Source organism: Pseudomonas sp. KBN12P06040 (assembly GCF_037574965.1).
Classification (GTDB): Bacteria; Pseudomonadota; Gammaproteobacteria; order Pseudomonadales; family Pseudomonadaceae; genus Pseudomonas; species Pseudomonas aeruginosa.
The window spans coordinates 1-55749 of the sequence record NZ_JBBELS010000002.1; the positions used below are offsets into that span (position 1 = coordinate 1).

At 56.6% G+C, this 55749-nt stretch carries 58 protein-coding genes and 2 pseudogenes (1 of these 60 only partly in view); 18 read left to right on the forward strand and 42 right to left on the reverse strand.

Translation table 11 applies throughout. From position 1 onward, the window contains the following. Positions 1-50 precede the first annotated feature (50 nt). Positions 51-695 carry a hypothetical protein gene (locus VQ067_RS30415; protein ID WP_034019957.1) on the forward strand — a complete coding sequence of 215 codons (645 nt, stop codon included), beginning with the start codon at positions 51-53 and terminating at the stop codon, positions 693-695. 17 nt (positions 696-712) lie between these two features. Here VQ067_RS30415 and VQ067_RS30420 read toward each other — a convergent pair. From VQ067_RS30420 to VQ067_RS30460, 9 genes and pseudogenes are all read right to left on the reverse strand, one after another. Further along, positions 713-1142 (reverse strand): annotated as a pseudogene (locus tag VQ067_RS30420) (tyrosine-type recombinase/integrase); the annotation flags it as partial. Further along, positions 1090-1374, reverse strand: coding sequence for a hypothetical protein (locus VQ067_RS30425; RefSeq protein WP_042853231.1), 285 nt, complete (start codon positions 1372-1374; stop codon positions 1090-1092). The gene VQ067_RS30425 and the pseudogene VQ067_RS30420, both read right to left, overlap by 53 nt. 123 nt (positions 1375-1497) lie before the next feature. Further along, positions 1498-1653, reverse strand: coding sequence for a hypothetical protein (locus VQ067_RS30430; protein ID WP_162836287.1), 156 nt, complete (start codon positions 1651-1653; stop codon positions 1498-1500). 84 nt (positions 1654-1737) lie between these two features. Then, positions 1738-2400, reverse strand: coding sequence for a hypothetical protein (locus VQ067_RS30435; RefSeq protein ID WP_003109828.1), 663 nt, complete (start codon positions 2398-2400; stop codon positions 1738-1740). After that, positions 2388-3347, reverse strand: a complete 960-nt coding sequence (locus VQ067_RS30440) for a hypothetical protein (RefSeq protein ID WP_003109827.1) — start codon at positions 3345-3347, stop codon at positions 2388-2390. Before VQ067_RS30440 ends, VQ067_RS30435 begins: the two co-directional genes overlap by 13 nt. A 28-nt stretch (positions 3348-3375) precedes the next feature. Beyond that, positions 3376-3585, reverse strand: coding sequence for a hypothetical protein (locus tag VQ067_RS30445; RefSeq protein WP_079759005.1), 210 nt, complete (start codon positions 3583-3585; stop codon positions 3376-3378). A 64-nt stretch (positions 3586-3649) separates the two neighbouring features. After that, positions 3650-4812 (reverse strand): IS3-like element IS222 family transposase gene (locus tag VQ067_RS30450; protein ID WP_086937300.1). Its coding sequence is split into 2 segments (ribosomal slippage): positions 3650-4557 and positions 4557-4812, totalling 1164 coding nucleotides; the frame shifts between segments, so codons are not numbered across the junction. Between the two features lie 60 nt (positions 4813-4872). Next, positions 4873-5082 (reverse strand): hypothetical protein, encoded by a 210-nt coding sequence (locus VQ067_RS30455; protein WP_079383353.1) that lies wholly within the window; start codon positions 5080-5082, stop codon positions 4873-4875. 285 nt (positions 5083-5367) lie between these two features. After that, positions 5368-5840, reverse strand: a pseudogene (locus VQ067_RS30460) (transposase); the annotation flags it as partial. 311 nt (positions 5841-6151) lie between these two features. Here VQ067_RS30460 and VQ067_RS30465 point away from each other — a divergent pair. The 8 genes from VQ067_RS30465 to VQ067_RS30500 all read left to right on the forward strand — a co-directional run bounded on the left by VQ067_RS30465 (position 6152) and on the right by VQ067_RS30500 (position 10684). Continuing rightward, positions 6152-7201 (forward strand): adenosine deaminase family protein, encoded by a 1050-nt coding sequence (locus tag VQ067_RS30465; RefSeq protein WP_034019956.1) that lies wholly within the window; start codon positions 6152-6154, stop codon positions 7199-7201. After that, positions 7198-7758 carry a non-canonical purine NTP pyrophosphatase gene (locus VQ067_RS30470; protein WP_042852419.1) on the forward strand — a complete coding sequence of 187 codons (561 nt, stop codon included), beginning with the start codon at positions 7198-7200 and terminating at the stop codon, positions 7756-7758. The genes VQ067_RS30465 and VQ067_RS30470 overlap by 4 nt, the downstream gene beginning before the upstream one ends. Beyond that, positions 7755-8549: an SIR2 family protein gene (locus VQ067_RS30475; protein ID WP_003118060.1), complete on the forward strand. Its 795-nt coding sequence runs from the start codon at positions 7755-7757 to the stop codon at positions 8547-8549. Before VQ067_RS30470 ends, VQ067_RS30475 begins: the two co-directional genes overlap by 4 nt. Before the next feature lie 185 nt (positions 8550-8734). Beyond that, positions 8735-9136 carry a hypothetical protein gene (locus VQ067_RS30480; RefSeq protein ID WP_003109821.1) on the forward strand — a complete coding sequence of 134 codons (402 nt, stop codon included), beginning with the start codon at positions 8735-8737 and terminating at the stop codon, positions 9134-9136. Further along, entirely contained in the window at positions 9133-9417 is a 285-nt protein-coding gene (locus tag VQ067_RS30485; protein WP_003109820.1) for a hypothetical protein, read from the forward strand. The genes VQ067_RS30480 and VQ067_RS30485 overlap by 4 nt, the downstream gene beginning before the upstream one ends. 111 nt (positions 9418-9528) lie before the next feature. Continuing rightward, the gene (locus tag VQ067_RS30490) at positions 9529-9720 is read left to right on the forward strand and encodes an AbrB/MazE/SpoVT family DNA-binding domain-containing protein (RefSeq protein ID WP_010794463.1); all 192 of its coding nucleotides are present in this window, start codon (positions 9529-9531) and stop codon (positions 9718-9720) included. A gap of 413 nt (positions 9721-10133) precedes the next feature. Further along, positions 10134-10364 carry a hypothetical protein gene (locus VQ067_RS30495; RefSeq protein WP_153274562.1) on the forward strand — a complete coding sequence of 77 codons (231 nt, stop codon included), beginning with the start codon at positions 10134-10136 and terminating at the stop codon, positions 10362-10364. 62 nt (positions 10365-10426) lie between these two features. Continuing rightward, positions 10427-10684, forward strand: a complete 258-nt coding sequence (locus tag VQ067_RS30500; protein ID WP_003109818.1) for a hypothetical protein — start codon at positions 10427-10429, stop codon at positions 10682-10684. A 263-nt stretch (positions 10685-10947) separates the two neighbouring features. On the opposite strand, the gene VQ067_RS30505 is transcribed toward VQ067_RS30500, so the two are convergent. The 3 genes from VQ067_RS30505 to VQ067_RS30520 form a co-directional block, all read right to left on the reverse strand. Beyond that, positions 10948-11169, reverse strand: a complete 222-nt coding sequence (locus VQ067_RS30505; RefSeq protein ID WP_003109817.1) for a hypothetical protein — start codon at positions 11167-11169, stop codon at positions 10948-10950. A 592-nt stretch (positions 11170-11761) separates the two neighbouring features. Then, positions 11762-12253 (reverse strand): winged helix-turn-helix domain-containing protein, encoded by a 492-nt coding sequence (locus tag VQ067_RS30515; protein WP_172765423.1) that lies wholly within the window; start codon positions 12251-12253, stop codon positions 11762-11764. A gap of 125 nt (positions 12254-12378) precedes the next feature. Next, on the reverse strand, positions 12379-12735 hold the full coding sequence (locus VQ067_RS30520; RefSeq protein WP_010794461.1) for a hypothetical protein: 357 nt from the start codon (positions 12733-12735) through the stop codon (positions 12379-12381). A 93-nt stretch (positions 12736-12828) separates the two neighbouring features. Here VQ067_RS30520 and VQ067_RS30525 point away from each other — a divergent pair, with 93 nt between their 5' ends. Further along, positions 12829-13245 carry a helix-turn-helix domain-containing protein gene (locus VQ067_RS30525; protein WP_079993529.1) on the forward strand — a complete coding sequence of 139 codons (417 nt, stop codon included), beginning with the start codon at positions 12829-12831 and terminating at the stop codon, positions 13243-13245. Between the two features lie 49 nt (positions 13246-13294). Here the strand turns inward: VQ067_RS30525 and VQ067_RS30530 are convergent, their stop codons facing one another. The 4 genes from VQ067_RS30530 to VQ067_RS30545 all read right to left on the reverse strand — a co-directional run bounded on the left by VQ067_RS30530 (position 13295) and on the right by VQ067_RS30545 (position 17146). Then, positions 13295-13729: a hypothetical protein gene (locus VQ067_RS30530; RefSeq protein WP_021263721.1), complete on the reverse strand. Its 435-nt coding sequence runs from the start codon at positions 13727-13729 to the stop codon at positions 13295-13297. A 372-nt stretch (positions 13730-14101) separates the two neighbouring features. After that, entirely contained in the window at positions 14102-14740 is a 639-nt protein-coding gene (locus tag VQ067_RS30535; protein WP_010794458.1) for an SOS response-associated peptidase, read from the reverse strand. 330 nt (positions 14741-15070) lie between these two features. Further along, entirely contained in the window at positions 15071-16309 is a 1239-nt protein-coding gene (locus tag VQ067_RS30540; protein ID WP_181377601.1) for a hypothetical protein, read from the reverse strand. Positions 16310-16774: 465 nt separating this feature from the next. Next, complete coding sequence (locus VQ067_RS30545; protein ID WP_170831722.1) at positions 16775-17146, reverse strand: hypothetical protein; 372 nt, start codon at positions 17144-17146, stop codon at positions 16775-16777. 413 nt (positions 17147-17559) lie between these two features. Between VQ067_RS30545 and VQ067_RS30550 the strand changes: the two genes are divergently transcribed. Together VQ067_RS30550 and VQ067_RS30555 are read left to right on the forward strand one after the other, a co-directional pair. Further along, on the forward strand, positions 17560-18594 hold the full coding sequence (locus tag VQ067_RS30550; protein WP_010794453.1) for a DNA-binding protein: 1035 nt from the start codon (positions 17560-17562) through the stop codon (positions 18592-18594). Between the two features lie 133 nt (positions 18595-18727). Beyond that, entirely contained in the window at positions 18728-19933 is a 1206-nt protein-coding gene (locus tag VQ067_RS30555) for a hypothetical protein (protein ID WP_010794452.1), read from the forward strand. A gap of 31 nt (positions 19934-19964) precedes the next feature. Here the strand turns inward: VQ067_RS30555 and VQ067_RS30560 are convergent, their stop codons facing one another. The 5 genes from VQ067_RS30560 to VQ067_RS30580 all read right to left on the reverse strand — a co-directional run bounded on the left by VQ067_RS30560 (position 19965) and on the right by VQ067_RS30580 (position 27051). After that, on the reverse strand, positions 19965-21056 hold the full coding sequence (locus tag VQ067_RS30560; RefSeq protein WP_010794451.1) for a hypothetical protein: 1092 nt from the start codon (positions 21054-21056) through the stop codon (positions 19965-19967). 2119 nt (positions 21057-23175) lie between these two features. Next, on the reverse strand, positions 23176-24471 hold the full coding sequence (locus tag VQ067_RS30565) for a tyrosine-type recombinase/integrase (protein WP_010794450.1): 1296 nt from the start codon (positions 24469-24471) through the stop codon (positions 23176-23178). A 130-nt stretch (positions 24472-24601) separates the two neighbouring features. Beyond that, on the reverse strand, positions 24602-25447 hold the full coding sequence (locus VQ067_RS30570) for a prepilin peptidase (RefSeq protein ID WP_010794449.1): 846 nt from the start codon (positions 25445-25447) through the stop codon (positions 24602-24604). Next, on the reverse strand, positions 25444-25848 hold the full coding sequence (locus VQ067_RS30575) for a response regulator (RefSeq protein WP_010794448.1): 405 nt from the start codon (positions 25846-25848) through the stop codon (positions 25444-25446). Before VQ067_RS30575 ends, VQ067_RS30570 begins: the two co-directional genes overlap by 4 nt. Before the next feature lie 678 nt (positions 25849-26526). After that, positions 26527-27051, reverse strand: coding sequence for a hypothetical protein (locus VQ067_RS30580; RefSeq protein WP_010794447.1), 525 nt, complete (start codon positions 27049-27051; stop codon positions 26527-26529). A gap of 1296 nt (positions 27052-28347) precedes the next feature. On the opposite strand from VQ067_RS30580, the gene VQ067_RS30585 reads away from it, so the two are divergent. From VQ067_RS30585 to VQ067_RS30595, 3 genes are all read left to right on the forward strand, one after another. Beyond that, entirely contained in the window at positions 28348-30282 is a 1935-nt protein-coding gene (locus VQ067_RS30585; RefSeq protein ID WP_340080962.1) for a helicase, read from the forward strand. A 209-nt stretch (positions 30283-30491) separates the two neighbouring features. Further along, positions 30492-30887 carry a hypothetical protein gene (locus VQ067_RS30590; protein ID WP_010792483.1) on the forward strand — a complete coding sequence of 132 codons (396 nt, stop codon included), beginning with the start codon at positions 30492-30494 and terminating at the stop codon, positions 30885-30887. After that, complete coding sequence (locus VQ067_RS30595; protein ID WP_021018402.1) at positions 30884-31408, forward strand: RES family NAD+ phosphorylase; 525 nt, start codon at positions 30884-30886, stop codon at positions 31406-31408. Before VQ067_RS30590 ends, VQ067_RS30595 begins: the two co-directional genes overlap by 4 nt. Before the next feature lie 45 nt (positions 31409-31453). Here the strand turns inward: VQ067_RS30595 and VQ067_RS30600 are convergent, their stop codons facing one another. Continuing rightward, a complete protein-coding gene (locus VQ067_RS30600; protein ID WP_010792484.1) occupies positions 31454-32704 on the reverse strand; it encodes a TerD family protein in 1251 nt (416 codons plus the stop codon). Positions 32705-32900: 196 nt separating this feature from the next. Further along, on the reverse strand, positions 32901-33956 hold the full coding sequence (locus tag VQ067_RS30605) for a prepilin-type N-terminal cleavage/methylation domain-containing protein (protein WP_282414915.1): 1056 nt from the start codon (positions 33954-33956) through the stop codon (positions 32901-32903). A 376-nt stretch (positions 33957-34332) separates the two neighbouring features. On the opposite strand from VQ067_RS30605, the gene VQ067_RS30610 reads away from it, so the two are divergent. After that, entirely contained in the window at positions 34333-34524 is a 192-nt protein-coding gene (locus VQ067_RS30610) for a hypothetical protein (protein ID WP_010792486.1), read from the forward strand. 421 nt (positions 34525-34945) lie between these two features. On the opposite strand, the gene VQ067_RS30615 is transcribed toward VQ067_RS30610, so the two are convergent. From VQ067_RS30615 to VQ067_RS30650, 8 genes are all read right to left on the reverse strand, one after another. Then, a complete protein-coding gene (locus VQ067_RS30615) occupies positions 34946-36091 on the reverse strand; it encodes a glycerate kinase (protein WP_021018404.1) in 1146 nt (381 codons plus the stop codon). 124 nt (positions 36092-36215) lie between these two features. Then, on the reverse strand, positions 36216-37301 hold the full coding sequence (locus tag VQ067_RS30620; protein ID WP_010792489.1) for a sugar diacid recognition domain-containing protein: 1086 nt from the start codon (positions 37299-37301) through the stop codon (positions 36216-36218). Positions 37302-37509: 208 nt separating this feature from the next. Next, entirely contained in the window at positions 37510-37707 is a 198-nt protein-coding gene (locus VQ067_RS30625) for a hypothetical protein (RefSeq protein ID WP_010792490.1), read from the reverse strand. A gap of 63 nt (positions 37708-37770) precedes the next feature. Continuing rightward, entirely contained in the window at positions 37771-38748 is a 978-nt protein-coding gene (locus VQ067_RS30630; RefSeq protein ID WP_172405643.1) for a hypothetical protein, read from the reverse strand. Positions 38749-39072: 324 nt separating this feature from the next. Beyond that, the gene (locus VQ067_RS30635) at positions 39073-40284 is read right to left on the reverse strand and encodes a hypothetical protein (RefSeq protein WP_010792492.1); all 1212 of its coding nucleotides are present in this window, start codon (positions 40282-40284) and stop codon (positions 39073-39075) included. Between the two features lie 9 nt (positions 40285-40293). After that, positions 40294-42168 (reverse strand): hypothetical protein, encoded by a 1875-nt coding sequence (locus VQ067_RS30640; protein WP_340080963.1) that lies wholly within the window; start codon positions 42166-42168, stop codon positions 40294-40296. An 8-nt stretch (positions 42169-42176) separates the two neighbouring features. Next, entirely contained in the window at positions 42177-43028 is an 852-nt protein-coding gene (locus tag VQ067_RS30645; protein ID WP_019437793.1) for an SH3 domain-containing protein, read from the reverse strand. Between the two features lie 26 nt (positions 43029-43054). Further along, complete coding sequence (locus VQ067_RS30650; protein ID WP_042852679.1) at positions 43055-44323, reverse strand: hypothetical protein; 1269 nt, start codon at positions 44321-44323, stop codon at positions 43055-43057. A 241-nt stretch (positions 44324-44564) separates the two neighbouring features. On the opposite strand from VQ067_RS30650, the gene VQ067_RS30655 reads away from it, so the two are divergent. Beyond that, on the forward strand, positions 44565-45050 hold the full coding sequence (locus tag VQ067_RS30655; RefSeq protein WP_019437795.1) for a hypothetical protein: 486 nt from the start codon (positions 44565-44567) through the stop codon (positions 45048-45050). Between the two features lie 149 nt (positions 45051-45199). Beyond that, entirely contained in the window at positions 45200-46459 is a 1260-nt protein-coding gene (locus VQ067_RS30660; RefSeq protein ID WP_020191936.1) for a VWA domain-containing protein, read from the forward strand. Positions 46460-46568: 109 nt separating this feature from the next. Here the strand turns inward: VQ067_RS30660 and VQ067_RS30665 are convergent, their stop codons facing one another. The 11 genes from VQ067_RS30665 to VQ067_RS30715 form a co-directional block, all read right to left on the reverse strand. Beyond that, positions 46569-47762 (reverse strand): DUF4236 domain-containing protein, encoded by a 1194-nt coding sequence (locus tag VQ067_RS30665; protein WP_071540756.1) that lies wholly within the window; start codon positions 47760-47762, stop codon positions 46569-46571. A gap of 206 nt (positions 47763-47968) precedes the next feature. Next, a complete protein-coding gene (locus tag VQ067_RS30670) occupies positions 47969-48529 on the reverse strand; it encodes a DUF551 domain-containing protein (protein WP_019486691.1) in 561 nt (186 codons plus the stop codon). A gap of 104 nt (positions 48530-48633) precedes the next feature. Further along, positions 48634-49659 (reverse strand): hypothetical protein, encoded by a 1026-nt coding sequence (locus tag VQ067_RS30675; protein ID WP_019486690.1) that lies wholly within the window; start codon positions 49657-49659, stop codon positions 48634-48636. Positions 49660-49793: 134 nt separating this feature from the next. After that, positions 49794-50372, reverse strand: coding sequence for a TerD family protein (locus tag VQ067_RS30680; protein WP_010792501.1), 579 nt, complete (start codon positions 50370-50372; stop codon positions 49794-49796). A gap of 33 nt (positions 50373-50405) precedes the next feature. Next, positions 50406-50984: a TerD family protein gene (locus tag VQ067_RS30685; protein WP_010792502.1), complete on the reverse strand. Its 579-nt coding sequence runs from the start codon at positions 50982-50984 to the stop codon at positions 50406-50408. Between the two features lie 28 nt (positions 50985-51012). Beyond that, entirely contained in the window at positions 51013-52047 is a 1035-nt protein-coding gene (locus VQ067_RS30690; protein WP_010792503.1) for a TerC/Alx family metal homeostasis membrane protein, read from the reverse strand. An 11-nt stretch (positions 52048-52058) separates the two neighbouring features. Beyond that, positions 52059-52508 carry a tellurite resistance TerB family protein gene (locus VQ067_RS30695; protein ID WP_010792504.1) on the reverse strand — a complete coding sequence of 150 codons (450 nt, stop codon included), beginning with the start codon at positions 52506-52508 and terminating at the stop codon, positions 52059-52061. A 47-nt stretch (positions 52509-52555) separates the two neighbouring features. After that, the gene (locus VQ067_RS30700; protein WP_019486688.1) at positions 52556-53746 is read right to left on the reverse strand and encodes a TerD family protein; all 1191 of its coding nucleotides are present in this window, start codon (positions 53744-53746) and stop codon (positions 52556-52558) included. After that, positions 53743-54336 carry a TerD family protein gene (locus VQ067_RS30705; protein WP_019437802.1) on the reverse strand — a complete coding sequence of 198 codons (594 nt, stop codon included), beginning with the start codon at positions 54334-54336 and terminating at the stop codon, positions 53743-53745. The genes VQ067_RS30700 and VQ067_RS30705 overlap by 4 nt, the downstream gene beginning before the upstream one ends. Before the next feature lie 2 nt (positions 54337-54338). Then, positions 54339-55067, reverse strand: coding sequence for an HAD family hydrolase (locus VQ067_RS30710; protein ID WP_121784523.1), 729 nt, complete (start codon positions 55065-55067; stop codon positions 54339-54341). Continuing rightward, positions 55067-55749, reverse strand: the 3' portion of a protein-coding gene (locus tag VQ067_RS30715) for an HpcH/HpaI aldolase/citrate lyase family protein (protein WP_019437804.1). Its footprint extends 265 nt past the window's final position; 683 of the gene's 948 nt are visible here — the last part of the coding sequence; the start codon falls outside the window, past its right edge; it ends in the stop codon at positions 55067-55069. The genes VQ067_RS30710 and VQ067_RS30715 overlap by 1 nt, the downstream gene beginning before the upstream one ends.

Genomic DNA, 55749 nt, shown 5'->3' on the forward strand with positions numbered 1-55749 from the left:
GGTGATCTACCAGGTTGTACGTCATCTCACCGGCTCGAAGAAGGACTGATATGGCCTACCGATTCAGCAAGCTCCCAACCGGATGGACGCGGACCACTGGTTGCGATCTGGGGGCATTCAAGGCCGGCGGACAAGCGGGAACAAGCATTGCTGCGCTGAAGTGCTTACTCGCGGTTTCGCTGCAGGCCGATTTCCACACCCGCACGGCTGCTGTGTCCTATAACGATTTTGAGCTGCTCACCGGCCTTTCGCGGCCCATGATCTCGAAGGGACTTCGAATGCTTGCGGACATGCAGATCCTTACGATCGCTGGCGATCACGCGCACCGCTATACGGTGAATGAGGTGGGCGACAATTACTGGGCGAAGCTTCCCTTCGACCTCCTCCGTCTTCGCCTTAAAGAGTTGGGGAATCGTGGTGCAATACGCTTGGCCGCTTTGAAGATCTATGTGATTTTGATTGCGCGCCGGAGCAACAAATTTGACTGGACTGCTCTGACCTACGAGCAAATCGTGGAGCACACGGGAGTTCGACGGGCGGACGTTCGAGCCGGCTTGTCGGAACTCTATTCGCTCGGGCTGCTGCACGCCGATATGGTCCATCCCGAGGACGGAAAGCCTGCGTTCAGGGCCTACTTCATCCGAGGCCTGACGGTCGCCGATCCTCGTCTAGGCAAAGTTCCTGATGCGGTATAGCGGCTATGAGCACAGCCTCAATACTTCACTTTGTAGGTAGGCGAATCCTTGGCCGCAGCCCCTGCGATCGTATAGGCGGGTCGTGCTGATGTTGGCATGACCCAGTCAGGCCTGAACTTTGGCGATATCTGCATCGTGTTTCAGGGCGTTGATTGCCGCCGTGGTGCGCAGTCCGTGCACCCCCAAGCCCTCGTCTGGATCCCCGCGACGTTGGCCCAGTGGGCCACCAGCAGGTAGATCCCGTTCGCACTGATCCCGGTACCGGACAGGTCACGGCCGCGTAGCGAGCGAAATAATGGACCCGGCCCAGGCCCCCGCTCGGCGTCGGATTCGAGATAAGCGTAACCCGTGTACCGGGTTGCCGCCGGCTCCCGCGTTAGATTCCAGCAGGTGATCAAACAGGCTGGCCAGCGCCGCCAGTTTGCGGCGGATGGTGGCCCCGGCTATCCGGCCCGGGGAACACAAAGTTGCCACGCACGGATTCGCTGCGCAGGGTCACCAGTTGCACGCCGATCGCCTGCGCATCGAGGTAGGCCATCTGACGGCACTGGAAGACGTCGCGAAGGGGGGGCGAACAAGTCCAGGTGCGCAGGTCGCGGTCGGTGATGTGATCAGGATCATCATGACCCGTGGAGCAGGTATGGGTCTGATCGAAGAGGGTTTCGACGCGAAATGTCATGGGGCTCTCCAGGGCGAATAGATTGATATGGCCGAGCTCAAGGCCAACACGATTATCGAGCAAGCCGGTTGAGGCTTCTGATCGCTCACGGCCTGCAGGTCAGGGGGAGGCTTGGCCAAAGAGTCAATCATCGTGATCCTCGACGGCGCATTGGCACACCTCATCGTCTACGAAGGTTACCCAGTTGGAGCAGTCATCACCGATGCCGGAGAGGTCCGCGCTCCATTCCACTGGTCCAAAAGGCAGACCGCAGTCCAGGCAAATCGTGAGGTCGTTCATACAAAGAGCTCCGTGTAAGTGGAGCTCTAGATAATGCTGTCACGACGTGAGCAAGGTGAGCCAAGCGTTCTAGGGGCGCGGGGCCTAAGGGAAACAGCTCATTAGCGGGGTGATGATCTCGTTATGAATCCGACCAATCGCCCAAGCTGCCGCAGGCCAAACTGCCTGAATGGCCAGAAAGGCCACGAAGCAAAAGAAGGCTCGCAGCAAAAACTCGTGCGTCATCTTTATGCAGCTGATTTTCTGGTTCGTACCAGTGAAGTTGTAAATCACGGCACTCAGCAGCTGCTTCACAAGCTTCTCTTCAGGCTTATCGGAGCTGAAGCTTTCAGCGATATCGCCTGCACCTAACTGTGCCGCAGGCGTGGTCTTGATGGTCTGCAAGGCCCACAACCCGGCACGCATCAGATAGAGCAGTGCGCAGATGAAGATCCCAAGCAGGGTGCCTCTCAGGGTTCTGCTGATCTGATCATTCCAGAGTCCAGGAAGGATTGTGGCTAGGATAGGGATCAGCGCGGTAATTGCTGCGAGATAAAGGCCGGCTTTGGAGTCTGCCCCTCGGCGGCGCTCATGCTCAGCGTCAAAGAGCCTACGTGCCTCCTCCAGCGCAACATCACTTTTATCTGCCCAAGATCCTTGATCGACCTTTTCTTGCTCACTTCGAAGCCACTTCTGCTGTCGGGATTCATCCTCTGGTGATGAAGGCGTCAAGCGGGGCCACAGCCATGCTGGGATTAGCTTTGGCATCGGGCGATGTCCTCAAGCTCATCAACGATCGCGGCGGCAATTGGGTACCCGGTGAGGTTCTCGATCCAGGCCCATTGTCCATTCGGGTTGATCTCCAAGAACCACAGTTTGCCCTGTTGGTCGCACACTAGGTCGATCGCCCCATAACGTAGGTTCAGGTGCTTCATGAGCACAGTGCATTGCTCCTCAACTTCGCTAGGAAGCTCAATGCGCTCATGCTTAAGATCTGACCGGCTACCCTGGCGCCAATCCACCGTGGTTTCTTCGTACTCCTGCGACCTGATCGCGGTTGCGAAAAGTTGGCTTCCTACGACTGTCACTCGGACGTCGTACTGCTTTTTGATCTCGGTCTGGGCAATGAAGGGGGCCAGCGAAATGGCGTCTTCGTCGCTGTCGCGAAGATCCTCCAGTCGAGTGGTAAAAATCACCCGCTCCTGCTCGCCGTTGATCAGCGCTTGCCTAAGTGGCTTTCCGATAGCAGGCCCTGCCTGGACTACCTCACGTACCGAGGCGATATCGTTCGTGATCACTGCTTGCGGTACGTTGAAGCCAATCTCGCTCGCGAGCATCAACTGCCTTGGCTTGTCTTCAGCCGCGAAAATATCCATCGGCGCGTTGAGCCAAAGACCTTCCAGGCGTGCATACAAGCTCTTCAGGAAGGCGCCCCATTCTGCTTCCGCGTACTCCCGTTCGCCGTTATCGGTGATGCTGACGTTGCCAGTAGGGGGGGCTGGACGTCGGAAATATGCCGCTTTGACATCGGATCCCTGAAGCACTGGCCCCTCGAAGGACAGTGACCAGGCGTTTCTGGGAAATGCAGTCATTGTGCAGCGGGCCGTCGATAGCTCTTCGGTGTTCAGACGGAAGAAGGAAGTCTGCCGGCGCTTCAGCTCGGCCACGACGTAATCGACCGTGATGTCGCGGCGATTTGTGACTAATAACAGCATTCGTTTTCCCTAACTTGATCCGTCCTGGTCAGCAATGAAACCCAAAGGACTGGAAGCCGTCATCGTCTGCTTCCTGTTGAACCTTGGTCTTGGTGACCAGCTCCAGCAGTTGGCTTGCTGAGTAATTGTCATCAACCTCTTGAACCGATTCAGTTTTGGTCACTAGCTGTAAGAGGTTGCTGTACCCCGTGGGCCGGGTGTCATCGTCACTCTCGATTTGCTGATGGGTCTTGGTCATCAGTTCAAGCGCAAGGTAGGAATCGTCATCTTCCTCTTCGTGCGCTCGCGTCTTGGTGTAGTGGTCAACCCATCCCGGACAGTGGGTTGAGTTTTTCTTCGGCCACCGCTGGTGGTAACCCGTCGTTGAATTGATGCGGCCTGATCCAGTTGTAGCGGTGCATCAAGTAATGACTGATGTCCCGTTGGGCCTCCTGCGCCGTCAGGTAACCCGTTGACGGGACCCACTCCGACTTCAGACTGCGGAACAGGCGCTCCATCGGCGAGTTATCCCAGCAATTCCCTCGGCGACTCATGCTCTGCTGCATCCGATAGCGCCAGAGCCGTTGCCGAAACAGGCGGCTGGCGTACTGGCTGCCCTGGTCTGAATGGAACAGCACCTGCTGTGGCTTGCCGCGCTGTTCGTAGGCCATGTCCAGGGCCTTGATCACCAGTTCGGCATCCGGCTTGGCCGAGAACGCCCAGCCGATCACCCGCCGGGTATGCAGATCCAGCACCGCGGCCAGGTAGTGCCAACGGCCTTGCGCCCAGACGTAGGTGATGTCGCCACACCACACCTGATTTGGATGCTCGGTCGCGAATTCGCGGTTCAGCCGATTCGGGATATCCGGCCGCTCAACCGTGGCCTGTTTGTAGGCGTGCGAGCCCGGTTGCTTGCTAACCAGGCCTAGCTCACGCATCAACCGACGCACTCGGAAACGGCCGATGGTCACGCCCTCTTCGCGCAGCATGCCCAGAATGCTGCGGCTGCCGGCCGAGCCCCGACTCTGGCTGAACAACTGGTTGACTTGGCTGCGTAGCGCCACGCGGCGAGCATCGACACGCCGCCGTCGAAGACGGTGGACGTAGTAGCAAGACCGCGCCACATCGAAAGCTGAACAGACCACTTCCACCGACTCCTGCTCACTCAACTGGTCTATCAGCGCGTACGATCGAGTTCGTCCGACATCAAGAGAGCGGTAGCCTTTTTTAATATCGCTTTCTCCCGCTCCAACCGGTTGATCCGGGCTTCCAGCTCCTGGATCTTTTGCTGCTCAGGCGTCAACGCCTTGCTCTTCGGGGTCACACCCTGGCGCTCCGCCTCGAGCTGCTTCACCCAACGGCGCAAGGCCGAATCCACCACCCCCAGCGAACGGCAGGCGTCGATATGGCTGTAGCCTTGGTCCAACACCAGGGCCGCGGCCTCTCGTTTGAACTCGGCGGAAAACGTACGTCGTTGCTTGCTCATCAGACACCTCTCTCACGGCGAGGATTTTCGCCTAAATCGGTGTCCGGGATCAGTAGGCCACTACATGGTCAGCAACTGCGAGAGCGCCTGCTCATTGATAATGGGCTGTGTGCCTTGCTCTGTGTCGACCACCCACATTTTCTGTTGCTCGCAGTAATATCCCGGAAGCCGATCTTCACCTGTGCGAGGTATCCCAGCCTTGGCTAAGAAAGGCGATATGTTTCTCTCGCTGCGGGAGGGGCGAGTGTCCGTATTGATCGTATCGTGCATGCACCATATCCATTGAGATCGGTTTCTGTAGGCTGGCCTGATGCTACTTTGATGTTAATTACCGGACAATGCCCACAAGGAATGCGTTTGGATTACAAGTCGTTCATTAGGAGCAGGGTGGAGCCCGGGGGACTGGGCACAATGCACTGCCGGCAGTGGGTTTCGCTACTCTTGACGTCCGCTTTTGGCTGATTCTGTTGAAAAAGTAGGGTCAGCGGCAGCCAGACGGTTGGGTGTGCCTGTAGTTGAAGTGGCTGCAAGCTACTTCAAGTTGCCTTTCGGCGTTTGCCGGCTGGCATCAGCCTTGATGATGCTGGCGTCGACGGCGAAACCTTCCCCCTTTACCAGGCCGGCCGCCATGCAGCGCCGCAGCACCTCATTGAACAACCAGCGGAACAGATCGCTGTCACGGAAACGGCCGTGGCGATTCTTCGAAAAGGTCGAGTGATTGGGTACTTCGTCTTCCAGACCCAGCCGGCAGAACCAGCGATAGGCCAGGTTTAGATGTACCTCTTCGCACAATCTCCGCTCGGAACGGATGCCATAGCAGTAGCCGACGACCAGCATGCGCACCATCAATTCCGGATCAATCGAGGGGCGCCCGATGGGGCTATAGAAATCCGCCAGGTAGAGGCGCGCAGATCACTGAGATCCAGACACTGGTCGATGCTGCGCAGGAGGTGTTGGGTTGGGACGTGATCTTCCAGATTGAACGAGTAGAACAGGCGCTGCTGCCCTCTCGGTAACTGTCCCATCATGCTGTTCGCCCCCACACTCGCTGACAGAGCAATTCTGCCGACGGCATGGGGAAGCAGCTACTTTTTCAACAGAATCGGCTAGAAGCAGCCTGTCACGAACAGCAGCTTATGCTACCGAGTCCGGCAGCCACCGATCCCTGTACGGGCCAACCGTCACCCCTCGAGCCATAGCAATGAGGAAGTACTAAGTCAGAAATGTGGACGAACTACCTGACCAGCAGGTACATAGGGTGGTTTTCGGATTGTCGTAAAAATGCAGACGGTCAAGGGGTGTGAAAACTTGGCTCGTGGCTAGCGACTAAGGATAGCGATTGAATCAGTGGCAGGTTGACCTATCAAAAACGCAGAGCGAAGAGATAGAGCACGAGGTGGTGCGCCAGAGCTTTACTGCAGAATTTAGTAAGCTGTATCGCGGAGAGCTTCATGTGCACATGAACGGAGCGATCCCGGTATCGACCATTCAAGACATTCTTGCGGACGAATTAACAGAGCTGCCGTCTGGCTTTCTAATTGAGCGGGATCTGTTGCGGTACACGCCGTGTCAGTCACTGGCGTCATACCTGACCCCTTGGCAAGTGTTGCGGCTCTTTCCTAAAAAACGCGAAAACCTGGATCGTCTTTCCCTTGCAGTCGTCACGAGTCTCGCGGAGAACAATGTGCGCTTTGTGGAGCTCCGAAGCAGCGTTTTGTACCTTGCTACTCTGCAAAATTGCTCACCCACACAAGCCCTGGAACGCCTCATAGAATCGTCCAGAGCCGCGTCGGACCTCTTCGGCATGCGTCTCGGCTTGATCCTCACGGTGACGCGCGGCGATTACAGCTCGGTTGGTTTGTCTGCACTTCTGCAAGCGTATCAAAACCTCGGTGAACCGGATGAAGTGGTGGGGCTTGATCTGGCAGGTGACGAGGAAATTGCGCATCCAGCTGAATTACCGTCACTGTTTCGGAAGGCGAAAGATCGGTTCGGACTCGGGATCACCATACATGCAGGCGAAACCGGTCGCGTGGACAACGTTCGAGCAGCCGTGGAATTGTTTGGCGCAGATCGTATTGGCCATGGAACAGCAGCCAGCAAGGATCCTCATTTGCTAGACCTCTTGGCAAAGCAGGATATCTGCGTCGAAGTATGCCCAATTAGCAACCGGCTCACCGGAGCTGTTCCTGTCGACGAGGCCCATCCTCTGCTGGAGTTTCGGCGTCACCAAGTCCCCTTTGTAATTTGCTCGGACAACCCGGCGATTCATCAGCGAGGCCTAGCGGATGATCATACGACGGCGATGATTGAGGGACTCTCCGCTAGTGATATTTACGAGCAGTTCGACGTCGCCAAACGGTATTCATTCATAGAGGGTCTAGATTGAAAATTCGATTCATGTCCGGAAATCAGCACAAGGTCACTGAGGTGCAGCGAATTCTTGCCCCTGTTGGGGTAGAAGTCGTATCGGTGTCGCGCAAAATTGAAGAGCTGCAGACCGAGGATGTTGACCGCTTGGTGCGGGACAAGTTGACCAAGGCATTCGAGGCTATAGGTCGTCCTCTTTTCGTCGAGCACACAGGACTCTACTTGAGCGGTCTCAATGGGCTTCCAGCAGGTTTAACCCAGATTTTCTGGGATAAGCTGGAGGAAGATCGATTCGTTAAGCTTGTAGCTGGTCTCAAAGATGCCGCAGTAATCGCAAAGACGGTGCTCGGGTATTGTGATGGGCGCGAGATTCGTCTTTTCGAAGGCTCCATCGAAGGAACTGTGCCACTCGTACCGGCCGGTCCAACGGACTTTCAATGGGACTGTGTTTTCGTCCCGAACGGGCACACCCAAACTTTCGCTGAGATGGGATCGGCTAAGGACGCTATCTCAATGCGCCGCAAAGCACTCGACCAGTTCGCCGAATATCTCAAAACTTGTGGGGGCATAAGATGAACGCTGAGTTACTACGTGCATATCAAACCGGCAAGTTGATGCTTTTTGTAGGTGCTGGGGTGTCTGCCAATCTTAGCCTGCCTACTTGGGGTGAACTAATCGCGCGCATTGCTCAGGACTTGGGCTATGACCCAAAGATCTTCTCCACTTATGGAACGCCGCTAGCGCTTGCGGAGTACTACAAGAGGAAAAAAGGTAGTTTGGGGCCGCTTCGGAGTTGGATGGACCGCGAATGGCACAAGTCCAGTACAGATATCGCTGCATCCGAGATTCATCGTTTGATTGCTCTTGGACGATTCTCGCGGATCTACACTACCAACTACGATCGATGGCTGGAAATGGCCCACGACAAGTACGAGGTGCCATACGACAAGATTGCAAGCGTTGCCGACCTCGTATCTGCTACTGAGGGTCGGCGTCAGATTGTGAAATTTCATGGAGATTTCGATGACGAGGCATCAATCGTACTTGATGAAACCAGTTACTTTCAGCGATTGAATTATGACTCTCCGCTGGACATCAAGCTCAGCAACGACGTCTTGGGAAATTCCGTTCTCTTCATCGGATACAGCATTTCGGATATCAACATTCGACTCCTGTTTTATCGCTTGACTGAAATGTGGGGGCGCTCGGTTCTGCCATCTGCCAGACCGAAGTCCTACGTCTTCATGAATCGACCAAACCCTGTGGCACGGGAAGTATTGGGTCAATGGGGAATTGAGATGATCGTCTCGGAGGAGGATGACCCCAAGAAGGCGCTCACGGACTTTCTTCAGGAATTGGTGAGCTAGGAAATTTGGTCGCGACCTGAGGGGTTAATATTTATCCCTCATGGCGAGAGTGGGCATACGAGCGGCAGCTTTTGGCCGACTCCGTGGAAAAGGAGACCGTAATGGCCCGGGCTAGCGAATGGGAGCTTTGCCCCTTGCAGGTTTGCGGGCATGCTGTGAGCGAGACGTGGCAGGAGGAATGAGCCATGAACCAGGGAGCACTCCGGCCAGAGGTGCTGTCGGCCGCCGAGCTTATCGACTGTCTGTGTCCCGCGAACGGGGCGCCCTATTCGGTTGAGCACTATGCCGAGATCTTTGGCCTCAGCCCTGCCGTGTTTGCCGGTCAGGTCGCGGCCTATCGTCGCAGCCAACCAAATGCGGCCAGCGCATCCGATGCCGAAGCGACACAACGTTTTATCGCGGATGTCCTGCGGGTGATCTTGGCCGTAGCCGAGAGCGGAGTCGCCGTCGAGCGGGCGATCACTTGGTTTCGCCTCGAGCCTTTACCGACCTTCGAACAGCAGACCGCGGAGCAACTGGTCAGTCAGGGCCAGGTTGAACGAGTGCTGCAGTTTCTGGCCTCCTGGCAGGCGGGAAGTCAGGGATGAGTCGTGATGGCCAACGGCAGGTCGATCATCAATCGGCCTACCACTCCTGCTATCGCACGGTCCTAGACACCGTGGATGCGCGTTACGACGTTCGCGGTTCTGTGCTGGCAGAAATGGTGAAGGCCTGTCTGGCGCACCGCGCCATACTGCCCGCAGCGCAACGGGCGTATTTCACGCAGCACGCACCAGAGGAAGCGGTGGCCTATTTGGAAAAGTTCACTGCCACGCTGTTGTTTGGTCCCCAGGGACGCTTTTCGCCGCAAGAGTACCGCTACTCATGAGCGGCCGATTCCGTAAGTCATAGAGCAGGCCGGCTCAGCTTGGACTCACGCGGCTTGGCCGGGACCACTGCTCGATTGCCTGCGATGTAATCACGTGACGAGGACATGACCATGGGTGACCTCAACAGCTGGCGAGTGGTCTGCCAAGACCCCGGAGACGGTAGTGGTGACGCCATCATCGAGCTGCCTTCCGAGTTGCTGGATAGGCTGGGATGGATCGTGGGGGATGAGTTGATCCTTGAGCGTGTCGAGGGTGTGCTGTCCTTGAAACTTAAGCACCCGCCTGGTGAGCCAGCCGAGTAGACCTGCCCATCGTAATTTTTTTGATGTATCTGGTTGTATGAGCTGTGGGGCCTGTTGATCGGAAACCGTCCCACCCGCGGACACCTCACGTCGATGCCGTGACATGGTTTGCCTGCACACATCAGGTCTGGAGGGCAAGGTCGCTATTACGGCGCGCTCATGAAATTCCGGTCGACCTCATCCTCCCTTTCAGTGCCGCTCCAGATCCGACTCAGCCGATAACAGTACTTGGATCACGAGCAGGTCATACAGGCCGCGTGCCGGATGTAGCAAATAGTGGACATCGTTCTCTACCTTAAACAAGGTTACGCTCGCATGGGGAGTCAATGCCCCGTGCGCAGCAGATCCATGGCTGGATCTGCAACCGGTGGGCACAGAGTTGACGAGCTGGCGAATCAGCCTGCTAGACAACCATGAACATTCGCCTCGATCTTGGCTGTGGGTCGATGAACATGCGCTCAAAGGTGGCTCCCTTCGATGCCCTGAAGTTCATGAGTTCCAGCGAGAACACCTTGGCCAATGTCGCCGAATATCTCAAACACTATACCTTGTGGCGTTGCTGTTCTCGGACCCAGTCGATTCTCGACCGTTCGAGCTGTTGGTGGAATGAAGATGTGATGGTCGGTTCTACCGGAATCTGGTGAGCGGCGGGTAGCATTGCCCTAGAGCGGCACCGATACGCCCAGCTTCCTCTCGGGAGAAACGTATGCCAAGAAAAAAGCGCCTTACCGAACGCGAGATTCGGAATCTTGAAGACGAGATTCCAGCAGTCGCCGCAGATGCGACTCGCGCGGCCTATCTGCGAGCGCTCGCAGCCGGGCATACCGTCATGAAGGTGCAGGGCAGCTACCTCGTTGAAACCAAAGCCGACGGATCCGCGATTGTCGTGGGCAACGCCAAGCCCCGCCGCAAGGTGAGCGTTGGCCATGCTATCCAGGTTCGGCGGGTAAGTGCCAGCGCCTAGCCTCCGCGTCTTAAGGTATCTCGGTGGCAGTGCTTGGTGTTATCCAAAAGCAAGCGAGGGGCCCCGCAGAATAGTGCTGTCGGCGCCCCATGTTTTCCCCTTTCAGCACATGCTCAACTGTCCTGTCATCCATCGAACCGGGCTGGTCTTGTGTTTGCTGGAGAGCGATGTACTGCTCTTCAGGGCTTCAAGCTGCCCATCGATGATGTGCGCTATCACAGGTAGCGCGGCGAGTGTCTGGAGATTCGATTGGCGTGAATTGGTCATTGTTGCCCCGGCGTTATCGGCGGCGACCACTCTACGCCCTCTTCGAGGATCGGATGGCTTTCGCTCACGACGATTAACGGCTTGTTCCGATTCTCCAGCGCGAACATGGCGATGGAGCCGTCGGCATCCGCCGCCGGCACTACCCCGTGCGGGGCAAGCTTGCCTACCCAGACGTATTGCCGCGTCTCCAAACATGCAAGGTAGTACGAAATACCCATGCTTCCTCCGAATTAGAATTAAGTCTTTTGCTGCGCTAAAACCTTGCCCAATGCCATGGTGAAGTCGTTCTTGAACACTCGACGACTGTTCATAGCATCGACTAAGAACCCCGGCGACCCACCTTCCAACCGTTCTCCGCCAAGCATCCCTCAGGTACAGCGTGGGCCAGCGCATCGCGCTCCAAGTCTAAGAGATCGACAGCAGTACCTCCGTGTCCGGCCTTGACGACGCGGTGTGTCGTTGGTCAATGACGATGTGATGTTGGACTGGTCATTTTGTCGCTATGCCAAGTATCGCTTATCGACTTGCTCGCGTAGCGGCAGGTGATGGTGAGGTTTACTGTTCCTGGTATCGGCTCATGATGTGGTTGTGGGGCATGTGCTGTTGACCGGGGCTGGTAGGGTCTGCTTGATCCAGATGGTGTGACCATCTCCTACTCCACGTAGAGGAGCATGAGGATTGTTTCGCAACACTACTTCGCAGCCAGAATACGATCCTGCGAAGCACTGATCCGACGTGACTGGGCCAAAGTACTTCGATAACAGCGCGACTGACCTGTCTTTTCTCAGGCGCGAGTATGCGAGCGGGAAGCTAGCATTGGCTTCTAAATCCCTGATCAGCAGTTTCGCTTACAAAATGGAGCGCAAGCACGACCGGTACAGTGAGCCTTTTGAAGATATCCGCGCTTGGCCCCCAGATCGCCAGGCCCAGGTCAGTACGAAAGCCGAGCACCTTCACGCCAGACTTCGCTGGATTGAGGTCACGTTTGGCATCTTCGGTCAAGCGCCACACGCCGCGCTCTCCGTTGACGCGCTCGATAATACCCATCTGTTTCAGAGATTGCTGAGTCCACCGGATAGCGCGGCGAACCAGGCTGTGTTTCTGCCCACTCTCCCCAACAGGCGCAAGCTCGTTCAAGGCTTCCGTAGAAACGCCAAGGTGGTTGGTGACGATCTCGTAGAGCGCGGTGTTCGTCAAGGGCTTGTCGGGGTTGGCCTTGTAGATGCCCGCAATCTGGTCGACGGCGAACAGTTCGCCCTGGCCCGGGGCGCTGACTTTGTGTTTGAGTCGGGTGGTGCGCATCGTTTCATTCTCACTCGCGGCCGCAGATTTCTCGCGGCGGTTCGATGGAGCTGGCCAACTGGCCAATTGATCACCCGGAGATGATCAGGGCGCTCCGGCTGTGCCAGAACCCGTGCGAATGTGATTCAGGTTCGATGATGTCCTTGAATGGCCTTCATTCGTTCGTAGGTGCGCAGGGCACTGTTCCCCTTACTCCAGTCGATCCCCACCTCATCGTCCATCAGCTGATGGAGTTCCTCCCAGTGCGAAACGAGAGCAGCCCATTCGCGTCCGTGGATGGCCATCTCCGAGATTCGCGCCTTCCACTCGGGTACCAGTTCCAGCAGGCGCAGGCATCGACCCAGGTCAGAAGGATCGGACGGTGTGCAGAAGCCATCCTCGGGCTGGACTCCCATCATGCTCGACCAAATCGCAATCGCTGAAAGCCCCGTATCTTCTCCTACGATCCACTGAGAAACGCGCTTGAGATAGTCGTTGTTCATTGCAGCTCCAAGACAAAAAGAACAGAGCTGCAGATTACTTGGTGGGGAGGTCTGTCTCTGCTGAAAGGGGGGTGATGAAATTCAAGTCGGGGGATGCAAAGCCGATCTTGTGAAGACATCCATACGAGAAGCGGTCAGGGCAAAATAGGGGCGAATTCCGTTTATAAGCGGAAGACGACTATAGTCGGAATCCCGAAAAATCCAGCTTTTCGAGTGTCGAGCTGGGACAGCCTTATCCATTTTCGTAATCACAACGTGGCTTTTGGCCGCGCACTTAGAAACCTGCGAAAAACTGCCAAACTCACTCAAGAGCACCTTGGGTTCGAAGCTGGTCTAGATCGCACCTACATTTCGGTCCTCGAGCGCGGGGAGCGCTCGCCCACGCTCGACACTATGGTTTCCCTTAGCGAAGTGTTCGGCTTGAGCATTTCAGAGCTTGCCAGTCACATCCAGAGCCAGTTGGACGAAATGCGTGACAATCAAGATTCTTCTGGAGCCCTCGATCAGTAAGGTTTTGTTGCGAGGAGATGCCCCCACAGAAAAAGCCACTGCCTTGCGACTACTGACCTGCTTCGAAGTTCTGTAAGCGCCTCCAGGCCTGATGATATTTCGACACACGACGCAGATCCGGCTCCCCGAGGCTAGCCAGCCTCAGCACGTTTAGATTGTCTTCGATATCAGCCAGCTTGATCTTACGCGCCAGCGGGTGCGGGCAGATTCGCTCGATGAATACCTCGTAGCTCTCCCCACGGCGCCGGCTCAGGAGGACCACGGCCTCGACTACATTCTCCGGGAAGCCTTCGTTGAGTAGATCCTCCGCGGTGGTGTCACTGTCTTCAATCACATCGTGGAGAAGTGAAACCGCTTGCTCGAACGGGTCAGTGAATCTGGCCATCAAACGCAGTGGGTGCAATATATAAGGCATGCCAGCTTTATCGACCTTGCCCATATATGCGCTCAGCGCACGCTGGAGCGCCATCTCAATCAAAACCATCTTAGTCCTCTCCCTTCCTACCTAGGGCAAGCCTGAGGGCTAGGCCGCCCGCCAGACGTCTGTAGATGATGATTCTACTGGCTGACATCAACTTCATTCATGCTCGCCAGGGCCCGCTGGATCACGGAATGCTTGAGGAGCAAAGTCAACGCGGAGGTGTTCTGCAGGGCTGCGGACATACCCATGAAACTGTCAGCTAACATCTTTCATTCCTAAGGTCTCTCGTCTGGTGGCCATCATTCACGCGGTCAACCTGTGCCACTAGGGAGATTCACTTAGTCAGGAGCTTCTTATTGAGCGCATCGCGTGTGTAGGCAAAGGCACCATTTAGGGTTTGAAAGCATCCAGCGGAGCGGTTCCGACTGAGAATGCTCATGCCCTAGCTTCGGCTTGGAGTCGGTCAGCAGGGTACTGCCGCATGAAATCCATACTTCGCTCCGCCGGCGCGCGCAGCCAATCCTGGATCAGCCCGTTTGGCAGGATGACGACCATGCGTTTTTCTGAACCTGGCTTATGAAAATTTTGCATTAGTGCGTGGTCGTCCGCATTGACCGTCAGCATCGTGTAGGAGTGCAGCTCGCCATCAGGCGTCTTCCACCGTTCCCATAACCCGGCGATCGACATGATTCCGCCATCCGTTCTACTGATGCGTGTAGGGACCGATTTCCCTGTTCGCCAATCAGGTTCATAAATCGCCGCGGCCGGGATGATGCAATGCTTCGCCTCTCGCCAAGCAATTCGATAGGTAGGCTTGGTCGCCACAGTCTCGGTGCGAGCGTTGTAGGTGTTACGCCCTAACGATCGTGCTTTGGCCCAAAAAGGTAAGAGTCCAAATTGGCCGACTACCGCCTCCAATTCAGGCACTTCCTCTTCAGCAGATTCATCGTTACGCAGGCGAATAAATGGGCCTTCGTAGCAGGGCCAGAGATCGATCTTGAATTGCCCCTCTGGGGCCACACCATAACCAGCGATCAACCGCTCAGTTTCCGGCGCCTCATAGTGACTGCACATGCTTGAGTTCCTTCGGGTCGGACTGAAAGCATAGCTTTTGACCCGCCGGAATAGGCACCTATTCGAAAACTGTAAAGGGTAAAGGCTCAGTCAAGAGATCGAGCAAACCCTTCAGATTGGAGATTGTTTATGTACGAAGACCACCAACTCATATGCCGAAAATGTAGCGAACCTTTCACCATCCGTGAATTCTGTCCCAATGCGCTGGGTGACCTGGACCGCTGGCCGCTTGAATGTCCGCACTGCGGGGAAACCACCGTGGAGAAATCGGCCGGCTACCTCGAGGTGATCCAAGACCAATAAGCGAAAGGCGGGCCTCATGCCCGCCTACTACTCACGCTCAGTCTCTAGATTGGACGACGGAGCCTCAAAGGAATCCTGCAGGAGGCGCCGGTATGCAGCAGGAAAGTTGTTAGAAAATTCGGCAAGTGCTGCCAGGCAGTAGTAGGCCTCGTCATACTCGCCCCTGGCCATTTGCTCACGGGTTGCTTCGACCTCTACCCACTCGGAACCATCCAAGCATCGCACATCGAGGAAGCCATCTGGGAACTCGCTGTGTTTCACGGAAGCCATGAAGTGAAGCAGGACCGTATCACCACAGGTAGCGCATGAACTGGAAACGCAGTTCATGCCCTCAATGGTGCTGTTGGGCGTCTCTCGGTACCCACACCAGTAGGAGTTATCATTCTGAACCCTGATGTAGGGCATGACCATCGCCGCAGGCAACTCTCCAGCAACCGGAATCCGGTGAGCGTTCCACCAGTCGGAAAGCAACTGTAGAGCAGGGTGCGATTCCAATTGCCCAAGGCAATCCTCGGAACTCCCAGGTGTCGCGGAAGGTACCTCGGGGCGCTTGTATGGGACCTTTGCTGCCAGAGAGATCGCATCCAGAAACACCCTTGCTGGCATCTCCAGAGCACCATTTGCTTTGTGCTCATCATTCAGCAACGAGAAGTCCGTCAGTTGAACCACTTCATGAAGCTGCTGTTTCTGGTAAAGGTGAATGCTGGTTGCCTGTTCGTAGGGGATTGGGGGAATCCGCATCTCCTCCCGAAAAGTCACGCCGAGCATGCCATCACGTAAGTTGCCGACATTCAGAGTCGGTCTTCCTTTTCTGTGCTGCTCCAGCACCTGGGAGGACTTCAAAAATGCCGTGGCATAGCGGTACATGTTCGGGATCGAGGCACGGCCATTTGGCCAGTTGGACACCGCCATGGTGTACGTCCGAAATGGGCCTTGCTCCAGCTCCAGTTGGATGAAATGGCGAACCACCCAATCACTTCCGTCACTGAGCAGTGACAAGAAGGTCCAGCGGAACTCGACTTCGAAGCGCTCAGGGAGATTGGCCGCCGGTACGCACCAACCATTGCGATTACGCACCGAGCCACCGACCAAATAGGAGGAATTGGGGTACGGCTGCCGGATCACCACGCCTTCGGCCGGGAGCAAACCGTCGACGTCGGAGATGACTTCCAATACCACTTGGTCCCGAGACATAGCCTCAGATGAGGAGTCATCCAAAAGCAGCCTTGGAAGTAGATGGAGCAGCTTTTGGTCGCTATCGGTCATACCGATCTCCGCACCATCAGCACTCAGTTGAACCGTTGATCCATCAGGACGAGTAGCGTGGACAATTTCCATTGAGGCCTCCCAGGTGATTCGTAGCCTGGGAGGATATCTACCAGTAAGGTGTGTTTCGAATGAAGAGGATGGTCTGCCTCCCATCACAGCTTTAGGTCAGTGGGCAGATCGAGCTACCTGAGTAGTCTCCTCGACCGATAAAGCATCGCCTGTTTTAGGATCGACCCGAAATGTCGAGCAGAGCAGCAACCGCTGACTTTCAATAGACTCAGGGGAGGTGTCGCCGAGATCCTCCGCGACGCAGTATGCTTCGGCAAAGTAGGGCTCACCGTTACCACGCTTCCAGGCCACATCCAGACGGCGTAAGGTCCCGCACATGGGCGTAGCTTGGCGTTCTCGTCTAATCGTCAAAGTAGGTTCCTCAAAAGCGAAGGGGTCATTGTGATTCGACTCTCACTCTAACCCAACACTCCTTTCAGGAAGCTTGAAACCTGGGTTGTGGATGTACCGGATTTCTGCGAGCGGGAAATCCTTGCAGGCCCACTCAAATAGAGCGATCACCCACCCTAATCTGACATAGGGCGATCGATCTTCAGCGCTTTGCTCAGAGGCAAGTTGCAGGCCGCCCTGGCTCCGCAGTCGTTTCAACAGATTTTCCAGGGGGACCACGGCGTGCTTACCAAGCTCCGGCGCCCCATCTCCTCCAACAAGGAGCAAAAAACAGTTCTCATCAACGGCAGCTTGGAGGAGCCCCTTCGACACCCCGTGACTGAAAACACATCGGCCCTTTTCCCAGAGTTCGACTGTCGCGACCGGTCCTTTCATTCCGTTTCCTGTGAGTTCAGTTAGAGCAAGGACGACAGAATACACTCGCGCCAGGTTCACCACCTCACCAAGGACTGAGAGTCCTCCTCTGCATTCCCCCTCCTTGTGCCGCACTCTCAGTAACAGCCAGCACGAACTACCGCCAGAACAGCCCCGCATCGAAATCCACCCGTACGCGCAAAGTACGACCTTCACCCCACATCAAACCGTCAGAAATCACGTACGGCAACGTTTTAGCTTCATAGCCAAGGATTACAGTTTTTATCTGATGTCATTTTTAAACAATTTCTCCCGCGCCTGACCTATACTATTACCGTAATTACTTGTTACGTAATGCGGGTAACAAAAGTTCGCCGGTAAAATGGCGCCAGATCATAGTTTTCGGGTACTGTCAATAGATACGGAGGGCAGCCATGAGCCGCGTTGGGATCACGAAAGAGGAGGTTCGCCAGGCGATTGCGCAACTCCGGAACCAGGGTTCCCCGGTTACAGTGCGTTCCATACAGGCCATCACAGGCGGCTCCTACTCGACGGTGCAGAAGTTCTGGAAGGATCTCCGCGACGAGGAAATCGAGATGCTGGGCGATGGCGGACGTATCCAGACCGAGCTGCAGGCCCTGGTACTCGCGCTTCACGACAAGATGAAAGAGAACTCCGAGCGGATCGTTCGTGAGGGCGAGCAGCGCTGCGAGGCGCAAATCAAGGAAATGGAGGAGGTCCTTGATGGCGAGCGAGTGGTGCACCAAGCCACCGTCGATCAGCTTGCGAAGACTGAGGGCACCCTTGCCGATCGCGAACGGCTGCTGGGCGAACTGACTGAGCGCTTGAACTCGGCCAACATTGAGTTGGGCCGCATGGCCCAGGAGCTGGCTGACACGCAACGTAACCTGGAGGTGGAGAAGCGCTCGACCAGCAAGCTAACCCACGACCTACAAGCAGAGCGGGATGCTCATGAGCACTATCTCGCAGCCCTGAACGAGCAACGCCGGCAGGAGCAGGCGACTTTCGATAACGCGCTGACCGCTCTGCGCGAGGACAACCGCACCCTCTCGGCGGACAACATACAACTGAGAGGGGAAATCCTGAGCCTGAATAAGCAACTGTCTGGCATGACCTCCCAGTTGACCGACCTGCAAGCGCAGAACAGGAAGTTGACGCTTGAGGCTGACAGCGCGAAGGACAAGCTGCAGGTCACAGAGCAGTCACTCATGAACTTGAGAATCGAACTCGCCACAGTAAAAACTCAGCATTCGGAGGCCGAAAGGCAGCTTGAAAGCGCCATCAAGGAGAGACGAGAGACCGAGGAGAGACTGGTGGAAGCAAAAGCCTCTGCTCGAACTCAGAACAGCGAGGTGAGACGCCTTTCCGCCCAGCTGGAGGGCATGAAGACAGAGCTTTCCTCCCGCGCCAAATCCGCGGAAGAACGTGGTGCGGAAGGAAACACCTGAGGACCTGGCAGATAGCCATCAGTAGGACTGACTGGCATCATTCGGCTTGGGCGTTATGGTCAACGGGGGCTCATAAACCGCCGTGGGCCGCCGATAACGCAGACAGGCGATCAACAAGTAAAGGATGATCTTGATGCAACTTCGTGCAGCAGCCTCCGGTCTGCTTCTGGCCCTCCTGGCCGGCCAAACTTTGGCAGCAAGCTTTGACTGCTCCAAGGCCAGCAGCTTCCCCGAAAAAGAAATCTGCCGTGATGGCTACCTGTCCGGGTTGGACGACTGGTTAGCCAAATCCTATAAGACCGCCCTGGAGGTAAATCCTGCCCAGTATGAGGCGGTCCGTCAGTCGCAGCGTGAATGGCTCGATACAAGGGATGCATGTACTGACCAAAAGTGCCTCGACAAAACCATCGGCGCCCGCATCCAGGCGCTTGATCAATATGTGACGGCAGAGAGGGGTAAATCGGCATCGGCTTTGGCTCAGGCCCAGCTCATCAAGCACCAGGAAGAGGAGGCCATCAGGCAGCGGCAAACTGAGGAGCGCCTGGCGATTGAAGAAGCAGCTCGACAGACGCAGATCGAGAATCAGCGCCAGCAGGCGATCATCGAACTCCAGCAGCGCGCTCAGGCCGCCCAAGCGATCGAATCTCAACGGGTTATCGAGCACCAGCAGGCACTAGCCCAAATCCCGCAGTACCAACCACCCCAACAGGTTGCGCAAGCTTCGAGTGCACCCTCGTTCTCGCCGTCATACCGCGCGCCGGAGAAATCTCTTTGGCAGCAGTTCAAATCCAGCCCGGCCTGGAAGTACATGCTGCTGGCGGGTGCACTTCTGACAGCTTGGGCGATGTGGAGGCACCATCAGGGGCAAGCAACCATCTACAACGACTACACGGATGCCGCAATTACGAACCTCTTGCCGGCAGCAGGCGTGGTACTGGCCTTCTTGATGAACTGGCTCGAGCTCCCCCGGCAACTCGCAATGGTCGCAGGCCTAACGGGTTTCATGCTTGCATTGATGTTCGCGGTGTATGCGTCAGTGCGAACCAATCAGGGGTGGCTGAGCATCAGCCTGTCACTCATCGCCAAAATGACTCTGGTGTCAGTGTTCTATGCGGTGCTCGGCGCACTGGTGGCATCACTATTCGTAAGCACCAAGTACAAAGGGGAGTCCCAGGCGAGAGCGAATGCAAGGAATCGGAGGGAGAAGAAAGAAACGATGGCCATGATCGCCGCGCTCACTACTGCCTACACCTTCCTTTCGGCTTGGCTGTGCCGGCGGCAAGAGTTCATCCCAGTTTCTGAATGCCTAGCTTTTGACTCGACCGCAAGCGTTGCTTAAGTCATCCCCCATGAGGCGCGGTCACCGCGCCTCATGCTGATTCGGCCTCGGCGGCATCAATGTCTTCCGCATCCTCTAAGTCATCCCCTACAGCCGTAAGGATTTCCAGCTCAGAACGGATGCGCACCTTAGCTCCGATCTTCAGCCCTCGGACTATTTCGTCCCCGTCATCGTTCCTGGAGATGTCCCAACCAGGTTCAATCCAGGCCTTCGACTGCCAGTCTTCGAATCGCTTTTTGAGATCCGACTTCACCCGCCGCTTGACCTTCTGATACTCGGATTTTGAACCACTGAACTCGTGGTACTTCTCAAGCCCGATAGGCCATACGCCATCCCTATGGGATGCGATGAAGGGCAAAAGCTTGGTCCCAAATCGATCCAATTGATCCATGATCTCAAAGGGCACCAGGGTGGTATTCACACCATCGAAGAAAATTGCAGCGATCGGGTCAAGATTAAGCAGAAGTCGCCCTGTCTTGTGGTTCTTTGCCTGGTTGGTCAAGAACCGCATGCTGATATCGACCACCGTATCATCTGACTCAATTGCCGCCGCGATCTCCTTGATCTGGTCGCCGTACCGATTCTTGATGTACTCGAGAAAGAAGTCCCTATCAGGCAGCCCGAGCGGCGGCCGCGTGAGCAGGTTGTAGAGCCTCTTCAGAGCAGGCTTGCTTGATATCCGCAGTTCGCCGCCGGCGAGGTCATCAAGAATCCTTCGGGCCTTTTTGAAGTTCGCACCGGAGTCGTCGAGCTTGAGCCAACGACAGACATCAGCCTGTTTGACTTTGACGGACTGGGTCAGTGACCTGCCGCGGGCCAGCACCATGATTCGGGCAAGGACGAGTTCGTGATCTGTAGACAGCGCCGGACCGCGGTACCAGATTGAGCCCGATCCCAAGGAGAAGATCTCTGTCCATTCCTGGAAGAAGAGGCCTTTGGGAATCTTGCCCGCTGAGAAGAGGGCTGAACGGACGATGGGGTTGCTTTGCTCAAAGAAACGCTCATTCGTGAAAGGGAGAACGCCCTGACCTGATTCCAGATCGAACTTTGTTTGCAGCTTGAATCGCCTGTCATCTACAGCTACCTGCCGTACTTCTTCAGGTGTCAGCTTCAACTCGGTCATGGCCTATCTCTCTTACTTTTCGCGTTTCGTCCGTCTCGACAAACCTGATGCAAAGGATATATTCCCTCATCTTGATTTTTTAGTCCAAATCAAGACCGTTTTCGCATAAGCCGTTCTGAGATCCGCTTTGGCGGTTCGGATCGCCGGAATCCTGTGAGCGCTCAGAGCATTCCGGCTCGAAGAAGATCAACCCACCTGTGCGGCATCTCTCATACCGTACACAGAATTCCGGTCGCTAAAACCGAGCATGGCTTTGCTGTATCCCATGAAAAACAGGGCGCTCACAAGAATCCGGTTACCGTGGCAATAGGTTCGGAGCTTGAGCGCTCACCAGATTCCGGCCTGGAGAATGAGCGCTCTTTGACGCACCGCTCAGGAAATTCCGGTTCATTCTGCGGAGTGCCAACCACCGACCATGCCTCCAGGGCAGGAAATTCGGGCCGCTCACCAAATTCCGGCCGGAATATCGGACCTGGTCTTCCACTGAAAGCCCTGCCCCGTAAATCCGCGGAACGCGCTGACGTGGTCTTCCTCGGCTGGATCGATGCCCCACGAGGAGAAGACCAGGCGGGCAGTCCGTACACAGAATTCCGGTCACCCTCTGCCTCTCTAGCCGGCGCGCTGCCGGGCGCTCACCAGAATCCGGTGTTGAACGGTGTAGCGTCCAGCGGGACGCTGCGCTCATGAAATCCCGGTGTTCAGACCTCTAACTCTCAATCGCACTCCAGCTCTTGCCCCTATGCTTTACACAGTTGCAAAGCCCCGGGGGAGTAGGTGTACACCGGATTCCGGTTCACCCTCGAGCAGTCATTGAGCCTTGCGCTCACGATATTCCGGCCTATCCACCGCGAAGTTTGGCATGCGCTGGGAACCGCTCACGAGAATCCGGTCTTGCCGAAGGGTAACCACCGTCAAGCCAGTTGCCGCTCAAAGGAATCCGGTACCAGAAAAGCAAGCCCTGGAGACACACGTCATCTCAAGGCCGCCCCTCTGCGCGTTTCCCTGCTCACGGAATTCCGGCAAATCCAGCATACGGGCCTGGTCGTGATCGTAATCGCTTCTTCCTGGTCACCGAAGGCCATGATGGGGCTGGGCTATTGCGCCAGCCGCGCGCCCCATGACTCTGGCGTCGACGCTGGAGAATGTGGCATCAAGTAGCAGTTGCGGCGAAGGGATGTGGGCAAGGCCCATCCGCTGTTGCTAGCCCCCGTACCACTCAAGACGCTGCCAAGCTTGGCCGGCTCGAGCAGCCCCGAGACCGATCCAATCTTGTGCGAGTGCCTAGTTGTGACCGCTCACCAAAATCCGGTCGATCTGCGCATCGCCAAGTCCGACTGGCAGAGCCTGCGTCTGACTTGGCGTACACGAAATTCCGGTTGGTCTCGATGAGCATTTTGCCGCAGGCCGGCTAGATTCCCGGGCGCACGCAAGATTCCGGTCCCCGTTCCACCATCATTGCCTCCCTTGGCGCTCAGGAGATTCCGGTTCGAGGTGCCAAGAGCCGCGGGTAGGGGTGCTTGAGGGAAGCGCTCAGAGAAATCCGGTCTCGCATTAGCCGCATTCCAGACCTGAACGCTCTCCCGCTCAACAAATTCCGGTTCAGAAGGGGCTTTACCCGTACGCTCACAGCATTCCGGTCGTTAGCCAGGCGGGACTCAAGCTGTCAGCAAAAGGTAACCGTATGCAGTTGTAAGCCACTGTATTTAAAGCCGATTTACTGATGCTCCGGTAAAGTAAAGCTGTTCAATGCACAGGTTGCACACAGCTTAAGCACAGGTTATCCAGTAATTTGAAGCTAGTTATCAACAGGAGACCGGATTCCGGTGTACACCACCGGAATCCCCTGAGCGCGACCGGAATCTTGCGTGCATCAACCGGAGTCCTCTGAGCGCTGACCGGAGCCTCGTGTACGGCTACCGGATCAGGCTGTACGGGTCCCGGAATCCGGTGTACAGCGTCAAAGCAGCCTACGGTAGACAGGGCTTGGGGTGCAGCCATCTGTCCACACCCTATAACCCCAATCGGTAACCCCAAGAAAGATAACCCTGTTCTCTAACCCGGAAGGTAAGCCGATCGCAGGCTAATCCCTGTTGTTGCTTGCGCTAACCCGCCCGCTGGATCAGCGCTTGACCGTCAGGCCTTCAACTTCAGCCGCACGCTGATCGTCCAGCGAGTTGTAGTAGATGTCCTGAGTCGTGCTCATCGACTTGTGCCGGAGATCGGCCTGAAGGTTTTTTGCATCACGATGAGGAGCATCAAAGGTCGCCCCTGTGTGACGAAGCCAATGCAGGGTGGCAACCCGTAGGTCGTCAACTTCACAATCCGATCGTCCCTCCTCATGCATTCGCTTCAGAGCCCGATCAAAGACCTCCTGGACAATGTTCCGCACCTGGCGATCACTCAATCCTGGGGCACCATTCAACTTTGTGAGGAGAGGGGCCTGCTCTCCCTTCAGTGGCAGGGGCGTGAGATTACGGCTCTGACGGTACCGCTTCAGGTACTTGAGGTAGTCAGGCTTCACTGCAATACGCGCTTCTACGTTCCCTTTACCAACCACCTCGTACCACCAAGTTTCATCCTCCTTGACGAACGAACCCATCGTTGGAGTCCAGAGCTGATTACCTACCAGGTCCGAGACTCGTAGGTACATAGAGAACAGAGAAGAGACAATGAACAACGTGCGCTCATGAGATTCCGGTGCTTCGTTAGCCATGAGCTCCGCGGTCTCGATCACGAAGTCCCACTGCAGCTGGGTAAGGGATTTCCCGCCACTTCGTTTGGCTGTGGTCCTAATCCAACGACTTTTGCCCTTGATCGCCTTGAAGGGGTTTCCTTGAGCCAGGTCCTCCTGGGTCAAAAATTCGAAGAACGAACTACAGATGGAAAAGACCTGCCGGATACTGCCCTGAGCCATTTTGTAACCAGACACCCCCAACTCCTCGCCGGCTTCCTTGGCTCTCTTTCGATCGCTTTTCGAAATTTTGATGCCGAAGGGGCGCCAGCCAGGGTTCGGTTCGTAGACGCCTCCCCTTGGAAGGAACCTCTGGCGCACAGCATCTCCAATCCAGCTCGCAGGCGGAGCCACGTTGAAATCCATGAATCTCTCAGCGTCAGACCGGCGCAAGTCCAGAATCGATTTCCCTGCGATGATCCAGGACCACAACAGGATGCGCTCTACCTGCGTGCGATAGGCCTTAAACGTGGTTGCTTGGCCGCTATAGGACTTCAAAAACGCCCGAGCATGGGCGAGGTCGTTTGCTGCCGGAATATGGGGAGCGAAAACCTTTAGGAACTCCTCAATCGCCGGCCGCTCTGCAACGTACTCAGCAGCCGACGACGAGAGAAAGGTTTCGTAGGTATCAAACAGTGGGGAAGGGCGGACGCCTCTGTTCGGTGTTTTTGCTGGAGCTGGCAAGCGGACCTCGGAGCAATAGAAAACGAATACCCCAAGGTTAACCGCGTTGCCTCGTAGCACAAGCCAAGATTACCCTTGAAGCGCCCAGCTCATGCGGCGCTCAGGAAATTCCGGTCCCGGTTTTCAGCGTTTACCGGTACAGAAGCCAGTGATTGATTTCACTGCCGAAGACCAGGGAGATCACCCCACCCACGATCAGACCAGGGCCAAACGGCAGATAGCGGTCCTTTCGGACGAGTCTGATCGCCATACCGACAGCAGCAGTGGTCAAGCTGGCGATCAGCAAAGTCGCGGGCAGCACTTGCCATCCTCCCCAGGCACCAAATAGTGCAAACAGCTTGTAATCACCCTGGCCCAGGCCCTCGACACCGCGGACGATGTAGAAGAGCTTTCCTATCGTCCAGAATGTCATATATCCCACCACCGCCCCTGCAACCGCGTCGTGCAGGGACGCGAGGACTCCGAAATAGTTGGCGGCAAGACCGATCCAAAGGGCGGGAAGTGTAATCGCGTCAGGGAGCAGCATGACCTTCAGGTCGATCAGGCAAAGGGCTATGAGCATCCACAGCAGCACTATTGCGGCACAAGCAGCAGGAGTTACACCGTAGTGCCAGGCCAGCGACGCGGAGAGGAGGGCGGTCGCCAACTCAACGGCAGGATAAGTGATGCTGATCTTGGTGCCACAGCCCGAGCATTTGCCGCGTAACGCGATGTAGCTCACCACTGGGAGGTTTTCCCAGGGGCGGATCTTGTGCCCGCAATTGGGACAAGCAGAGGAGGGCGACGATAGGGTGAGCCGGTCAACTGGTTCGCTTGAAGGCAGGCCGAGGCATTCCTGAGCCTCAACTGTCCAGGCGCGTTCCAGCATGATCGGCAGCCGGTAGGCCACGACATTGAGGAAACTCCCAACCATGAGGCTCACAAGCGCCACGATGCCAATGAAGAGTGCTTGGTCTGCTTGGAGTATTTCGATCACGCTATGACAGACTCCCAGCCCTTGGGGATGAAACCAGGGACGTAGCGGCGGAGGGACTCCCTCATGTTGTCGAGAGTTGCCGGCTTGACGATGTAGCCGGCCGCACCAGCTTCGACTGCCAGACGCTTGTCTTCCTCAGCGGCCTTGCTCGAGAGAACGATGATCGGCGTGATGCTGAGTTCGCCATGGCCCGAGCGGAGTTCACGAATATGGGAAAGGCCGTTGTGCCATTCGCCCAGGTACAAATCCATGAAAATGACGTCGGGATTGAACGACGGCACCACCTGCAGGAGCTCCTGCAAGGTACCCACCACTTTGACTTCATCGAACAGCTGATCGGCGCATTTCCGGGATACGTAGGCGTCGGTTCGAGAGTCGTCGACAATCAGGGCCTTGGACATAGTGATCTTCCGTTTGTTGTGAATGCTGGAAACCCATATCGAGCACGATCCAGCGTGGCAAGCTCAGCCTATCGACGTCCATGGCCAGGTCAAACCAAAACAGGGGGCCGGATTGCGGTGGCCAGGGTAGGGAGCGATGAGCACCTGCAGTCAAGCCAGGATGACGCTTTCCAGATGCTGGCGGGTTAGCTGCAAGCAACAGCGGGGTGCGATGCTCGGTTTAAGTAGTGGGGTTAAAATGAATGGGGTTAATTAACGTGGGATTACCAACTGGGGTTATAGGGTGTGGATAGATGGCTACAACAAGCAGCGGGCTTGTGTTTACAGTGCCTCTTGACGCGCACAGCTTTCCGGTGTTTGTACACATTATTCCGGTTACCGCTCATGAATTACCGGTAACCGTACATGCCAATCCGGCCAACGCACATATAACTCCGGTAGGCGCTCAATAAATTCCGGTCCCGCACATCGAATTCCGGTAGCCTGTTGATAACAAGGCTATTTCTGTTTGCAACCTGTATATAAGCTGTTCGTAACTCCGCATTTCCGCTTAACTTATAAAGCGGAAATACGAACGGAATAGTCCTTCGCCAATATATAAGGGTAGGGTAAAGACCGATCTTTCCCTGTGTCTTGCTGTATTTACGTCAAACCCAGAATTGGCGTTGTTTGTACGATTTATGGATCTTGTAATTGTCTGGCGATGAATGCCCGTTGTCTCGGATCGAAGACATGTATTAACACCTTTTCCTGGAAACCATTGCCATTACTGATGTACACCGGCTGCCGGAATACCACCAACGGCCTATTTGGCGAGCCAGCAACAAAGCGCTGAGCCTTTCCAAAGAGCATTTTGGGACGCTGCTGCGCTTGGCCTGGCGAGAAAGAGTTCGTGGGTGATCCTTTGAAACGCCGGCCATTCCCTACGATATCTTTCTTCACATGCTTTCCGCGGAAGGCCTTTTTGCCGTGAACGATGAAGGGCACGGCCTCGTTAGCGTAGTTGTGCACCCTGATCTGGCGTTTGCCGGCATGGTTGTGAAGTTTATTGGCTCGCTTCTGTACATGCGAGTGGCCGCCGCGATTGAAGTCCCGCGCCAATAGTTGTCCATCGGTGACCTGGGTGTTGGGAAACGGCTGGGAGGCGCACAGAGGACTGATGATGCAACTGGTCAGTAAGGGAATCAGTGTGAGCGAACGCATGGTGGGACCTCCGTTGAGATTCCCCGGAATGCCCCCAAATGAAGTATAGTTCAGCCTGGTGTTAGGCCCATTCTGAGTCTTCGCACTCATGCATGAGTGAAGATGCAGATTTCACAATTTTGATGCTTAAAAGTTGTAAAAACAGGCATGCCTAGCATTTCCGATTATAACAATAATCGGAAATGCTAGGCATGTCTTTGCGCTCTGCTCCAGCAAATTGGGCGGACACGCACTGTCTCTTGGGGAAACTCCATTTATTTGAGCGGCGTTCCGCCACCCCCTAAATGTAGCCCTGCTTCTTAGCACCGTAAGACCGATGTCTTCTAAGCGTTCGGCCTGAGTATCACTTAGCACCGCACAAGTCGACAGAGTTCCGCGAGAGCGAGTTGTTTTGTGTAGCCGGCGCCTACCAGGCTGTGTGGTACATTGCCGCGCGGTCGGTGGTGCGCGTTCTCCTGGTGTACGTACCAAAGTTGGCCGGACCACCACCAGCACAGGCTGGGTTCAGCACAGGTATTAACATCTTCAACACAGTCCATCTTATTTCCTCACCTTTGCGAGGCATAGGCTCTTAGTGTCCTTATCTCTGATGCTGTAGCAGGACGAAGCATTACCTCTAACCTCGGCCAAACATAACTTCTCAGTTTCTTTGTTCTTGATGCTGTAACACTTCGAAGTGTTACCACTGGTTACCGCCAGGCAATAGCTTTCCGAGTCTTTATCCTTGATTCGGTAGCAATCGTTTGATCCCGCTAAAACCAATCCAGGGCTCATGCACATCAATAAAGCCAGAAGCTTCATACTGCTTGTTCTCTTGTGAGCGGATGGAAAATCATACACCTATCACCCTTGAATTTACTGGCCTGCTAGTTTCGAGTGTTGTTCGCTGACGCTCTTGGCTTGCTGGAAAGCTCTCGCTCCATAACCACCAAAGCACACTCCTTAACGCCTTGCGGGCAGTTGAGGGATATGACCTCCACCGCCTTCAGGCTCCATCCATCACCGGAGTGTTTGGTCAAGGTGGCTGCAAGGTCGTGGAACCGCTCTGAGAAGACCTGGTATTCCAACCCACCATTGCCTTGAGCCCCGCCAACCAGCAACGGGACGATAGCGCTGGCCTGCACCAGTATTCGAATGCCTGCCTTCATCCTGAATCACCTCTAAGACAATGCAATTGGGGAGCCCACTATTGGCTAGTTTTCGGGGATGGAGTCGTTACACTCTTCTCAAAATCTAGTTCAAGTACGTCCCGGGTGATCTACGCGCTGGGTGCTGTGTGCTTAAGGTGCCCAAGGTATGCCACGAACACGTTTGTTCCTCCCTCTCTCCCGTCCTCAGGCAAATGCTTTGGAAGATCGCGACTGCGCCCCCGTAGTGCTGCTTTCGCAGTGGTCTATTCCGTCCTTGGCGGCAGTGATCGCGATCCAGTCACTACCGACGCTGGCTCAGACAATAGATCCCAGTGCTCGACTGGAGCGCGCATTAGCGGGCCTTATTGATGCCGGCTTTGACCTGGAATCCGCTGGCCAGGGAGCTTCTTTCTCCTCGCTGGTGATCAGCCGCTTCAACCCTCAGTTGTTCAGCGCCGGGCTAAATCAGCTGCGGCCACTGTCAATCCGTCTTCTCGAACCCGAAGATCTGGATGCAGAGGATTACCTCACTGAAGACCGAAAATGGGACTTCGAATTCACCCCACGCCATGCAGAGGCCTTGAACCCATTTACCGAGGGTTTTGTTGACGCAGCTGGAAACTCCTTCAACCTCGCCCCCCAACAGGCCCGGGCATTCCGTGTCTTTAAGTCAGAACTGGATGAGGACTTTCACCTCCAGGCTCTCGCCGGAACGGGAAAGACGTTCATGATCGAACGTCTCATCGACTGCCTCACCTCTTACCGCCCTCTCGTCCTGGCCATGACCAAGGTGCAACTTGATGCCCTGCAGCAGAGGATCGGTACAGGGCGGGTAACGGGTATGACTTTTTCGGAGCTTGCAGTCCGCTCGCTTCAACTGGATGTCGGGCGGCATGGTTCCAGATCTTTCCGCTTATCGATGAGACGAGCGCGTGTAGAGATGAGCCAGATTGCCAACCACCTAGAATTCAAGCCCGTTGGTAACCTCACTCCCAGTCAAGTCGCCTCAGTGGCCAACAGGACTGTCTTCCGGTACTGCACAAGCCGTGACGCCGAGATTGGAGTTCATCATCTTCCATCATTGGGCGGGTCGTACTCGGTGCCCCAGAAAGAGCTTCTGGTCCAATGCGCAAATCGACTCTGGCAAGAGACCATTTTCCCGTCGTCTTCATCACTGGAGCTACCTGTCCGTGGCTACCACCGGATCAAAGAGGTTTCGCTCAGCAGTACAGCGGCCGTCGAGCCAGGCTTCACTCACGTGATCGTCGATGAGGCCCATGACCTCCCTGCCCCAATGGCTCAATTCCTGGATCGGTGCTCTATCCCGGTGATCACCTTGGGGGATTCCTGCCAGCGCCTGGACGGGGCCGCTGTGGAGCGTGCGCCACACGTTCGCCGGCGTGAAATATTCCACTCTCTCCGTTCTGGCCGAGAGATGGAAGCTGCGGTGAACACCCTGATCGAGCAGAACCCTGTGGTCGACGTGCACCCGCTCGAGGGGAACCGCGATCAGGACACAAGGGGCGTGTTCTATAGCCGTCCCTTCATTCCCGAGCAACCCACTACTATCTTGGTGTGGTCTGAATGGGGAATGTTTGAGTGGTTCCAGCGCTTGGCCAACGCGAAGGCACAGTTCAGCCTTCTGCCAGGGTGCGAGGGAGGTTTTAGGTGGTTTGTCCTCGACTGCATAGGGCTCTACCGCGAAGGAATCAGACCGACACACGGCGCCCTGTTCAAGTACACCTCCTGGGACGCGCTGCGAAGGGATGTCTCGAAGCGGGAGAGCGCCTTTGATCGTATCGACCGGATGCTTGAAAAGGGATATTCCACAATGGACTTCGAGCGCAGCCTCATGAAGTTGGAACAGTCTGGCAAGACGCCATACAAACTGGGAACGGTCGTTGCGGCCAAGAACTCGGAGGTCAATTCTGTGATGCTGACCCCTGAGCTACTGGATAGCACCGGTTCCGATCGTCTGGATGCTGCCCGGGCTTTTGCTGCGGTCTACACAGGAGGTACCCGCGCCCGCCATCAGCTTTTTGTACCTGGGCATTTACAGGAATGGGCTTCCGATACTGCGGCCAGGGCGAAGTGCACCTAGCCCAGGAGATGGCATCCCCTCCTCCGCTTGCTGGCGGCCTGTCCGCGGGCATAGCCGGCGGCAGCGAGTACCGCTTGTGGTTAGTTTGCTCAACCGGGGGAAGGCTTGGATCTTGGGGGCGTCGAGCCTTAATCGCCGCGGCAGCTTGAAAGATGCGCATATTGTGCGAGAATTGTGCATAGTAAGTGCATTCTTAAAGGAGGCCCCCTATGGCCAGCAAAGCCGTATTAGAGCTTCGCCCCACCAACTTCGCGGGCTTGATGGACGCTCTCAAAGAGGTGAACCGTGTGATGTTCTCTCCTGAGCGCTTCCTCAAGGTTTTTTCGATGGACCAGCAGACCTTGGCGCTCCGGGCCCATGTCCATCGCAACACCGTGCGCAACGCGCCTGAATCGGAAAAGGTCCAAGCCTACATTCGTGATTCAGTGAAGGTTCTGCGTGCAGTGACCGACATGGGCACGGACGTGACGAATGCCATCTTCTGGTTTAAGAACGAGCCTCTTTCCACGTTCAACTACAAGACCGCGGAGGAAGTGGTCAGCGAAGGAAAAACCGAGCAGCTGATCGCTTTCCTTCAATCCTGGGAAGCTGGTGCGCAAGGATGAAAATCATCGGAGTGCAGGACCTCCCCTGCTACCGAATGCACACTCCCAAGTGGTCCGTTGCGCCTACATCTGGAGCTGGAGCTGCAACCCAGGGTGGCCGGGTTAACCGAAAGGGGCTAGAGGCTCTATACCTCTCGCTTGAGTCGGCAACGGCCATTGCTGAGTTTCAGCAAGGAAGCGCATTCCTTCCACCAGGTCTGCTGGTCAGCTATTCCCTCAGTCTGGACCGAGTGATCGACTTCACCGGCGGCTATGACGATACCTGGGCCCCGATCTGGCAAGACTTTTTCTGCGACTGGAGAAAGATTCGCTTCAACGACGGCGTTGAACCGCCGAGCTGGATTGTCGGGGATCTGGCTATCGAGGCTGACTGTGCTGGGATTCTGTTCGAGTCCGTTGCGAACCCTGGAGGTCGGAACCTGGTGCTTTTCACCGATCAGTTGCCGGTGCATGGGAATATTGTGGTAAACGATCCTCGCGGGGATCTCCCTACCGACCAGTCATCTTGGACGCGCCCGTAGTGCAAGCCCGGTGCCAGGCTCACGCCTGGCTACCGGGGTAGCTCCTTACACGTACTGTTTGCTTCCTTTCCGCTCGAGCGGACGCCCTTTGAACACGTGCGGGCCGTCCATCGTCAGTTCGACCTTGTCTCCCTTGCGGATCAGCCAGGGCGTGGCTTCAGAACCGGTTTTGGAGGTCACTCCGCTGGGGCTTATCCGAATTTCATCGCCGTCGATTTCGATCGTCCCCAGGACGTAGGTGTAAATCAGACTGCTGAAGAACCCGCTTTTAAATTCGAAGGCACACTCTACTACCTGGTCCCCATACTCCATCCGCATTCTCGGCTTGAGGGAGGCAACCGACACGGCGCCATTGTCGACCGCGGAATAGACACTGCAGACCAGCGCAACTTTGCCACCCATGCGATGGGAGATGGCCGGGTTGATCTCGACGGTTTCGATCCCAGGAGCGGAGGCGCTGGCACTCACCACGTCACCGGTATGGAACACAAAGGGATCAGCATCGAAGGAGCCTCGCTTGTCAGGCGCCTGGATTATGGACATTCGACCGTCTGGGCGAAGGATGCCGATGCGAAGGTCTAGGTCGTCATTGTCCCGACCGTCGCCGTTGTCCACCCAGGTGGCGCTGACCTTGATCGCCTTCGGCGCGGCCGCACCTTTCTCCAGTGAGACTTTGTGTGAGGTTCCTGGCTTGTCCAAGGTGACAACTGACTTGGTGATGTTCACCGGCTTTGCAGGGGGCGCGGCCGGGGTTGGAGCAGCTGCCGGCGCTTCGTCGACCTCTACACCGTACATGCCACAGAGCCCGGCCAAGCCAGAGGCGAAACCCTGCCAGACTGATCGCGCCTTTGCCTGGCCATTTCGAATGTAGAGTTCGAGCACGATGATCCCCGTCTCCCGGTCGAAGGCCCCGGGGGCAAGATCCAGTACCTGTTCGCCGGCGATGACTCGAGCAGTGAGGTTGGGCACTTCGGCGAAGCCTCCACCGCTGCCGTCCTGGGTCAAGGTGATGGCGATCTTCGAAATTGTGGGTGGAAGACGGCTCAAGTCAAAGCTGATGCTGTGGCTGACCGTTCCGGCCTGGTTGATGGGAGGAGAGAAAGCGGCTGCGCCGGAGGCATGCTCTGGTGCATTGAAGAAGACCATTCCGCTGTCATCGATCACTTTGCCTGTGTCAGTGACGAGGAAGGCCGTCAGGTTCACGTCGAGATTTGCGCCGGCGGAATGCGCTACCAGGACCTGGCCTTTGGGCTGGTTGATCGTTGTGTTCTCGCCGGGTTTCAGGGATTGACTCAATTTGCGTCGCCTATTCCTTGGTTGATGTGCAGGCGATCTCGCCTGGATTGCATTACTTGAGATCAGCACTCACCCGCTCAGGGCCAAATCTCATTGGTGAAGTGTAACGGGCCCAGCCAAAGGTAGGAGTCCATAAGCCACTGACTGCCGTAGCGATTTGGCTTCCTTCGTGTGCGTCGGTACACATCGATACACCTCAGTACACCTCGCAACAGTACACATCGTGGTCAGAGTATCCGCTGCCGTAGCCGTTATAGTTCATGCCTGTGGCTACCATGTTTGCAGGACAAATCTTTGTCGCAAACGGTGCACCAGTGATCCATCGGCAGTTCCTCATGCCATTGATGCCGCCAGGCTTTGTCCAGCGGTAATTGTCACAAGAAAGAGTGGCACCAGTCGAATTCCGCGCCTGCTGGCCGAGGATTCCACACGCGGTATTTTTGCCAACGATGTTGGCGATGACCGCCCCCTGTTTCAGCACCACATTCCCATCGAATTGCGAGGCCCCACCAAACCAGGTTTCACCATACACAGCGGCGGTGCCGTAGGTTACCTGGCTACCGATAGTCGCTGTTCCGTTGATAGTTGCATAGTTGGTTACAGCGGAGTTTGAATTGACCTGCCCTGAAATCGAAGCAGATTGGGCAGTTAAAGTATTCGTGCTCACATTCCCACTGATTGATGCCGATACCGCCGAGATATTATTAACCTCGCTTATATTATTTCCGCCAAGCAAGAGATTAGTCTGCATCCTATTCAGGTCAGCATTAGCTGTTACAATCCGCGATAGTTTGGAATCAAGTGCTGGCTCTGAGCCCGGCACTCCAATTGTGGTTCTTATTCGGTTCGCAGCTGTGTCTACGATGCTTGTCCCGGGGAGCATGTTAGAAAGCACACCGTCCCAGTCTTGGGCAACCTCCTGGTCAACGCTAAATGTAAAAGCGGTGCATGAGGTGGACACCGCCTTATTGAATTTGTTGACCGAAAGGTTACCCGGAATGAGAGGGGGAACGTTGTCTTGTAGTGCTTGGATAGCCTGCAAACACGTAGCGCCACCAGGCCAGGAGCCGTTTCGCGCTCGATATGTTCTGGCCGCATCGATCACAGTCTGAGTTTCAGAGGCTGCGAGTTTTACTCTATTGTCGTTTATCTCCTCCAAGTATCTTGGAACAGACATAACAGCCAACATAGACATTATTGCAATTACAACCGAGAGTTCAAGCAATGTGAATCCAGCTTCACGGGTACGCATCGAGGAATATCCCAAAACGTGTTTTTGATTTCGGTGGGCTAAGGCCGTGCAGAGCGCGCTAGCTCATATTCAGTTTCCGAAATTCGATGTAGGGATACACGCCAAATGATGGCTCTGAAATTCCATTAAAACTAACACGATACGTGATTTATAATTCAACGCAGACTGCGGAACAGCTAGCATTTATCCTAACGCTCAGCTTTTCCTGTGATCACAGTTTGATTACATTGCAATAAAATCAAGCCATGTTGGCTTGGTATCGAGCATTGAAAAAGAAGCTCTGGGGGGGTATGACCAATTCAGCCCATCCGAGGCTTCTGGCACAGTCCAACGGTTGTTACGGTGGATGCTCAAATCCTGAAGGAGGATCAGCCTGATGTCTGTCGCACTTTCTATTCCAACCCCCCGTAAGCAGCGAATCATCGAGATAGCCTCGGAGATCGTGGATACGAAGGTTGAGCGCGGAGAACTCGACCCCAATGATGAGGGTGCAATGGACGCCGCATGCAGGGAGGCCGTCCTAGATGCAAAGACGCTCTACGATGCTGCCGTTGAATACGTCAGCTGAGGCCTCCTCGGAGACAGAGCATGTCGTTCGAGCAGCCCCTTCGCCTGTCTATAAAGGAGACCTCTTTCCCATGAGAGAACCAATCATTACCCCTGAAGACAACGCCCAATACAGGCTGCTCATGGCCGACTGTGTTCAGCTGATGCGTACGTCCAGAGGCGAGCCGGTGCCCACGTGCCACTTCACGGCGATGGAGTTCCATGAGTGCGACTCTGACCCCAGCGGCCGCACTGATGGGTATCAGTGTCGGCATTGCGGCCACACTGAGTCGAGCGCCGAAGCCTGGGCGAAAGTCGAGGCGCGCAACCAAGGGCAGACTGCCTAGGGGCCAGGCCCTATTTAGGCCTTGCCCCTCCGTCCCGCTACCATCCCACTTCGCGGTTTCCACACCAGAATTGGGTCCTGGGGCTGAGGGGTTCCCTCAGGCCCCCCCTACTCTGGCTACCTTCCACAGTTGCACCACGTCCGCAGCTCTATGACGAAGCAGCATCGCTGCGTCAGCGCACGCGGACTCCAGATTCATTGGGCCAGAAGTGATTGAGAAGGCTGCAACGATTCCAATGTTGCGCAGACGCTGATACCCAGCTCCCAACGTGCCGGCGATCGCTACAGTCGGTACCCCTGCTGCAGCTGCGATAGCAGCTACCCCAGCAGGGGTTTTCCCATATAGCGTTTGCTCGTCCAGCTTACCTTCGCCGGTGATCACCAAGTCGGCTCCTTGAACTGCCAGGCTCAGCCCAGACAGATCTGCGATCAGCTGAACGCCGGGCCTGAATTCTGCCTGGAGAAATGCCTTTGCAGCGAAGCCTATACCTCCAGCAGCGCCAGCCCCGGGGAAATCACGAACGTCTTCCTGGAGCTGCTCTGCCACGATGTCGGCATACGCGGCCAATGATTCATCCAGAGCCAGGACCTGATCAGGTGATGCACCTTTCTGTGGGCCGAAAACGTGGGAGGCCCCTTTTGGCCCGGTGAGTGGGTTGTCGACATCACAGGCAACATCAATCCGGACTTTATGTAGCCTTTCATCCAAACTACTGAGGTCGATCCGCCGAAGGGCATTGAGCGCCAGTCCACCCTCCTCGAGCTCATCGCCGGCAGAGTCCAGAAACTTGGCTCCAAGCGCTCGCAACATTCCGGTACCGCCATCATTGGTCGCGCTCCCACCGAATCCCATGATGATTCGTTGCGCGCCGGCGTTTAGAGCCTGCAGAACCAGTTGACCAGTTCCGAAGGTGGATGCGCGCGTCACGTCGCGGGCGGCGGGCGCTACCAGGTGGATGCCACTGGCAGCCGCCATTTCGATCACCGCCGTGCGGGATTCGCTCAACCACCCCCAGGTTGCCTGGACCTCTGCCCCAAGTGGTCCACGGACGCGGCTGAACCGGCGTTCCCCCCTGGTGGCAGCCAGGACCGCGTCGACGGTACCCTCCCCTCCGTCTGCCATTGGCACGCATACGATTTCAGCGTCAGGAGCCGAATCTCGTACTCCCAGGGCAATGGCTTCCGCCACGAGCTCTGCTGACAGGCTTTCTTTGAACGAATCCGGTGCGATCACAACTTTCATGCAGTACCCCTCGGGCCAAGCTGTTGTTTGAGGGGATTGTTCCTGCTTCAGGTGCGCGGCGGGTAGGTGGGAATCACAGACTTTATGACGGTCTTTTGTGCAATTTTACAAGGCCCACGAATCCCTACTCCGCAGCCAGGATCATAGCCAGATAGAGTTCAGTGATGCCCTTGGGGGACGCGAGGTCGAAACCGGTGATATCGGCGATTCTCTCCAGTCTGTAACGAAGGCTGTTCCGATGGATATTCAGTGCCTCTGCACAGGCTTGGCCATCACTTCCGTGCTCCACCCAGCACTTCAATGTCTTACGTAGCTGGCCATTACCATCCTCTTGCTGCAGGGCGAGGTAAGGCTCAGCCAGTTGCTGAAATCCATTCTCGGAACGATACCGCCACACTGCGACCGGAATTCTGTGAGCGGCCAGATCAAGCCACTGGTTATCTGGGATCTTAGCTTGGGCGTAGGCCATCAAGTCAGATAGCTGCTCAACCTCAGAGCGCAGAGATCCGGTTTCGATGTTTGGGGTGCCGATCGCCACTCTGCTGAATGAAATGCCGGCGCGAGTTACCCGCTCACGAAAATCCGGTAGAACGGTGCGAGGTGGGCACCAGACCAGGCCTGATGCATGCAACGGAACGCACCAGGCGTCGGCTACCTGGTGCTGAATCCATCTGGTGACCTGCTCAATGTCGGATGGGTTGGCCAGCTCGAGGAGGATTGCCGTCCGACGAAGATCAGGTTTCAGACCCAATCGCTGGGCCTCAACGATGGCTCGGTGAGCAGACTGGCCGGAAAGGAGGATGGCAGACAGTACATCTTCAGTCCGCTTCTGGAGCCAAATCTGGTGCTGCTGGTCGTTCCGCTGGGCCACCAACATTTCAGCGGTCATTCGTACCATCTCAGCGAACGTGCGGACCTCCTCGGGATCGCCAGATACGCCGATGACGCCGATCAGCTGGCCATCCAGGCACAGTGGAAGGTTCACCCCTTCCTGAACGCCTCTGAGAGCGCCAGCAGCAGCGCTGTCGATTTCCACAGCCCTATTATTGGCGAGGACCAGTTGAGCCCCTTCGTGGCGGGTATAGAGGCGCTCAGCCTCCCCTGTCCCAATGATCAAGCCCTGGCTGTCCATCACATTCACGTTGCGCGGAAGGATGGCCATCGCTCGGTCGGCGATTTCCTGGGCGAGGGAGTGGTCAAGATCGAACATTGCCGGAGGCCTGTGTTTTATTTCAGGCCAGTGTACCGAGGCCGGCGGTTGCCACCAGCTTTTCGGAAAATCATTGCTCGGGGCCCAGAAACCCTGAGGAAGTCGCAATAGTTCCACCGCGGCTGATGGGAGCGCACATGAAATTCCGGTCCACTCTCTTGAACCGTCTGCCCCCTCGGCCGCTCCTCTGCCCTGTTTCCCAGGATGCTTAATAAAACCGCGTCGGCCGGAGATCACCAACAGTCATCCAATGCGTTGGGGCGTAGCCTTGGGATATCGCCATTTGCCGGGCCTCGCGCGGGGTCACAGCGTTATCGAGGTCGACATGCTCGATCCCTGCTTCCACCTTGATCCTGAGGTAGAAGGCTTTACCGGGATGCCTTTTCGCTAAGTCCTTGTCCATCATGATGACCTGTTCCGGGAAGTCATCCGGAGGTGTAGCGTCTATTGCGTGCATACGGTGGCCTGATTAGAGGTGGTTGGTCAGCGCGCCAGCACCCAATGCAAACGCGGAAAGCGCTAAAGCTGCCCAGAGGAGCTTCATGAGGGCCGGGGCCAAGCTGATTGTCAGAGTTCTTTGCATCTGGGTGGCAGATTCGGCCCGGGCCTCCAACGTATCCCCGGCGGAGGGCTGGGCAGGGTTCAGGGCTGTAACCCGATCTTCGATCTGGCCATGCATACTCTGGATATCTTCAATCTGCCTACGCAAGCCTTGAGTTTCTTCTGCCTGCTTCTCCAGTAACTCGCGAATTAACGCTGCGTGTTGTTCTTCCTGCGAACTCACCGTTCCTTCCAGTTGCTCAATCTTGGATTCGAGAGATGCGACCTCTTCAGCATGCGCGGTTTGAAGTTGGGAGGCATGCAGGTGGGCGCCTTCAACAATGCGCTGTGCGGCCTCGACGGCTTTTTCCGACTGGTTTTTCTCTCGTTGCCACCTCGCCGCCAACTCCACGAAACTGGGGAAGGAGAGGAAACTGACTTTCTGTTGGTTCCACCAAGGGCGGAGGTCTTGGGCACGCCGCACCCCAATCACCTTCTGTCCAGCAGCTGGTGAGACGTAGAACCCAACCCGAGTCAGGAATGTCTCGATCCGCGCGTCGTTAGCCCGGGCATCCTCTGGCTTGACCTTGGTCTGAGCCGCGATAGGAAGATGTACCGCCTGGACCTGGTAGTTGCCACGCATCTCCGACTGCTGGATTAGTCGGATGAGTTGCGCCATGAGGTACGAGCCAATGCCGAGCCCCGGCTGTCTGATCTCAATGCCATCGGTGGGGCCAAATACGATCTGGCAGTCTTTGTGGTCGATGACACACCACACGGTGTTCTGATCGAGGTGGTACTGGCAGTCCGGATCTGAATCATCCCCTACGAATCGAAACGAAACGCGGAAGAACTCTGCCCCTCTGTGCAATGATCCTTGCTGCTTGGAGGTTACAAGCTGGATCAATGCTAAGCGCTCTGTCCCATCGCTCAGGCGAACAAGACAGGCGCGGTCCTGTCCGGTTTGAGGGGAGGCATGAAGCTGCTTGCCTACCGAGATTAGAGTGGTCCTGCTCCGAGTTTCCGTCGTCATGGCATCGATCATTTGATGAATAACAGGGACACAGCATAACAGCACCTTGACATATCCCCGCTTCAGGCAAGCTGCAGGGAATGACAGGGCTGTGCTTTGCCAGTGGCAGTTCGGTGATGATGCCGGCGGGGCGATTGTGCCGTAAGCACGTCGAGAGAAGAGAGCGCAGCCCGGTACCCCGGGCTGCTTGCAGGAGGATCAGTTGGCTTCGAATTCGTAGGACCGGCCCACGAAAAGAGAGGCGTAGAGGGGCTTTCCTTCGCTGAACTTGTAGTGCTCTTCGAACTTACCTTCTTCGACTAGCTTGCGTGCGATCGCGCATTCGCTGTCGCTGTGTTCTCTCGCCTTGGCCCCGAAGTCACTTTGCCAAGTCGATAGGCCAGCTGCTTGGCAGAACGCATCGAACTGCGATTTGCCGGCGTTTGCCTGGTAGGAATCAAAGGCGTCCTTGATCGAAGAGAAGCCCCTAAAGGTCACCGAGTAGTCTTCGACCTTGGTTTGGAGCGCAAACTTGCTGACTGCGTCCAACAGGACGGACTGACCGGTGAAAGAGCTGTAGGCCCCAATGATGAAGCTGCTCAGGGTATTCCTGAGCAAAGTCTGCACCTCATCGAGCTCAGGAAGGGAAGCAAACTCCGCCTCGCGAACGATCTGCCCTACCTCGCTGCCGTCATTGCGGTGGGTCACCACGAACCTCATGGAGCCCGCCCCATCGTCGCTACGCTGGATGTAGAAGTCGAGGTCGACCTTGGTGCCAAAGTCTCCGGTTGCACCAACGATGAAGGCACCTGTGACCGGGCTACGCACTGCCATGTTGGTGCCCCAGGAATAAGGCAACTTGACTTCGCTGCTGGCAGTCTCTGCAGGTGCCCATTCGTTGTCGGCAGCCAGGTCGCTCACCAGAACGACTTCGGCCCCTCTGCGGGAGATGAAGGGGTTTGCCATTTCCATTCCCAGCAATTGGACGTGAATCTCACCGTCCTTGCTGTCGCCGGAGTGGTTGATCTTCAGCGCATCCGCCTTTAAGTAGACGCCCGCGGCGTTGCGGCCGGTAGTGGACAGCATCTGGTACTTGGTCCACCCCATCAGGCCTTCTTCGCTCGACCTGCCAATCGCCGTTTCAAAAAGGCCGCGCAAGCCCTGAAGGAACTGCTCAGCACCGTTGGTTTGAACCGCTGCGAGGCGGATTTCTGGATTTTTAACGGTCAAGTCGCCGGAGAAGACGGAGTATGAAATCTCGCCTTCGGAAAGGACGTCCTGCAGGTAGAAGCGCTCTTTGAAGCTGTCGTAGTAGCTAAGTGCCGACTTTTTCCCTGAACTGGAGAGCATGGCAGTAACACCACCGATAGCCACCACTGCAGCTGCGATGGAAGCCATGAGAAGGTGCTTCTTCTTGATCGATTTCGTCATGGTGATCCCTTATTGGAGCTGGGCAGAAGCGTTTTTCCAGGTGTTTACGTACTGCTGTGACACGTCTGGAGTCCAGTTGAAGTCGATCCCTGAGTCAGGACCAAATTCACGTGCCAGGACTGCGCCGAACGAGACCTTGTCGGCGCAATGGTCCTGCTTACAGGCTTCAGGTGCGGCTGGCAGGTTGCCACGGAACGTGGGAAGAGCCCGTCCGTCAACCAGCGGCATGAAAGGAGTGAGGTTTGCCACTGGCACCACATACCACTCCTTCTCGAAGGTCTGGTTCGATAGCAGCCGCCCTTTGGCTGGGAAGTCGATGTCATAGCTGCCGTCTGTCTTTCCAGCGATGTGGATCATCATCAAGCCCACATTCTTGGAGGAATTCGGGTCCTGCAGCGCCAGCGGTGATCCGAAGCGGACCTGGATGCCTGCCATTTGAGCAAGCGCCTCGACCTCTCTGCCTTCGTAGTCCTTCATGCCCGCCTTCAGCTGCTCATAGCGCTCAAGCACCCGAGAGTGGAGTTCTGCCATCTGCTGCTGCACTCGCCGCTCTTCGCGCAAGCGTTGCTGTTCGCGCTGAAGGGCCCAGTTGGAGCCTTCCTGTACGTCAAAGTAGAACTGGCCGCGGCTCTCCCCGATGCGGTTGCGTATGATTTTCTGCGTGTCATCTCCCCAACCTGTTTCCGGGTAAAGAGCGGCGAGACTTTTCGCCACATAGAAGTTCTGTACAGAGACGGTTGAAGAGGAGGTGGTCCTGATCAGCTTAAATACCTCTTCGCCCGCCCTCTTGTAGTCGACCGGGTCAAGCGCGAACGACTCATCGGGTGTGATCGCAACGTAATAGGGATCGCTATTGAACGGTCCCAGTACCCGGTAGTTGCCTCGCTGGAAGGCCAGATAGACCTTCATTTGCCGGCTAGGAATCTCGCCCAGGATGAATAGCGCTTGATCGGCATCCGGGCTCAGATAGGAGAGCTCTTTGCCCTTAACGACACTCTCCAGGTCCTTGTTGAACATCAAACCGCTGGCGTGGACAAACACTCGGTTCCAGTTGTCTCCACGATAGGTGTTCGGAACCTTCCATGACAGCTTCTCGAATGAGCCCTCAGCAAATCCTGTGGAGGGACATGGCATCGCAGGCGTCGAACCGAAAGCAAGACTGCCATCGCCATCGTTGAGGACAGATTTGCTCATCACCCAATTACAACCCCCTGCGTCGGTGATTTGGGTGAGTTTGCTATGTTCAAGCACCCGTGCCCTGCCAAAGTCAGACGCCGGCGTGACTGTAATAGCCTCAGGTGCGGAGGAGCCTTGAGGGTCGGAATGAATCTGCTCGATTTGGGCTGAGGGGGCCGCGGCGATAGTGGTTTGGGGAGGCAGCTGCTGGACGGTTTGATCCTGCTGCGCAGGCGGCTGATCATGCGTCTGCTCTGTGATTGTCACGGGAGCCACAACGTTTGTTGGTGAAGCCGTCTGGTCGACCAATGCAGATGCTTCGACAGACGAGGTGCTGGGGAGAACCGCTGGCGAAGATATCTGCTTGGCGGAAGCCAGCGTGACAATGCCTAAATTGGCCGCTGTACCAGATCCGCTGGCGTATAGGTTGCCGCTTGCATCGACAGCCCTCCAGGTCACCCTCGCGGCCGGGCAATCATTGGCGAGTACAATTGGTAGTTTGCCGACCAGGCCGGTCAGAAGGGCTTGGTTATCCCAAACTGGCCGTCGAATGGTCAGCTCAATTTCGGGTTTGCACCAGTTTGAGGCTTCGCCTGGGACATCTACCTTGATGTGATCTTTTTTCGAGACGGCCAGCTCGTGAGCGAATGCTTGCGGCACTAGGCCGCAAGCTCCAACCACTGCCAGCGCGAGCGCGCGCTTCTTCATGGTCATCCTCAGATCAGTTCCCAGGTACCGTTGGCCTGTTTGCAGAAGGTGTTTTGCTGCTGCTCCGCCTGCCCACTGGCCGATTTGAGACTCACAGTCACCGGCCGGCAGGCAGTTTCGGCCACGACTTGCTCGGTGGGGAGGGACGGGATGGAATCGAGGTCGAACGCCTGGGTTTCTTTGCTGGCAGAGACATTCATTTCATCGAGGTTCACGGCAGGTGCAGCAGTCTTGGCAACGGCCTGTGCCTTCGGCTCGACGTAGTCCTTGTGAACATAGCCAACCGTAACACCCTTGCGGCCCACCAAGATCCAGTCACCGGTGGAGCCTACGGCGGTAAATTCAGTGTTGGTTGGCAGTCCACCGACTTTGTCTGCCTTCAGGTTCGGAGCTGCTCGGACATTCAGGCTGGACTTGGTCACATACGCTTCGTTGATCAGCTTCATCGAAGGGACTGCCTGGATCTTCGGCGCGCGCTTGACCTCAACTGTCTTGGTCTTGCTGTACTCCTGCCCCTGGGTGATTTGGGCAGTTGCACCGGAGTGATCTGAGGTCCAGGTGACCGGCTGGGTAGCAACGGTAGGCTGACTCAGGACCTCTTGGGTTCGCAGGGCCAGCGCCTGTTGGTCTTTCTCGTCGAGCATGTGTCCGATTCGGTTGCCGAGGTACCCGCCAATGCCTGCCGCGATGATCGTTGCGGCAATTTTGCCGTTCCCTTTGCCCATGGTCGCCCCGATTGCTGCGCCAGCGAGGCCGCCGAGGACGGTACCGGCCTGTTCTTTACTGATGCCCATTTCTGCACAACCGGAGGTTGCTGCAATCGCTACTGCCAGGATCGACGCGACGAACTTCTTACGCACAGTGTTTCTCTCCCTTTCGTTGATACTCACTCTGCTTTCAGCAGAGGTTTGGTGAGGTCGTAGAGCATCGCTTCTGCCGACATTGCCCAGTGGAAAATGCCGGCCATGATGGTTGGCCCCTTCTCGATGCTCCGAAATGCGGTTCGGTACCCAGCTGACTGGATGATGGAGTTCCCATAGATCAGCGGGACGATGATGATCACGACGACTGCCCCAAGCCGAACCAAACGTCTCCGGCCCTGAATAAGGCCGAGCTGTTCCACGGCCGAGAGCACCAGTCCGACGAGATTGAGGGCGCCCATGAAGAGGCCGCTGATCAATGTCCAAGGGACGAACCACATATTCTTCAGGACGTTCAGGCCCTGCTCACCGTGGATGTCGGTGTGAGCCACATCGAACGCCATATTCTTGGCTATCCCTGGCAGGTACTTGTCGAACTGCTGTCGGCTGGCCAGAACATCCATGCCATTGACGTAGAGCGGGCCCATTGCCTCCCTGGCGAAATAATGGACCTCGGCACTGTTCAAGACGGACTGGCGAGATCGCAGGCCAGGGGGGATGGACCGGGCAAAGTCATCGAGGGTCGGCTCGTAACCGAGCTCTTCCTCTGCCTTTGGCCAGGCAATGGGTTTCCACTCGTTGCCTGGAAGCCCGGCCGCGCGGAATGCCTCGAGCTTGGCGTATGTCCTGGCGATATCCTCTATCTGAGGAACGACCTCATCTTGGATGCGCCCATATATCCAATCGCCGTTTCGCCTTGTGTAGCCGGTGAAAACTGCTGCTGCGAACCCGAAGAAGTTTTGGTCGATCTTTTCTACGTATGAGCCCTGTACGCTCATCAACACCCCAAGATTCGCAATGAATGCCTTGCCATCGCCTGTATCGCGATGCTCTTGGTACGGGACGCCAGGGATTTGGAGTGATTCGTAGAGAAGCCCTTTCTTTGTCACGTATGCATAGAGACTGTAAACGCGCAGGCTGGCCGGGAACTTCTCGGCGATCAGGTCGGGGGCTTCACCCTGAATCCACCAGGTTGTTGGAGCCGCGACTATGGTACTGAGCGCAATGCTGAGACCGATGTAACGAGCTCCTCCCCATCGGCGGTGAGCCCAAATGCACATCCGCCAGGCGAACAGGCACACGCTGGCCGATGCCAAAATTTGACTGTAGATCTCGAGGGTTTGGAGCTGCTTGAGGGGTATGTCTGCCCCAGCCATGTTCAGCAACTCAGCGTTGAACAACAGACCACTGATCAAGCAGATGGCATTCAGCACAATGAGGGCGATGAGAAGCATCCAACGGGTCCTTGTCAGAGAACGGAATATGAGGTCACTAAGCCTGCTATCTGAAAGGCAGCAAGGGTGCTCGATGGCATTCTGCCAGTCGGGTCTTGCGCAGGCTATCTATATGACGCCAGAAAAGCATCTCTCAACGCGCGAGCCCGACCTGAATCTAACGGTGGAGCAGTTCAATTCAAGGCGGTGTGCAGGTTGGAATTGCTAAAGTGCCAAAGTCACTAGCGGTAAGAGGTTTCCGATGCTGAAGCACTTGATGATGGCGAATGCGCCAAACTTGAAATCCCTGCTGATTCAGGAGCTCCAAACGGTGCCTGGAGAGAGCGTTCATCTTTCCGAGGTCCGTAAATTCGTCTCTTGTCCTAAGCTTGCGGACTTTTACGTCCGGGGAAACCATGGGCATGGTCTAGTAGCAGTAGGAGACACATTTCTGGAGTCTCGAACGATGCTAGCGGACCGTGCTCACCCCTCATTTGCATTGCCTTTGCAGTGTTATGAGGAGTTTCTGATTGGTAAGGAAGTTGTCCGAGAGGTTGGACGTAAAGATGGTCCACTCACCAGAATCGAGCTTTGGCCCTTTAACCCCGGAGACCTTTCTCCCGATCAGTTCGTTCTGGCCATTGCTTTGAGCTATCTACCGCACGAGTATCGAATGGATGAACGGTTGGCAATCGCTGTAGAGAGTCTTCTGTGCCCTCTGGGCTTCACTCTTGGTGAAGAGCCATGACCATGTCGGCCTTGGCTGTTTGGTTTCGTCCGTTATGGTACCGGGAGTACAGTCAATCGAGGCTGCGCATTCGACCAACTGCCGCTCCCTGGGCGCGTTACCATCCCGTCAGCACCCGGCGCATGTAAGAACTCAAAAGGAAGCACTAAATGCAGATCAGCCAAGGGCAACGTATCCCCTTATCGAACCTCATTCAGGGCCAGTCTCTGTCCCTCGCGATCCAGATCAACTCCCCCCATACAGTCGACCTCGCCTGTTTCGGCCTGGATGCTGCTGGGAAGCTTTCGGACGATCGCTACATGATCTTCTTCAACCAGCCGATCTCCCCTTGCGGCAGCTTGAAGCAAGCTGGAGCAGAGTTCAGTCTGAGCCTGGCTGGACTTCCCTCCTCCATCGATCGCTTGGTGTTTACCGCGGCAATCGACGGGGCCGGAGCTATGCGCGATATCCAGTCCTCATCCTTTTTGGTCAAAGACCCAACTGGTCAAATCGTCGCCACCTGCCCCTTCGCTGGCAACACCTTCGCCGGGGAAAAGGCCATCATGGTGGCGGACGTCTACCGCAAGGATGGCCAATGGCGTTTGGCGTCGAATCTCCAAGGCTTCAACGAAGGGCTCAGCGCCCTGGTGAAGCATTTCGGGGGCGAGGTTGCAGATGATGCAGCTCCCGCAAGTTCCCCAGCGCCAGCCCCCGCTCAAGCCACCATCTCGCTGGAAAAGAAGGTTGCGGCCGCGGCTCCGCAACTGATCAGCTTGGCCAAAAAGGCCCAGGTTAGCCTCGAGAAAGCGAAACTGACCCATGTGAAGGCGCGTGTCGCGCTGGTTCTCGATGCGTCGGGCTCCATGAACTCCCAGTATTCCAAGGGGCGTGTCCAAGAGGTGGTCAACAGGCTGCTGCCCCTGGCCGTCCACTTCGATGATGATGGCTCTATTGACTGCTGGGCCTTCGCAGCAAAGCCGCAAAAGCTCTCCGAAATCACCCTGAGCAACTACCAAGACTTCATCAACACCGACAATTACGGTTGGCGTGACTGGAACGTAGGCAGCCGGATCAACGACGAGCCCAGGGTGATGGAGCAAGTGATCAACTATTACCTCAACGACGGTGACCGGTCGCCCGTTTATGTTCTCTTCATCAGCGACGGTGGGGTACACGAGAACAGGAAGATCACCAAGCTCATGACCGAGGCTGCGAAGCTGCCCCTCTACTGGCAGTTCGTTGGCCTTGGGGGGCACGGCTATGGCATCCTGGAAAAGCTCGATGACATGAAAGGCCGAGTGGTCGACAACTGCGGATTCTTCGCCCTGGATGACCTGCACCAGGTAAGCGAGGAGCATCTCTACGACCAGCTCATGGAGGAATTCCCGAGCTGGATCAAGGAAGCTTCTGCGAAGGGGATCATCGCCTAGCGCGCATCCAGAACCCACAGGTGTCTTTACTGGGACGCCCCTTCAAAACAGAAAACCCGCCTAGATGGCGGGTTTTCTGTTTTAGGAGCGTTCACCTCGGAAACATAGTTCAGCCAAGGATGGCTAAATCCATTGGGGTGATTTCACGGAACCGAGATGCTCTGTCGAGGCTCACCACTGCCCCGAATGCCGTCAATGTCGCACCTGGATCGATCGCTTCCAGCCGGTTGAAGTCCAAGGTTTCCCATTGATCACGTGAGATCAGCGCCGAGATTACGTACTGATCCTCGATGCGTCCCGTTGCAGGATTTGTGCGCTGAATGTACCCGGAAGCAAGGCACTGTTGGATGCCTGGGAGCAAGGCAAATACCTCCCCAACCACACGAAAAACGGTGCCGTAACAGAGGGAGACGAAGTCCTTTCGAGTCTGGGCTTCGGACCTGGTCTTGAAGCTGAGCTTGCCATTGCCTTTGGCTTCAGCGGTTCTGTTCGGCACATCACCTTCTTCGGGCAGGTCGATGTCCAGGGCTATTCCAGTAACGTCGTGGGAGAACTCGTACTCGAGGAGTGTTTCTTTCGGCCAGGCGATGCCGGAAAGCACATAGTCCAGCGCGCGCTCCATTTGAGCGCTATATCCCTTTGCAGCCAGCCGGATGGCCTTCTCGATTTCGGCACGTGCCTTCTCGTGGGCGTCGCGGGTGGAGTTCCACTCAGCCAGATCCTGTTGGTACTGGGCCTCCAGTGCCTGAGTCTCCCTTTCCATCCTGGCACTTCGCAAGAGCATCTTGTCGAGTAGCCCGGGCGCGTCAATGGATGGTCGGCGCGGTTCTTCAAGGTTGAACGCAGGAGGAAGCGCCGGCAGAGAACCTGGCCTGGGAGTCATCATGTGCACCGAAAGGCACTCTTCGAGCCCTTCGTTGATTTTTGCTGCAGCTTTTTCGAGAAGCGCCTGGATCTCCTCACACTTCTCCACCTTCACGCGCTTAACGATCTCGGGCGGAAGCAGGTTGTCTTCCAGATCTGTGATGATCAACGAGCCATCATCGTCGACTTTGACCTTGATGGGCCCGGAATAGGCCGCTTTCTCTCCGGATGGACCAGGTGCGCGCCTCTGGCCAGATCGATCCAGCCGTTCACGATAGGAAAGGCCGGTCCCTGGCAGGCCCGCGTTAATGTAAGTGCCACGTTTGCCCATGGTTAGGCTCAATCCGCGTGGCCCAACAGAGGTACTGATTCCCGAACCACTGATGTTGAGCCGAACACCGGGAACGATCGTTATTCGTTTGCTGAAGCGGAACCCCATATCTTCCTCCGAGATTCACTGGGGACGTCGGCCTGCGTATTTGCTGGCCGATGTCGATAGCCAAGCTATGAGCTTCCGGCGAGATAGTTATCAATGTGTAACTACAGCCGATTCAGGCACAGCCAGCCTCAAGAAGTCGGCGGTGATGTCTTGAGTGTCGATGGCACTCGCCAGCGTCGTATGGTCGTTGACGGCCATGTTCCAGATCATTCCGGCGCCCTTGCTAGCGGTTGCACCGCTTGCAGCAGCGCGGTTTGCCAGCGTCCCATTAGTCGGTGACAAGTCGGGGCATCCAGGGTGCCTCTGGCCAGCTGCTCTACGGCTTCGCTCAGCGCCTGGCGGTACACCTGGACGGCGGCCTCCAAGCTCCCTGCCTCCATCAGTTGGCGGCGTTCATTCCGCGGGTCCTGGCTCTGCTCCTGCAGACTCGGAGAATTGGGCCGGGGCATCCAATGGGTGATAGTCTTGGGAGGCATGCAGTTTGAATCACCTCCGTCCAATTCCCAGGTGCCGCCATCGCGCATGTGGCCCAGGTAGAGGCTGGACAGGTCGTTCTCGTCGCAGACCAGCACCGACTGCGACAGCAAGCCGACGTCGTCTTCCTGCGTGCAATCTGGCAGGTAGTCGCTGCAGGCGATCCAGCGTGCGCCGGTGATCTGCGAATGCAACATGGCTGCGCTCAGACGGTCGCGCTCGGCGGTCAGCCGGGCGACAGTTTCAGTCAGGGCGGCGATCTGCTCGGGGTAGCTGGGGTTCGGTGGGGTCACGAGTGAAGCTCCATTTCGGGGCAAAGGGAAGCCAAGATGGATATCCGGCATGTGTCCAGAGTAACGATGAACAGCGAATGCATTAGTCGATGCCCCATTAAGGTTCAGCTAGCGCTCTGGCTAGCTGCGGTCAATTCAGCGAAGTCTGTACCTGTCCATTTGTACTTAACGACGCTTTCGAGGCTCGGGCAGCACATTGGATCGTCATCGCCGTGGGTCAGGACCTTCAAGCCGAAAATGTTCTGGCCCAAGACCTGGATGTCTGTTGCGCCACCTACGATAAGCTTCTGCTTGAGAGCCCAGCCGTCCGGCTCCTTGTACAGGGCAGCCAGGGTCTGGTACGAGCCGTTTCCACCGCCCTGCCCTTCGATGGTGAACAGGACAATCGCATCCTCTGCGCCGTCGCCATTGAGATCCACTTGAACAACCTTGCGACCTTCTTGGTACTCGCTTCCGCCGTCTTCGGAAACTTCGGCAGCGACAAGACTGTCAATGGCTGCGGACAAGGTCAGTGCATGTCCGCCGGCGGGAAGGCGTTGCGATTGAAGCTGGGATTGCGGTGACACTTCACTTATCGGTCGATCGGAGTGCTGGGCGGAGCCAAGGGTAGCTGGTGCCTCTTGCTGTTGAGGGAGCTGTTTCTCATCGCTGTATTTCGCAGCTGCTTCAGCATTAGGTTTGAGCCCCGCTGCCTTCAGCTTGCTGACAAACACTGCCTTGGCACGATCCTGGAACGGCTTCAGGTCACTCGGCGAAAGCTCCATGACCCCTTTCTCATCGAAAGGCTGGGCGTCACCCAGGAACCATCGGGAGAAGAATCCAGGGCGTCTTGATTCGAGGATCTCGATAACCTGGTCCTTCACTTCTTCCTCGGACTCCTCCCAGAGATCCCACCCTTCGTCTCCGAACATCGCAATGATGCCCTTCTTGTCTTCCGGCCCAGAAAGGGGTACTGACTCAAGCACCTTGATATTGAAGTCGATGGTCTTGCTCACGCAGGTATTCGTGAAGCTACCGAAGCATTCCTCGCGCAATTCCCGCTGCGCCATACCCAGCTTGAAATCAGTGACAGCATCACAGCCCACCAACCCCAGCACGCCTCCTACAGCTAAAACCAACCTGAGTTTCATCTCGCGATTTTCCTTGTCCAGACACACAGCTTGTACGGCGCAGCAACTGGAGAGTTGCTGGTCGTGACATTCGTTCCCTTCCTACAGATGTGAAAAAGCCCCGGCCATGCCGGGGCTTTTTCCAGCCTTTCTGCTTAGCCGATACTCACGCCGTGAGCTTCAGCCAGAGGCTTCAGGCCGCCGGCGAAACCTTGGCCGATCGCCTTGAACTTGAACTCGTCGTTGTGACGGTACAGCTCGCCGAAGATCATGGCGGTCTCGGTGGAGGCGTCTTCGGACAGGTCGTAGCGAGCGATTTCCTTGCCGTCGGCCTTGTTCAGGACGCGGATGTAGGCGTTGCCCACCTGACCGAAGGACTGCTTACGAGCTTCGGCGTCATGGATGGTGACGGCGAAGACCAGCTTCTTCACGTCGGCGCCCAGGCCGGTCAGCTTGACGTTCACTTGCTCGTCGTCGCCATCGCCCTGGCCGGAACGGTTGTCGCCCAGGTGCTCGACGGAGCCATCGGTGGACTTCTTGTTGTTGTAGAAGATGAAGCTGGAGTCGTTCAGGACTTTGCCGTTTTCACCGGTGATGAAGATCGAGGCGTCCAGGTCGAACTCGGTGCCATCGGTAACGCGCGGGTCCCAGCCCAGGCCTACTACGACTTCGCTCAGGCCAGGTGCTTCTTTAGACAGGCTGACGTTGCCGCCCTTCGAGAGAGATACTGCCATGGTGTGATTCCTTGATTCAGTTGGGGTGAGGGATCAGTTGACGGTCAGACCGTAACCATTGGCCAGGGCCTTCAGGCCACCAGCGTAGCCTTGGCCGACGGCGCGGAACTTCCATTCGCTGTTGTGACGGTACAGCTCGGCGAAGATCATCGCGGTTTCGGTCGAAGCGTCTTCGGCCAGATCGTAGCGAACGATCTCGGAGCCGTTGGCCTCGTTGACGATGCGGATGAAGGAGTTGCTGACCTGGCCGAAGTTCTGGCGACGGTTTTCAGCGTCGTGGATGGTCACGGTGAAGGCGATCTTGTCGACGTCGGCCGGAACACGGCTCAGGTCGACCTTGATCGCTTCGTCGTCACCGTCGCCGGCGCCGTCGCGGTTGTCACCGGTGTGCTCAACGGAACCGTCCGGGCTCTTCAGCTGGTTGTAGAAGATGAAGTCGGCATCGCCGCGGACTTTGCCGGTGGCGTTCAGCAGGAAAGCGCTGGCGTCGAGGTCGAACTGGGTGCCATCGGTGGAGCGCGGGTCCCAACCCAGACCGACCAGGATCTTGGTCAGGCCAGGTGCTTCTTTGGACAGGGAGAGGTTGCCACCTTTTTGAAGAGACAGTGCCATGTATACAGCTCCTTGTGGTTGCTACTGATTACTGGTTTTCGGCTTGCGCTTCTTCCTTTTCGGGGAAGATCACGCTTGCCAGGATGCCGACTGCCAGAACTGCTAGGACGATAAGCAGGCTGGTGTTCGGATCGATGCTGATGCCGTGGTGGAACAGGTGGTCGGTGGCGTTCAGGCCGAGCTTGGCGGCGATGAAGAACAGCAGCACGACGACCGCTTTCTCGAGGTGCACCAGGTAACGCTTCAGTGCTTCGAGGACGAAGTAGAGGGTACGCAGGCCCAGGATTGCGAACAACATTGCCGAGTAGACGATCAGGGGCTCACGGCTCACCGCGATTACCGCCGGTACCGAGTCGAAGGCGAACAGTACGTCAGACACCTCGACTACGACCAGGCAGAGGAACAGCGGGGTGGCGAACAGACCGCCCTTCGCCGCCAGGCTCATGCCTTTGTTCTCGGTCTTCTGGACTTCGACTTCGAGCTTTTTACGGCTCACGAAGAAGTTGTGGCCGTACAGCTTCGGCCATACAGGGAAGAGCTTTTTGGCGAATCGGTAGGCGAGATGTTGGGAGTAATCCTCCTCAGCATCATCGTCGTCACCACCTTTGAGCATCATCACCGCCGTCCAAGCCACGATCAGCGCGAAGACGATCTCAACCCAGGGACCAAAGGCCAGCAGGCCGGTACCGATCGCTACGAACACGCCACGGAAAACGATTGCACCGATGATACCCCAGTACAAAACGCGGTGGCGCAGACCATCCGGCACCTTGAACCAGGCGAAGATGGCCATGAAAACGAACAGGTTGTCGACCGACAGCACTTTCTCCAGGGCGTAACCGGTAACGAACAGGCTGGCGACTTCAGCGCCGTGTTGCACGTAGAGGAAACCTGCGAACGCCAGGGAAATCGCCACCCAGAACACGGACCAAATAGAGGCGCGCGCCAGAGTGATCGGCTTGTCATCGCGGTGGGTGACCATGTCCAGCAGCAGGGCGGCAAGCGCCAGGCCGACAAATACCGCCATGGTCAGCGGTGGGAAGCCAATGTGAGTCGTTTCCACGTTTCAGTTCCTTACAGTTCGAAGTCTGCCGGGTTCAGGCCCAGCTCCAGGCAGATCAGGCGGCAGGCCGCTTTCTCTTTGTCGTCGAAGTCACCGTCGGAAGCGCCGATGGCGCAGGCCACACGCACCAGCAGGCGAGCTTCGCCGTCCTTGCCTTTGACCTTGCTGATCGCCTTCAGGGCTTCGGCTTGGCCAATCTGGAAGTCGAACTCGAACTTGCCGCAGGCATCACTGAAGACCTTGATCACGTCGTTCAGGTTGAAGACCTTCAGTTCCGGGGAGTTGTTGATGAAGCCGGTCATCTTCATCTTCTCTTCGGATTTGATCTCACCATCCGCCGCGGAGATCAGCGCGCACGCATTGGCTACTGCCTCCATGAAGGTCCGGTTTTTGAACTTGGCGACTTCGGTCGTCAGTGTTTCGCGAGCTTTCGTCGCGTTGGTTTTCAGCCATTCGAGCATGTGTTCCCCCTGAATGAGCGGGGCCCTGGGGCCCCGCCGGATAAGTTTTACTTGGAGCCCGCTTTCCAGCGCATCCCCCAGCCGTAGGCTCGATCCATCTCTTCGTGCCCGGGATGGAAGTCGACTCGGCGAGAGACCTTAACGGCCCCATTCACGTTTTCAAGAAGAGCAATCGCACACATGCCGTGGCGACCGCCCTCCTCGTTCATGCGTACTTCGATCTCCGGTTGCCCGGGAACGAAGATGGTCACCACCCCGTCGGTTGCTTTCCAATTGGGAGCGCCGTCGTAGATGAAGGCGAACACCAGTATCCGTTTAACCTCGCTCCAGTGTTGCCCGTTGATGTGAAGCCATTCACCACCAGCGACAGAGCCAGTACGGTCATCCCCCATCAGTTGGATGTACGGCTCTTCGCGCAGATCACCGAACCGCTTACCGAGCGCCTGTACAGCACCTTTGTAGCCGTCCTGCATTTCGAACAGGCAACCCAGGTCCAGGTCGATGGCGTTGCGTTTTCCCAGAAGGCCGCCAAGCAGGCCAGTGCCGCCCTGGTTCCAGTTCAGGTTGACCTTTATCTCACCGAAGCCAGCAGACGTTTTTTCCAGGCTGATGCTCGAGCGAGACTTGTCGAGGGTCACCTTGCTGAGGCTGATCGTCGATTTCGGCGCGGCCGGCGGTACCGGCGCAGGAGCGGGTGCCGGCTGCGCCGTGTTCTGGGCCGGATTCCCCGATGGCGCTGCAATATCGACACCGAAATGCTTAGCCAGCGGCTCCAGGCCACCCGCGAAGCCCTGTGCGACACAGCGGAACTTCCACGCTCCCTGGCGCAGGTAGAACTCGCCAAGAATGAGCGCCGTTTCGTTCATCCCGCGTGTTGGGATCTGAGCTTCAATCCCTCCAGTAAGGGCCAGCGCCAGCGTCGAAACGCGATCGAAGGTTGCCTTGTTCTCGTAAATGGTCGCGGTGAGCGCAACTTTCTCCACGGCAGGATCAACACGACTGAGATCGACTGTGAATTCAGCACGACCGGTCGAGCTGGCCGTCAGCTGGACTGCCCCGCTCAGAATGCTGGTTTGTCCGTAGAAGCACATGTCACCATCGCCGCGGACTTTCCCCGTGTTGGTCAGGGCGAACGCAGAGATATCAAGGTCTGCGCCTGGGATCGGCGTATAGCTGATGTCCACGCGCAGTTGGCCGGTGGCAACCGGCGCATTACCGCCAGGTACCAGTGTTGTCATGCGCGTACCGCCTGAATGGCCAGGTTGACAAGGTCGTCCGCAGTGCGGCCGTTGGTGGATTGGCCGATCGCCTTGAAGTCCCAGTCGTTACCCTTGCGGCTGAGGCTGGCCATCACCACACCGGTGTGCTGGCCTTTCTCCGCGAGATTGAAGCGCGCCAGCTCCTGGTTCTTGGAGTTGTTCACGATGCGGCAGTAGGCATTTTCTACTTGGTCGAATTTTTGCCCGCGGAAACTGTTGACTGTGAATACCAGGTGCTGGACGGAGGCCGGCAGGCGCTGCAGATCGACGTTGATGGTTTCATCGTCGCCATCACCTTCACCGGTGAGGTTATCGCCGGAGTGCTTGATGGAGCCGTCTTTCGAGCTGAGCTGACGGAACCAAACCAGGTCCACCGGCTTCATGTTCCCGTCCAGCAGAATGCAGGAGGCGTCGAGGTCGATCGAGTCGTTGCCGCCCCCGATGAGTTTGGAGAGGAATCCACCGGACTTCACCGGGTCCCAACCCAGTCCCAGGCTGACCGAGGTCAGACCGCTGCCGGCAGTTTTCTCCAGCGAGATGCTCTGATTTTTGCTCAGGGTGAGTGCCATGTTTACGCTCCTTGTTGATCTTCAGAGTTCGAGTGGGAGGCACGCGGAGGAACACTCCCCGGACTCCCTGCTTTGCTAAACCGCGGGCGGGAACGCCGCCATACGGGGTGAAAATGACGCCAATGCGCATCTTGCGCAGCAGCCAGTAATTCATGATCGCCGCGGGTATCGCCCCAGGCCCTCAACCGGTATTGGGTCAGCGGACCATAGATGGCTTCCAGTCGGAGCACCTTGTTCTCGCAGCGACAATTGTTTCCGCTGATCCTGCCGGTCAGGCGGCCATCGACCACTTCCAATTCTGTCCCGATGAGCTTGATACCGAGCCGGTCGGCGAATGGACGCAAAACCAGGGCCGGCGAGGCCGAGCAAAGTGTCACTTCTGCTCCGGACGCCATTTCGGCCGCGACGGATCGTAACCCTGATGGGCGCATGAGCTTGGGCCAAACCGACTGGCAGAAATCTTCTGCTTTCTGGCCTACCCATTTGGCTTCCACGCCGGCGAGAAATGTGCTCACCAACTGGGCCTTTAGCTCATCCCGTGACATGCCCCGGGAGAGGTACTTCAGGCTGGGCAGCACCAGCCTGAGGATGCGAAGGGTGAACTCACGAGTGCCGAAGGCAAACCGAAGGAACGGCACGAAACTGTCGTGCCGGGTGAGGGTTCCATCGAAGTCAAACACCGAGAGTACCTCCGCTCCTTTCGGCCCTGCCTCCAGCATTTCGATGCTCATCAGTTTGCCTCGGCCAGGCGGACACTGTGCTCGCCATTTCCCATTTCGGCGGGCTTCACTCCGTGCCACTTGGCGCGCTCGAGGATGTTTACTGCCCACTTGTAATGAGTAGCCGGCTCGCACATTGCGTCGTTGTGCTTGAAGACGGCGGGGGCCACATCGTTGACGATCAGCTTGGCGCAGTTGAGGTCCTCCAGGCTCACGCGGAGCGTGTCCTGAATGATGCTGATCTGGCTTGGATGAATTGCCGTCTTGCCTACCAGTCCATGCGCGATATCGAGCTTCAACTCCTCCCGAAGAAGATGGGGGGTGGCCAGCTGCTCGAATACAGGGGCCGTCAGGGCAAAGCCCTGTGCTCCCATTACGCCGGCGAGCATGGGAATCACGTAGCTCATCGGTGTGTTGTAGAGCGTGGTGGCAGGGTTCCGGCGCAGGCCGAGGCAGCCCATTAGGTCGTTCCCGCCAATCCGGAGAGCGATGATGCGTTGGTTCAGGTTGGCTTTCAGAGCCTGGCCGAGCTCCACCATGGCACCCGGATCGTAAACATCGCTCGTTTCCAGAGTTGGCATGAGATAGAGATCAGGGTTGCTGACCGCGGCCTCCCAGAAAGCAAGAGACTTCAGCGTTAGCTTGGGAACGACGAACCCGTTGACGTGCTTCATCAGCGGCCATTCGTTCAACA

What these genes read in the sequence shown, in the direction of transcription:
- VQ067_RS30605 (WP_282414915.1), bottom strand. Translation starts at nt 33,956, where the DNA reads ATGCGTACCCGTGAAGCTGGATTCACATTGCTTGAACTCTCGGTTGTA.
- VQ067_RS30610 (WP_010792486.1), top strand. Translation starts at nt 34,333, where the DNA reads ATGTCTGTCGCACTTTCTATTCCAACCCCCCGTAAGCAGCGAATCATC.
- VQ067_RS30655 (WP_019437795.1), top strand. Translation starts at nt 44,565, where the DNA reads ATGCTGAAGCACTTGATGATGGCGAATGCGCCAAACTTGAAATCCCTG.
- VQ067_RS30590 (WP_010792483.1), top strand. Translation starts at nt 30,492, where the DNA reads ATGGCCAGCAAAGCCGTATTAGAGCTTCGCCCCACCAACTTCGCGGGC.
- VQ067_RS30710 (WP_121784523.1), bottom strand. Translation starts at nt 55,067, where the DNA reads ATGAGCATCGAAATGCTGGAGGCAGGGCCGAAAGGAGCGGAGGTACTC.
- VQ067_RS30695 (WP_010792504.1), bottom strand. Translation starts at nt 52,508, where the DNA reads ATGCTCGAATGGCTGAAAACCAACGCGACGAAAGCTCGCGAAACACTG.
- VQ067_RS30635 (WP_010792492.1), bottom strand. Translation starts at nt 40,284, where the DNA reads ATGACGAAATCGATCAAGAAGAAGCACCTTCTCATGGCTTCCATCGCA.
- VQ067_RS30680 (WP_010792501.1), bottom strand. Translation starts at nt 50,372, where the DNA reads ATGGCAGTATCTCTCTCGAAGGGCGGCAACGTCAGCCTGTCTAAAGAA.
- VQ067_RS30505 (WP_003109817.1), bottom strand. Translation starts at nt 11,169, where the DNA reads ATGGGTATTTCGTACTACCTTGCATGTTTGGAGACGCGGCAATACGTC.
- VQ067_RS30625 (WP_010792490.1), bottom strand. Translation starts at nt 37,707, where the DNA reads ATGATGGACAAGGACTTAGCGAAAAGGCATCCCGGTAAAGCCTTCTAC.
- VQ067_RS30595 (WP_021018402.1), top strand. Translation starts at nt 30,884, where the DNA reads ATGAAAATCATCGGAGTGCAGGACCTCCCCTGCTACCGAATGCACACT.
- VQ067_RS30500 (WP_003109818.1), top strand. Translation starts at nt 10,427, where the DNA reads ATGCCAAGAAAAAAGCGCCTTACCGAACGCGAGATTCGGAATCTTGAA.
- VQ067_RS30700 (WP_019486688.1), bottom strand. Translation starts at nt 53,746, where the DNA reads ATGACAACACTGGTACCTGGCGGTAATGCGCCGGTTGCCACCGGCCAA.
- VQ067_RS30430 (WP_162836287.1), bottom strand. Translation starts at nt 1,653, where the DNA reads ATGAACGACCTCACGATTTGCCTGGACTGCGGTCTGCCTTTTGGACCA.
- VQ067_RS30560 (WP_010794451.1), bottom strand. Translation starts at nt 21,056, where the DNA reads ATGACCGAGTTGAAGCTGACACCTGAAGAAGTACGGCAGGTAGCTGTA.
- VQ067_RS30580 (WP_010794447.1), bottom strand. Translation starts at nt 27,051, where the DNA reads ATGCGTTCGCTCACACTGATTCCCTTACTGACCAGTTGCATCATCAGT.
- VQ067_RS30435 (WP_003109828.1), bottom strand. Translation starts at nt 2,400, where the DNA reads ATGCCAAAGCTAATCCCAGCATGGCTGTGGCCCCGCTTGACGCCTTCA.
- VQ067_RS30520 (WP_010794461.1), bottom strand. Translation starts at nt 12,735, where the DNA reads ATGAACAACGACTATCTCAAGCGCGTTTCTCAGTGGATCGTAGGAGAA.
- VQ067_RS30490 (WP_010794463.1), top strand. Translation starts at nt 9,529, where the DNA reads ATGGGTGACCTCAACAGCTGGCGAGTGGTCTGCCAAGACCCCGGAGAC.
- VQ067_RS30650 (WP_042852679.1), bottom strand. Translation starts at nt 44,323, where the DNA reads ATGCTTCTCATCGCCCTCATTGTGCTGAATGCCATCTGCTTGATCAGT.
- VQ067_RS30455 (WP_079383353.1), bottom strand. Translation starts at nt 5,082, where the DNA reads ATGCACGATACGATCAATACGGACACTCGCCCCTCCCGCAGCGAGAGA.
- VQ067_RS30660 (WP_020191936.1), top strand. Translation starts at nt 45,200, where the DNA reads ATGCAGATCAGCCAAGGGCAACGTATCCCCTTATCGAACCTCATTCAG.
- VQ067_RS30555 (WP_010794452.1), top strand. Translation starts at nt 18,728, where the DNA reads ATGCAACTTCGTGCAGCAGCCTCCGGTCTGCTTCTGGCCCTCCTGGCC.
- VQ067_RS30545 (WP_170831722.1), bottom strand. Translation starts at nt 17,146, where the DNA reads ATGAAAGGACCGGTCGCGACAGTCGAACTCTGGGAAAAGGGCCGATGT.
- VQ067_RS30640 (WP_340080963.1), bottom strand. Translation starts at nt 42,168, where the DNA reads ATGAAGAAGCGCGCGCTCGCGCTGGCAGTGGTTGGAGCTTGCGGCCTA.
- VQ067_RS30415 (WP_034019957.1), top strand. Translation starts at nt 51, where the DNA reads ATGGCCTACCGATTCAGCAAGCTCCCAACCGGATGGACGCGGACCACT.
- VQ067_RS30525 (WP_079993529.1), top strand. Translation starts at nt 12,829, where the DNA reads ATGCAAAGCCGATCTTGTGAAGACATCCATACGAGAAGCGGTCAGGGC.
- VQ067_RS30495 (WP_153274562.1), top strand. Translation starts at nt 10,134, where the DNA reads ATGAACATTCGCCTCGATCTTGGCTGTGGGTCGATGAACATGCGCTCA.
- VQ067_RS30445 (WP_079759005.1), bottom strand. Translation starts at nt 3,585, where the DNA reads ATGACCAAGACCCATCAGCAAATCGAGAGTGACGATGACACCCGGCCC.
- VQ067_RS30480 (WP_003109821.1), top strand. Translation starts at nt 8,735, where the DNA reads ATGAACCAGGGAGCACTCCGGCCAGAGGTGCTGTCGGCCGCCGAGCTT.
- VQ067_RS30535 (WP_010794458.1), bottom strand. Translation starts at nt 14,740, where the DNA reads ATGTGCAGTCACTATGAGGCGCCGGAAACTGAGCGGTTGATCGCTGGT.
- VQ067_RS30585 (WP_340080962.1), top strand. Translation starts at nt 28,348, where the DNA reads ATGCCACGAACACGTTTGTTCCTCCCTCTCTCCCGTCCTCAGGCAAAT.
- VQ067_RS30665 (WP_071540756.1), bottom strand. Translation starts at nt 47,762, where the DNA reads ATGGGGTTCCGCTTCAGCAAACGAATAACGATCGTTCCCGGTGTTCGG.
- VQ067_RS30540 (WP_181377601.1), bottom strand. Translation starts at nt 16,309, where the DNA reads ATGACCGATAGCGACCAAAAGCTGCTCCATCTACTTCCAAGGCTGCTT.
- VQ067_RS30475 (WP_003118060.1), top strand. Translation starts at nt 7,755, where the DNA reads ATGAACGCTGAGTTACTACGTGCATATCAAACCGGCAAGTTGATGCTT.
- VQ067_RS30440 (WP_003109827.1), bottom strand. Translation starts at nt 3,347, where the DNA reads ATGCTGTTATTAGTCACAAATCGCCGCGACATCACGGTCGATTACGTC.
- VQ067_RS30675 (WP_019486690.1), bottom strand. Translation starts at nt 49,659, where the DNA reads ATGAAACTCAGGTTGGTTTTAGCTGTAGGAGGCGTGCTGGGGTTGGTG.
- VQ067_RS30515 (WP_172765423.1), bottom strand. Translation starts at nt 12,253, where the DNA reads ATGCGCACCACCCGACTCAAACACAAAGTCAGCGCCCCGGGCCAGGGC.
- VQ067_RS30575 (WP_010794448.1), bottom strand. Translation starts at nt 25,848, where the DNA reads ATGTCCAAGGCCCTGATTGTCGACGACTCTCGAACCGACGCCTACGTA.
- VQ067_RS30485 (WP_003109820.1), top strand. Translation starts at nt 9,133, where the DNA reads ATGAGTCGTGATGGCCAACGGCAGGTCGATCATCAATCGGCCTACCAC.
- VQ067_RS30685 (WP_010792502.1), bottom strand. Translation starts at nt 50,984, where the DNA reads ATGGCACTGTCTCTTCAAAAAGGTGGCAACCTCTCCCTGTCCAAAGAA.
- VQ067_RS30425 (WP_042853231.1), bottom strand. Translation starts at nt 1,374, where the DNA reads ATGACATTTCGCGTCGAAACCCTCTTCGATCAGACCCATACCTGCTCC.
- VQ067_RS30615 (WP_021018404.1), bottom strand. Translation starts at nt 36,091, where the DNA reads ATGAAAGTTGTGATCGCACCGGATTCGTTCAAAGAAAGCCTGTCAGCA.
- VQ067_RS30550 (WP_010794453.1), top strand. Translation starts at nt 17,560, where the DNA reads ATGAGCCGCGTTGGGATCACGAAAGAGGAGGTTCGCCAGGCGATTGCG.
- VQ067_RS30530 (WP_021263721.1), bottom strand. Translation starts at nt 13,729, where the DNA reads ATGGTTTTGATTGAGATGGCGCTCCAGCGTGCGCTGAGCGCATATATG.
- VQ067_RS30705 (WP_019437802.1), bottom strand. Translation starts at nt 54,336, where the DNA reads ATGGCACTCACCCTGAGCAAAAATCAGAGCATCTCGCTGGAGAAAACT.
- VQ067_RS30620 (WP_010792489.1), bottom strand. Translation starts at nt 37,301, where the DNA reads ATGTTCGATCTTGACCACTCCCTCGCCCAGGAAATCGCCGACCGAGCG.